The following is a 54,655-nucleotide window of genomic DNA, read 5'->3' as shown; positions in this document are numbered from 1 at the left end:
GTGCTGGACCGGGTGCCGCGCGAGTTGAGCCCGGCCCAGCGGGACGCCCTGCAGGCGTTGGCCCGCCAGGTGGTGGCGCAGCTGGAATTGCGCCGCGCCATGGCCACGCTGGAGCGCCAGCGCCAGGAGCAGGACCGGCGCCAGCGCGAGCTGGAGGCCTACCAGGGCCGGCTGGAAGACATCAACCAGGTGTTGGCCCGCCAGAGCGCCACCGACAGCCTGACCGGGTTGGAAAACCGCCGCGCCTTTGACCGTGTGCTGAACGAGGAGTCTTCCCGCACCGAGCGCTCGCATTCGCCGCTGTCGCTGGCCATCATCGATGTCGACCACTTCAAGCTGTACAACGACGAGTTCGGCCACCTGGCCGGCGACGAGGCCTTGCAGCAGGTGGCGCTGGTGCTGCAGGCCCAGGCCCGCACCTACGACCATGTGGCGCGCTACGGCGGCGAGGAATTCGCCGTGGTGCTGCCCGACACCTCGCGCGAATCGGCGTTGCTGGTGGCTGACCGCATACGCGCGGCCGTGCAGGCCTCCAGGTGGGTGCTGAAGCCCATCACCGTCAGCATAGGCGTGGCCACCACCACAAAGGTGTCCGACAGCATGACCATCCTGGAGCGCGCCGACAGGGGCCTGTACCAGGCCAAGGAGCAGGGCCGCAACCGGGTGGTTCAGGTGGCGGATGACTGAGCTGCCCCAGGTGCGGGCGACGGCTGGGCGCTTGGCCCGCGCCTGATCCCGGCCGGGCAAGCCCCTGCGCGCCATGCCAGGCGCAGATTTCGGCGAAAATTGGGGCATCCCTGACCCCATGAACACTGAAAAATCAAGCACTTACAGCCCTTGGCGCCTGAGCGTGGCGCCGATGATGGACTGGACTGATCGCGGCTGTCGTTATTTCCACCGCCTGCTGTCACGCCACGCACTGCTGTACACCGAGATGGTGACCACCGGCGCACTGCTGCATGGCGACGTGCCGCGCCACCTGGATTTCAATGAGCAAGAGCACCCGGTGGCGCTGCAGCTGGGCGGCAGCGAGCCGGGTGAACTGGCCCAGTGCGCCAAGCTGGCCCAGCAGTGGGGCTATGACGAGGTCAACCTGAACTGCGGCTGCCCCAGCGAGCGGGTGCAGCGCGGCGCCTTTGGCGCCTGCCTGATGGCCGAGCCGCAACTGGTTGCCGATGGCGTGAAGGCCATGCGCGACGCCACCACGCTGCCGGTGACGGTGAAGCACCGCATTGGCATCGACAAGACCGAGAGTTATGAGTTTGTGCGCGATTTCATCGGCACCGTGGCCGAGGCGGGTTGCGAGGTGTTCATCGTCCACGCCCGCAATGCCTGGCTGAAGGGCTTGTCCCCCAAGGCCAACCGCGAGGTTCCGCCGCTGCGCTACGAGGTGGTGCACCAGCTGAAGAAAGACTTTCCCCACCTGACCATTGCCATCAACGGCGGCCTCACCACCACCGAGCAGGTCGCCGAGCAACTGCAGCACCTGGACGGCGTGATGCTGGGCCGCGAGGCGTACCACAACCCCTGGTGGCTGGCCGAGTGGGACAGCGCCTTTTTCGGCGAACCCGAGTCCGGCCTGACGCGCGAGCAGGTCGAGGCGCAGATGTGCGACTACATGGCCCAACGACAGGCGCAATACGGCACGCCCTGGGCCAGCATTGCCCGCCACATGCTGGGCCTGCGGCTGGGCCTGCCCGGTGCGCGCCGCTGGCGCCAGGTGTGGAGCGACCACAAGCTGAAAGACCTGCACCCGCACGATGTGATGGCGCTGGCGCACGGCGCGGTGCGCGAAGCCGCCTGATTCTCTGGCCGCCCACGGGCGGCCATCCCTGCCTGTTGACGTTTCCGGCCCCGCTGCTGGTGGCGCAGCCATGGGCGGACGATTTTTCAGCGCTATAACTGGACGTTATCTCGTTTTGATACTTTTGTATTGACATGAGATATTTGTCTTATTAATATTCACTCCATCCCAACCAGACTGGAGCATTGACATGGGCATGACACCGGCGGAAATGGACCGCAAGCTCGATGAGCACTTCGGATTTGAAGCCCGCGACGACGTGGCGGGTGTGCTGGCCACGTTGTCGCACGACGTCGAGCACGATGTGGTGGGCTGGCCCACCGGCCCGGTGCATGGCCGCGAGGCCGCGCGCCCGTTTTACGAAACCTTGTTTTCCGACCTGGCCGACGGCCAGGTCAAATCGCTGCGCCGCCTGTATGGCGAGGGCTTCATGGTGGACGACGCCATGTGGAGCGGCAAGGCGCCCGGCCGGCCGTTCGGCCTGGAGGGGCGTGACCGGCCGTTGGCGTTTCGCCTGCTGCACGTGATCGAATTTGGCAGCAGTGGTGACATCCGGCGCGAGAACGTGTGGGTGGACATCGGCGCCGTGATGCAGCAACTGCCGCAGGACTGAACGCATGGCTGACACCGACACCTCGGGGCGCGCCAACCAGAAGCGGCGCACCCGCAAGGAGCTGCTGCAGGCGGCGGCGCGTCTGCTCAAGCGCGGCATCACGCCCAACCTGGAGGAGATCGCCCAGGAAGCGATGGTGTCGCGGGCTACCGCCTACCGCTACTTTCCCAGCGTGGAGGCCTTGCACCACGAGGCGGCGCTGGACGTGAGCATGCCCGAGCCCGAGGCCATCTTTGCCGGCATGGCCAGCACCGACGCCGTGCAGCGCATGGAGCGGGTGGATGCCAGCATGCACGACCTGTTTGTCGCCAACGACGCGCCGTTTCGCATGATGCTGGCGCACGCGCTGCAGCGGGGTGTCAACCCCGGCGCGGACCCGGCGCTGCCGATACGCCAGAACCGGCGCTCGCCGTTGATCGATGCCGCATTGGCGCCTTCGCGTGATCAGTTCAGCCCCGCCATGCTGAAGACGCTGAGCCGCGCGCTGGCGCTGATCGTCGGCACCGAGGCCATGATTGTCTTCAAGGACGTGCTGCAAATGGACGAAGCAGAGGCCCGCAAGGTCAAGCGCTGGGCCATACGCGCGCTGGTGGAGGCGGCCCGCAAGCCGCAGAGCAATCCCAATCCCTGACACACAAGGAGTACACATGAGAAACCATCTGTTGGCGCGCGCCGCGCGCCTGGTGTGGCCATTGCTGGTGCTGGCTGCCGCCGGCGACAGCGTGGCGGCCGAGCCGCCCAAGGGCTACGACAAGGTGCTGGTCACCCGCGGGCGTTACCTGGCGCAGACCGCCGGCTGCAACGACTGCCACACGCCTGGCTACATCCAGAGCGCCGGCAAGGTGGATGAAAAGCTGTGGCTCACCGGTGACGGCCTGGGCTGGCGCGGCCCCTGGGGCACCACCTACCCGAGCAACCTGCGGCTGTACATGGCCAACATGACGCAAGCGCAGTGGCTGGCCACCGCGCGCAGCTTCAAGCCACGCCCGCCTATGCCCTGGTTCAATGTGCATGCCATGAGCGACACGGACCTGAAGGCGCTGTACCAGTACACGCGTTCGCTGGGCCCGGCCGGGCAGCCGGCGCCGGCCTGGGTGCCGCCGGACAAGGTGCCGGCGGGGCCCTACGTGCAGTTTCCGTGAGACCGCAGGGCCGCAGGCTCAGTCCTTGGGCTTGAAGCCTATGTCTATCGTGGCCGGCACGCGGCCATCGATGTCCTTGGGCAGCGTCTCGGTCTTGTCCAGCGCGCGCAATACCGCGTCGTCCCAGGCCTTGACACCGCTGGACGTGATCAGCTGCTTGCCCACGATGGTGCCGTCCGGGGCGGTGCGCACGCGCACCACGGCGGATGGGTTGCCGACCGCGTCGTCTGTGAAGACGATGTTGGGCCGCACCCGCGCGACGATCTTGCCGGCGTAGCTGGCCGACAGGCCAGAGGATTTTTGCGCCGTGCCGGTAGAGGTGGGCGCGCCGGTGCCGCCGGCCAGGCCCATCATGCGGTTCACATTTTCCCGGCGCTGGGCTTCCAGCTTCTTGGCGTCTTCCTGGGTCTTGGCCTTGTCCTTTTGCGTCTGCTTGAGCTTGTCCTGCTCGGCCTGGCGTTTTTCCTCGGCGAGCTTCTTGTCCTTCTTTTCTTTTTCCAGCCGCTCCTGCTCCAGTTTTTGCAGGCGCTTCTTGTCGGCTTCCTGCTTTTGCTGCAGCAGCAGTTGCTGCTGGCGTGCCTGGTCCTCGGCGGCCTTGCGCTTCTTTTCCTTCTCCAGCACGATGGCCGGGTCGGGCACCGGCGGGGTGGGGGCGGGCTCGGGCTCAGCGACTTTTTGCGGCTGGGGTTGGGGTTCGGGTTCCGGCTCGGGCGGCGGCGCTTCCAGCTTGGGAGCGGCCTGCTGCGGCACGGCGGACCACAGCTCGGCCTCCACCGCCACCGTGGGCGCTTCGCTCTTCCATTGCACGCTCAGCGACAGGCCGGCCACCAACAGCGCATGCGCCAGGATGGCCAGGCCCAGCGCGCGCAACAGCCCGCGCTGCTGTGGCGGTGCGAACTCCAGGCGTTCGTGGACCCGGCTGTGGAGGTGTATGGCGGCGTTCATGGCCCGGCCAATATGTGCTAATTGGCCAGTTGCACCGACAGGCCCACGCGCTGGGCGCCGGCGCGCTGCAGCGTGTCCATCACCTTCACCACCAGCTCGTACTTGACGCTGCGGTCGGCGCTGATGACCACAGCCGCGTTGCCCTGGCCGGTCTGCAGCTTTTTCACGGCGGCGGCCAGGTCGGCCAGCGCCACCGGGCGGGTCTGCTCGGGCGTCTTCAAGCGCAGGGTTTCGTCCTTGTCCACAATCACCTGCACCACCTGGTCGGGCTGCTTGGCGGCCTTGCCCATGCTGGGCAGGTCGATCATGCTGGGGGTGATCAGCGGCGCGGTGACCATGAAGATGATCAGCAGCACCAGCATCACGTCGATGAAGGGCACCATGTTGATCTCGTTGATGGTGCGCCTTCCGCGGCCACGGCTGACAAGGGCGGGCATGTGGTGGTCCCTCTGCGGTTCAGCGCGTGGTCGACGCTGTGGGCGCCGGTTGCGCAGCCAGGTTGCGCTGCAGGATGTTGGAGAACTCCTCGATGAAGGTCTCCAGCTTGATGGCCACGCGGTCGATGTCGCGAGCGAAGCGGTTGTAGGCCACCACCGCCGGAATGGCGGCAAACAGGCCCACGGCGGTGGTCACCAGCGCCTCGGCGATGCCCGGGGCCACGGTGGCCAGCGTCACCTGCTGCAGGCTGGCCAGGCCGCTGAAGGCGTGCATGATGCCCCACACCGTGCCAAACAGGCCCACATAGGGCGATACCGAGCCGACCGAGGCCAGGAAGGACAGGTTGGACTCGATGACGTCCATCTCGCGCTGGAAGCTGGCGCGCATGGCGCGGCGGGCGCCGTCCATCAGCGTGGCGGCGTCGCTGATGCGGCGCTCGCGCAGCTTCTGGAATTCGCGCATGCCGCTGGCGAAGATGCGTTCCATGGACGCGGTGTCCGCGCCGGAGCGGGTGGCGGCATTGAACAGGTCGTTGATGCTGGTGCCGGACCAGAAGTTCTTCTCGAACTCCTCGTTCTGGCCCTTGAGCTTGCCCAGCGTGAACAGCTTGCGGAAGATGGCGGCCCAGCTGGTGACCGAGACGAATATCAGCAGCAGCATGACCAATTGCACCACCGGGCTGGCATGCAGCACCAGGTTGAAGATGGACAAGTCTTGCGTCATGTGAGAAGGGTATCCAGGATGGTTTGCGGGATTCTGGCGGGTTTCAACGTGGCGGCCTCCACCCAGCCTATGCGTATCGTGCCTTCGCACAACGGGCCAGCCTGCGGATTGGCCGACAGGAAGGCGCTTTGCGCTATTGTCATGGATGCGCGGCCCAGATTCTGTAAATGGGCGGTAACTGTCAGGGCATCGTCCAGCCGGGCCGGAAAGTGGTATTTGACCGTGGTTTCACTGACCACGAACATGCCGCCGCTGGCCTCGCGCAGCTTTTGCTGCTCCACGCCCAAGGCGCGCAGCCATTCGGTGCGGGCACGCTCGAAAAACTTCAGGTAGTTGGCGTAGAAGACGATGCCACCGGCGTCGGTGTCTTCCCAGTACACCCGCACTGGCCACTGGAATGGGGGCTTGGTCGTGCTTTCCGCGTTCATGCCAATGCTGTTTTCAGCCGTGCCGCAGCCTCTGCCAGCGTGGCCATCGAACTGGCGGTGGAAAAGCGCACGAACCGCCCGGTGCTGTCGCTGCCAAAGTCGCGCCCCGGCGTCACCGCCACGTGGGCGCGGCGCATGATGTCGAAGGCGAATTCCCAGCTGTCCTTCAGCCCCAGCTTGGCGCAGGCGGCCGAGCAGTCGGCCCAGGCGTAGAAGGCGCCGTCGGGCATCACGGGCACGGTCAACCCGATGTCGTTCAGCGCCGGGATGAAGAAGTCGCGCCGCGCCTTGAACTCGGCGCGGCGGCGCTCGTACTCGGCCAGGCTGTCGGCCTCGAAGCAGGCCAGCGCCGCATGCTGCGCCACGGTGCTGGGGCAAATGAACAGGTTTTGCGCCAGCCGCTCCACCACCGGCACCAGCACCTCGGGCACCACCAGCCAGCCCAGGCGCCAGCCGGTCATATTGAAGTACTTGCTGAAGCTGTTGATGCTGATGAGCTGGTCGTCCAGCGCTAGCGCGCTGTGGCCAAACTGCTCATCAAAGCTCAGCCCCAGGTAGATTTCGTCCACCAGCGTGATGCCGCCCTTGGCCGAGACGAACTCGTGGATGCGCCGCAGCTCGTCAGGATGGATGGAGGTGCCAGTGGGGTTGGACGGCGAAGCCAGCAGCACGCCACGGCTGCGCCAGCCGTCGGCATCCGCCTGGTCTTGCCAGTTGGCGGCCACCTTGTCGGCGCTGAGCTGGAAGCGCTCTGCCGGCGTGGTGGCGATCAGCTGGGCCCGTGCTTCGGCAGCGGCGACGAACTGGCGGTTGCAAGGGTAACTGGGGTCGGGCATCAGCACGCTGTCGCCGCGCTCCAGCAAGGCCAGGCAGGCCAGGTGCAGTGCGGCCGAGGCACCGGCGGTGACGACGATGCGGCTGGCCGGCACCGCCAGGCCGAAACGCTGGCGGTACCAGTCGCTGATGCGCTCGCGCAATGGGGGCAGGCCTGTGGCCTGGGTGTATTGCGTGACGCCGTCGCGCAGCGCCTTCTGGGCGGCTTCCACCACCAAGGGGGCAGCGGTGAAGTCGGGCTCGCCGATGTTCAGGAACAGCATCGGCGAGTCGCTGCGCGCGACGTCGCGCGCCAGGGCGGTGGCGGCCTTGGCCACCTCCATGACGTAGAACGGCTCCATGCGCTGGGCGCGGGCGGAGATCCTCATCGGGGGCGGTTTCGCACGGTGGTGGTCGGTCAGGCCGGCTTCGCGGCCTGGTCGGCCTTGACCTCAGCGGCGCGCAACTCGGGCGCCAGGCTGTTGAGCACCGCGTTGACGTACTTGTGGCCGTCGGTGCCGCCGAATTCCTTGGCCAGCTCCACGCTTTCGTTGAGCACCACGCGCCAGGGCACGTCCAGGCAGTGTTTCAGCTCGTAGGCGCCTATCCACATAGCGGCGCGCTCTATGGGCGAGATTTCAGCCAGCGGGCGGTCCAGGCGCGGGGTGATCAGCGCGTCCAGCGCGTCGGCTTCGGTGATGCAGCCGTGCAGCAGCGTGTCGTAGTGGGCCGAGTCGGCCTTGCTGAAGCCGGCCAGGTCGCGCGTGAAAGCGTCCACATCCGCAGCGGGGTTGCCCCCCACCAGCGACTGGTACAGGCCTTGCAGCGCGAATTCGCGCGCGCGGCTGCGGTTGTTCTTGCTGGCGGCCTTGCGCGCGCCGGTGGCGGTCAGCCCGGTGCGCGTTTGGCGCGGCGGGCGTTTGGAAGAGGGGTGGGACGACTCGCTCATAGGACTTCTTCCAGCAGGTTGGCCATTTCCACCGCCACGCGGGCGGCGTCACGGCCCTTGTCGGTCTGGCGGGCCACGGCCTGCTCCAGGTTTTCGGTGGTCAGGATGGCGTTGGCGATGGGCACCTGGTAGTCCAGCGCCACGCGCGACACGCCGGCGCCGGATTCGTTGGCCACCAGCTCGAAATGGTAGGTCTCGCCGCGGATGATGCAACCCAGCGCGATCAGCGCGTCGTATTTGGTCTTCTCGGCCAGGGCCTGCAGCATCACCGGCACCTCCAACGCGCCGGGCACCAGCACGTGGTCGATGTTTTTCTCCTGCACGCCCAACTCGGCCAGCTCGGCCTTGCAGGCGGCGGCCAGTGCGTTGGTGATGCCTTCGTTGAAGCGCGCCTGCACGATGCCGATGGTGAGCCGCTTGCCGTTGAGCAACTGGCTGGCGGCGTCAATATCGCCTTTGTCTGCGCCAAACATGATGGGGGGTTCCTGTTGTTCTGGTGTAAGAGGGGACGGGGGTTTTACTGCTGCAGGTAACCGGCGATTTCCAACCCATAGCCAGTCATGCTGGGCAGGCGACGCGGGCTGCCCATCAGCAGCATTTTCTGCACGCCGCATTCGCGCAGGATCTGCGCGCCTATGCCGTAGGTGCGCAGGTCCATGCGCTCCTGGCTGGGGCCGTGGCTGGCGCAATCGGCACCTTCGAACTGGGCCAGCAGCTGCTCGGGGCTTTCGCCGCAGTTCAGCAACACCACCACGCCCTTGCCCTCGGCGTTGACGCGCGCCAGGCAGGCGTCCAGGCTCCAGCTGTGCATGGCGCGGCCGACTTCCAGCAGGTCCAGCACCGACAGCGGCTCGTGCACGCGCGCTGGCACCGCGTCGTTGGGGCCCCATTCGCCCTTGACCAGCGCCAGGTGCACGGCCTGGCCGGGCTGGTCGCGAAAGGCGTGCAGCGTGAAGGTGCCATAGGCGGTCTTCAGCAGCCGGGTGCCGAGCTTCTTCACCAGCGATTCATTGCGGCTGCGGTATTCGATCAGGTCGGCAATGGTGCCGATCTTCAGGCCGTGCTCGGCGGCGAACACCTGCAGGTCGGGCAGGCGGGCCATGGTGCCGTCGTCCTTCATGATCTCGCAGATCACCGCCGCGGGTGAGCAGCCAGCCATGGCGGCCAGGTCGCAGCCGGCCTCGGTGTGGCCGGCGCGCATCAGCACGCCGCCGTCCACGGCCTGCAGCGGAAAGATGTGGCCGGGCTGCACCAGGTCGTCGGCCCGGGCGTCCTTGGCCACGGCGGCCTGCACGGTGCGGGCGCGGTCGGCCGCCGAGATGCCGGTGGTGACGCCCTCGCGCGCCTCGATGGAGACGGTGAAGGCGGTGCTGTGCTTGGTGCCGTTGCGCGCCGCCATGGGCGGCAGGCGCAGATGCTCGCAGCGCTCGCGCGTCAGGGTCAGGCAGATCAGGCCGCGGCCGAAGCGGGCCATGAAATTGATGGCGTCCGCCGTCACGTGGTCGGCGGCCAGCACCAGGTCGCCCTCGTTTTCGCGGTCTTCCTCGTCCACCAGCACCACCATGCGGCCGGCGCGCATGTCGGCCACGATGTCTTCCACCGGGGAAATGCCTACAGGGAGCCTTGCGTTCATGGGGGTCTTTCAATCGGGCTCTAACAGGCCGGGACACGCCATTTTACCGGCGGCAGCCATGTTGGCAGGCGTGGGGTTGCTAGGGCCTGGGCCCTAGGCGGACCGGTTGCGGGCGATCACCAGCAGGTTCTTGCCGAACAGATGGCGAAAACCCACGGCGTCCAGCAGTTTGCTGACGGGGAAAATGTAGCGGTCGTAGACCCGCAAGGCCCCGCTTTGGTCGCCCACGGACTGGCGCTTGCGCCACTTCACCGACAGCCAGGCCAAGAACCCTATGCTGTCGGCATAGGTGCATTCGACAATGTCGTAGCCGGCGCGCTGGAGTTTTTCGCGCAATTCAGCCTTCTCGTAGCGCCGGTAGTGGCCGATGGCAGCGTCGAATTCCGAGTACAGCGCCATGAAGGCCGGCACATAGATGGCCAGCATGCCGCCCGGTTTGAGATGGGACTTCAGCGCTGTCAGCGCCGCCACATCGTCCTCGATGTGCTCCAGCACATTGGAGGTGTAGATGACGTCGAAATCGCCGCCCACGGACGCCAGTGAGGCATGGCAGACCAGGCCACGCTCGGCCAGCACCTGGCGCATGCGGGTGTCGATTTCCAGGCATTCGGGCTGCACGCCGGTCTTTTGCGCCCACCCGCGCGCCAAGGTGCCGATGCCGGCGCCGAATTCCAGCACCCGCCGTGCCCCCGGTGCATGCCGCGACAGTTTGACCACGATGTCGGCGTTGTACCCGGCCAGCGCGGCTTCGTTGGCCCACAGCTCCGCGATGCCGGCATAGTCGGAATTCAGGTCGTTCTGCGCGCTGGACTTGAGCAGCGTGTTGCCGGCTGGCATAGGTCATCCTTCATGCGGTCCACGCCCGCGGCCCAACTGGCCGGCGCTTGTCGCGGTGGTGGGTATCTTATCGTTTGCGCTGAGCGATGAGGCTGGATGCCGTTTGTCCTACTTGCACCTGTGAATGCGTCCTATGCCGGCGCGACCAGGGCCTGCCTACCATGGGGGACCACATGAAGGAACAAAGCCATGTCCGCAATCGACAATTCGCTGGTGGGCCAGCCCACCACCAAGCGGCCCGGCGGCAAGCCGGAGCAAGCCAGCGACACCCAACCGATGCCGCAATCTGCGCAGGATCAGCCTTTTGCCCCTGAAGCCGGGGCTGGCGATGGCAAGCACAGGCCCAAAGCAGGCAAGAATGCGCGCAACGAGGCCAGCCCCGAAGGCGACAATTCCTTGTTTGGAAACGGCGCTGGCAGCAACGCGAGCTGAGCGCCCTTAGGGCCTGGCCAACTGCCCCGAACGCTTAGCGCCCAGGGCAGCGGCCACCCTGTTGCAGGGTCAGGGCTTGGTCGACTTGGCGATGTCCTTAGCGGCTTCGCGGGCGTCACCCAGGTTCTTCTGAGCCTGGCCTTCAATTTCGCGTGCCTGGCCCTTGATCTCCTGCGACACGCTGCCGGTCAACTTGCCGGTTTCCTTTTGTACTTTGCCGGCCGCCTTCTTGACGGTGCCTTTGACTTGGTCCTTGTTCATGCTGACTCTCCTTGATGCAAACAGTGGGTGTGTGGCACGTCGCGGTAGACGACGTTCACAGCACCCATGCTCGAGAGGTGTGTTCAAAGCTTCTGTGCCGTTGCCCACACAACGGTGTAGGCGGGGGCCGTGCAATCTAGGGCTTGGCGCCCATACTGAGCATGCGTTCCACGTAGCGCGCGATCAGGTCGATTTCCAGGTTCACGCGGCTGCCAGCCACCAGGCTGCCCAAGGCGGTGTTGTCCACCGTGTGCGGGATCAGGTTGATGCTGATCTCGCAGCCGGCGGGCAGGTCCGCCACCCGGTTGACCGTCAGGCTGACGCCGTTGACGGTGACGGAGCCCTTGTAAGCCAGGTACATGGCCAATGCGGCAGGGGCCAGGATGCGCAGCTCCCAACTCTCGCCCACCTGGGCGAAATGCGTCACCTGGCCCAGGCCGTCGACATGGCCGGAGACGATATGGCCGCCCAGCCGGTCGTGCGCGCGCAGTGCTTTTTCCAGGTTGACCGGGCCGGTACGGTCCAGCCCGCTGGTCTTGTCCAGTGATTCGGCGGAAATGTCCAGCGTGAACCAGCCTGCCTTGGCGTCCAGCGTGGTGACGGTCATGCAGGCGCCGTTGATGGCGATGCTGTCGCCCAGGCCGACGTCGTCCAGGTAGCCGCTGGGGCAGCTGACTTGCAGGGTCTTGCCGAATGCAGCCGATGCGCCCAGGTCGCGCACGGCGCTGATGCCGCCTACAGCGGTGATGATGCCAGTGAACATGCCGGGATTGTCGCAGGGAACCTCTGGCGAAGCCGGCGCCCGCGCGGGAAACCCCTCAGAAGCAGTCGCGCCCAGTCACCCGGGCGACGATGCGCAGGTCTGGCCCCACTGCGTCGGTGGCGGTGAAGGTCAGCGGCAGTGCCTGGGCCAGCTCGCTCAGCGGGCCGAACTGCGCCATGCCGCGGCCGGCGCCCAGCAGCTTGGGCGCCAGGTAGACCAGTAATTCATCCACCAGGCCCTCGCGCACCAGCGAGCCGTTGAGCTTGTGGCCGGCCTCCACATGCAACTCGTTGACCTCGCGTTGCGCCAGGTCGCGCAGCATGGCTGCCAGGTCCACCTTGCCATGCGGGCCGGGCAGGGCGATGACGGTGGCGCCGCGCGCCTGCAAGGCGGCCTGACGGGCTGCGTCTGGCGCCGCGCAGTAGATGAACAACTGGCGCTGGGGTGCGAGCAGCGCAGCGTCCAGCGGCGTTTCCAGCCGACTGTCCACCACCACCAGGTGCGGTTGGCGTGGCGTGTCGGCCAGCCGCACGTCCAGGCGCGGGTTGTCTTCCAGCACCGTGCCTATGCCGGTCAGCACCGCGCAGGCGCGGGCGCGCCAGGTGTGGCCGTCGGCGCGCGCGGCTTCGCCGGTGATCCACTGGCTGGCGCCGTTGTCCAGCGCGGTCTGGCCGTCCAGCGAGGCCGCCACCTTCAGGCGCACCCAGGGCGTGCCGCGCAGCATGCGGCTGAAAAAACCGATGTTGAGTTCGCGCGATTCGGCCGCGCCGGGGCCGACTTCCACCGCCACGCCGGCCGCGCGCAGGCGCTCAAAGCCACGGCCGGCCACCTGGGGGTTCGGGTCGGGCAGGGCGGCCACCACCCGGGCAATGCCAGCGGCCACCAGCGCGTCGCAGCAGGGACCGGTGCGACCCTGGTGGGAGCAGGGCTCCAGCGTGACGTAGGCGGTGGCGCCGGCGACGGACTGGCCGCGTTCGGCGGCGTCACGCAACGCCATCACCTCGGCATGGGCCTGACCGGCGCGCTGGGTGTGGCCCTGGCCCAGCACCGTGGCGCCGTCGCTGGATACGATGACACAGCCTACGCGGGGGTTGGGGTTGGACAGGCGCAGCGCCTGACGTGCCAGCGCCAGCGCCAACTCCATGGGCGTGGGGTTCATGGCCAAGAGATCAGCAAGCGGCTGCCGCCGCGCTCACTGCGGCAACCCGGAGTTGCAGTTGGCGTCCGTGGCGGAAGTCGGGGTGCACACGCGGGCACGTCCCGAGCGGGAGATGATGATCAACCGGGTTTCTTTGCTCGTCAGCGCGCTGGGGACATCATTGCGCGCGATGGACACCACCGAGGCGACGAAGTTGCCGCCCTTGTCCTTGTTGAAGCCCGAGGAATCGAACATCAGGAAGGGCGTGCTGTTGCCCGCCGTGGCGCTGCCAATGCCCGTCACCGTGATGTAGCTGGGCATGGCCTCTTGCTGCTGCACGGTGACGTCGTTGGCGGCGTCATAAGCCCAGGTGCTGGCGGCACCGCTGAGCTTGTGCACGAACACCACCCAGCCGGTGTTCCAGTCGGTGCCGTTGTTGGTCGGCACCACCATTGCATTTTGGCCGCGCTTCATGGCCTCGCCGCGGGCGGCGTTGATGGAAGCCAGCAGCGCATTGGCCGCCGCCGTGAGGTCGGAGTTGCGCTTGAACGTCACCAGATTGGGCGCCGCCACCATCATCAGGATGGCCGCGATCGCGACGGTCACCATCAGCTCGATCAGAGAGAAACCGCGCACCGGGCGCCGCCGGATGTTCATGGCCAGCACAGTTTGAAGGTGCTGGAACTCGAGGCGATTGCAGCTCCGGCCGGGTTGTTGCATAACTTCTGGCCTGTGCTGGTCATGCTGATGGTGCCTACATCCGAGTCGGAGTTCCCCGTCACCGGCGTGGCCGTCACCTGCACGCATTCGTTGGCGGCCGGGGTGGGTGTCCCCGGGCATGAGCCGGCAGACAGCCAATAGGCGGCATTGCTGGTGCTGTCGCCCGAGAAGGTCTTGAATGGCACCGGCGACGGCGACAGGCCGCACGAGGCGACCGCCGTCGCGGTGCCCGACGAGTTGCTGAACTGCTGGTAACAGTTGTACTGCGTCATGTAACGCTCCTGTTGCTGCATCAACTCGACCAGCGCGGTGCGCCCCTGGGCACGCTTGCCCTTGAGCACCGACTTGGTGTAGGCCGGGTAGGCGATGGCCCCCAGGATGCCGATGATGGCCACCACGATCATCAGCTCGATCAGGGTGAAGCCCGACTGCTTGCGAGTGTGTAGGGATTTCATTCGTTCTTCAAATCCTGGTAGTTGTTGATCTGGCGCCAGCTCATGCGGCCGACGACAACGGTGTTGGACTGCTTGACGCCGGTACTGAGCCCACCCGAGCCTGGCGAGAAGTAAACGGAGGTCGTCGTCCTGAGCCGCCTGCCCGTATTGTCATTGGTGCCCGTGGGTGTGGTGGTACTGGTGGTGGTGGCAGTGGAAATGTTCAACACCAGTGGCTCACCGGTAATGCCAACGGTGGAGGTCGTGAAGCTGCCGTTGCCACTGTCAATGTTAACCACGTACTGGTTGCCGCTGCCGCCGCCGGCCACGCAGGCCGCGCCGACGCTGGAGGAACCTGGGATCAGGCTGCCGAAAATCGCATAGTTGCCCACCACCTGGGCGGTGCCGCTCTGGCGCTCACCACTGGTGGCGAAATCGAAATACCATCCGGAACGCTGGCTGGTGTCCGCGTCCGACATGGCGCGGCCCCACTTGAAGGCCGGCACCGTGATGGTGAACGCCGAGGTGCTGACGGTGCCCGCCTGCAAACGGGCGCGTCCGCTGATGATGGCCGAGCCGGCGGGGGAGGAGTCCGCCACCGAACTGCCGCTGTCATACAGCGCGTAGACAGACTGGGTGCTGGTAGTGCTCTTGTCAGCGACCTCCATGTACTTGCCGGTGCCAAACAGGACATAGCGCGAGGCGGGTGTGGGGCCGGCGATGATAGTGGGAGCTGCCACGATGGGCTGGCGGTTGCCGGCGCCATCCTTGGCGATGTAGAAGGGCAAGGCGGCACCGCTGTTCTTGAACGACGACAGGTTGTCAGCCGTCCAGTCGCCTGAGGCCCAGGGTGCGAAGTCCAGCTTCCAGACGTTGCCGTGCAGGTCGCCCACATACAACTGCGTCATGCTGCCATCCGTGCGGCTGAACACCGGCCCCGCATTGATGATGCCCGGCGCCATGGTCACTGCGAGCGTGGCGTCAAAGGGCATGTTCACCTTGAAGTAGTTGGTGCCAAGGGCCCAGGCCGTGGCGGCAGGCTTGTCCAGCGCCAGCAGGAAGATGGTGGGGCTGCCATCGCCGTACAGGTTGGCACTGTTCTTGGCCACATAGCTGTTGACACCGCTGGCCACTACGGCGAACCATCGGTACACGGGCGCTCCGGCGGGGCCGGCGGTATTGATCTTGGCGATGATGGGTCGGCCCATCACGTACCCCATGTCGGCGTCGTCGTTCTGTGTGAACTCCCACATCACCTTGCTGGTGCCGAAACTGGCGGGGTTGGTGACGTCCAGCGCGAACACGCCGCGCCCCCCACCGCCGGTGCCGGACACCAGCACAGTCTTCCAGTCGGTGCCGGCGCCTGAGTTGGCCACTTGGGCCTCGCCCACCTGTGGCGGCCCGTCGACGTAAACCTGGTGGTTGTTGTTGTAGCCCGCGTCGGTCAGGGCGGCCAGCTTGGGCCCCATCCAGCTCGGGATGTAGGCGAACAGTTCGTCACCGGTGACGGCGTTGAAGGCGTGCATCATGCCGTCGTTCGCGCCCACGAACACGGCCGGAGTGCGCCCGGAATTGGTGCCGTAGAAGGAGGCATAGCTGGTGCTCGTAGTGACGAGCGTGGGCGTGCCGGAATAGACCACGCCAGAGTTGATGATGTCACCCAGCAGCTTGTTGCGTGGCCTGAAGGGGTTGCCTTCCTTGGTCTTGTCGCCGCGCAGGTAGTTCAACCGGTCCTGCGCATAGCCATCGGCGGTGGAGGCCGGTGTCAGCTTGGCCAGGTCGGTGCCCAGGGCGGTGCCGTTGACGTTGACCCAGGTGAAGGGGATGGCGTTGAATCCGGTCGAGCCGGCGGGCGCGATGCCGGCCACGATGTTGCGGGTGGTCGATGGCGAGCTGGCCGCCGACATGCGCGCCGCCGCTGTCCAGCTGAAAACGGAATTGCTGAAACTGACGGTACTGGTGCCGCTGACGCTGATGGGAATGGCCAGCAGGTCGCCGCTCCAGTCGGAGGTGTCGAAGGTGCCCTGGTACACCGTGTCGCCGGCCGTGGTCAGGTTCTTGTTCTGGACCGCAGCGCTGGCGATGCTTCGGGCCGCGGCGCCAGCGCGCTTGAAGATCTCGGTGAAGGCGCCCAGCACGTCCTTGGCATTGCCGCTGTTCAGGTAATAAGTGTTGGCCTCGCCCAGGCTGCCGTCCGAGCCGCGCCGCGCAGAGGTGCTGGGCGCCACCGGGAAATCCTGCCAGACGTTGTTGTTGGCGGTGGTGTTGTCGTCCTCGTAGAACGGGTTGCCCTTGGTGTTGTACGGGTTCTTGTCCACGTTGGCGGCGGACTCGAAGCCGCCGTACTTGGAGGCCAGGAACATCTGGTTGGACGTGCGCCGGGTGGCGTCCACGGACTGGGTCGCGAACTCGTTGACGTCAAAGGTGAAGGTTTTCACCCGCAGGCCTGGGCGTGCGAGTGCTGCAGCAGAGGCGGACAATGTCACGGTGGAGCCACCGGTGGTCCAAGTGGTGCCGGGCCGGATGTCGTGCGTGTGCGCCCAATAGGCCATGCCGATGATGGGGCGGTTGGGCACGGAGCCGTTGGCGCTGTTGGGGTTGGTGGCGCTGCGGCTGACATTCTGCCCGTCGCGGTAGGTGGCTAGCGCGGTCTTGTTCTCGAAGTCATAGACCGTCTTGGTCCAACCGGCGCTGTAGGAGAAATCCGGGACGTTGTTGGTCAGGTCCACAGCGGCCATGCGCGTGGGCTCGGCGGTGTTGTTGTCACCGATCACCACGATGTTGCTGCGCTGGCAGGAGTAGTCCCCCGTGGTGCTGCGGCCGCCGCCATACGGATCGGTCCAGGTCTTGGTGATGGGGAAGCCGTCCTCGTGGGATGCGGTGATGGCGCTGCTGCTGTGGGGGACCATGGCCTGCATGCCCTGCAGGTAGCGCAGCGTGTCGTTGTACAGCTCGCCCAAGGGGTCGTAGTACTTGTAGTGGCCTTCGGTGATCAACGCGCCCGCAGCCGTGGAGGTGCGCCCGAACTGGTTCAGGTAGTTGATCACGCCGCTCTTGTTATAGGTGGTGTCACCGTCGGGGTTGGGGTTGAGCACGCCGGTGTTGGCGTTCCATTCGGCGGCCGAATTGGTGCCGGTGGACAGGCCGTTGATGTCGTAGGCGATGGGGCCCACGTACTTCATGGGCGCGCGCAGCACGCCACCCTGGCGACCGGAGCCCGGGCTGGTGACGTGCGGCGTCTCGATCACGTAGCTCATGGCCGCGATGCGCAGCTGGTCGCTGTACTTCTGGATGGCGCCCACCGGCTTGTAGTTGCCGTTGGGATACTGCTGGCACAGGCCGGTGGCGTTGTTGATGAAAATGCCGGGGTCGCGGATGTCTTGCAGGCCGCTGATGGAATTCCTCAGTGCCCAATTGCTGGTGTCGCTGGAAGGGTCGGTGGTGCCGGCGCCGGCGGCGGTGCGCACGTAGGTCTGGCCGTTCAATGCGCTGGCGCGGATGTCACCCACCGCGTAGGTGGTGCCACTGACCCACACCGCTGCCGTGGTGGACGTGACGCTCCAGTTGGCGGTGTCGCTGGACGGGATGGTGGTGCCGGCGCCGGCCACCGTGCGGATGTAGTTGGCCCCGCTATAGGAGCGAACGTCGCCTACCGCGTAGGTGGTGCCGCTGACCCAGGACGTTGCTGGGGTGAAGGTGGCGTCCCAGTTGGTGCCATCGCTGGAGGGAATGGTGGTGCCGGCGCCGGCCACCTTGCGAACGTAGTTCACGCCGCTATAGGAGCGCACATCGCCCACGGCGTAAGTGGTTCCCGATACCCAGGGATAGGCCGCAGCGTTGCAGACCTGGGCCCGGGCGAAGAAGTAGTTATCGGTGCTCAACAGGGGGCGCACGTAGCATCTGCGGGTGCCGCTGGCCGGAGTGCCGAAGGTGGCTGTGTTGCAGGTGTAGGTGCCGGCGTTGACGATCGTCACCTTCCACGTATTGGCCGTGCTGGCCGTGCCGGTGCCGAACCAGACCTCATTGACGCCGGTCGTCGTCCAGGACCCGTTTTCGTTGGCGGCGGCGGTGGCGGTGGCGTCAGCGGGCAGAACCTGGCTGGCGAGGGAGGCGGTGGACCCCACCGTCACGCCGGGGAAGGCTGCGCCCAGTGTGAATTTGTTGGTGGCGGCGGAAGAGCAATCGTTCTGCTGTGTGGCGGTCACATTGGTGGTGCCGAACAGAATGCGGTTCAGTGTGTTGGCAACCCACAGGTCGTTGCTGCCGGCGGCGGTCTGGAGCGCCAGCGGGATGGCGCCAAAGAAGGCCGGCAGGCCGCCCCCAGGCGAGCGCAGCAACTGCTTTTCCGGGAAGTTGGTGCTGTTCATCAGGCAGCGCGAACTGGCATCGCCATTGGGCACCACGGCGCGCTGCAAAATGGTCATCGACGCGGTGTCGACGAAGCGGTCGCCGCCGGACAGCGACAGGCGCAGGATGTCCACCGACGAACTGGACACCCAGTTCAGGAAGTTGCCGCTGAAGGCATCGGCGCACTTGCGATTGTTGGCCGGCCCTATGCGGTCAAACCGCTTGTAGTCCGACGTTGTTTGCGGGCTGACCGGGGTCTCGGCGGGACTGTTGTTGTAGACGTAGCAGCTCTCGGTGTCGTAGTAGCCGATGTAGCCATAGCCGTTGGGGCCGGCGATGCTGTAAGAGTTGTCGGTGGCGGTGTTGGGCGTTTGCACGTACAGCGCGCCCACGGTCGGGAATTCCACTGACAGGGCCAGCGCGATGGTGGGCTTGTCTGCGGTGGCGGCGGCGTACAACGGGTCGGCCGACAGGTTGACGGCCTTGATATTGGGCGCGGTAGCCACGCCGGCGCCGATCACGATGGCGGAGACCACAATCAGGCCGGCAAGCACCGGCCAGCTCAACAACCGTCGATCACGCAGCCATTGCAATTTGGGGTCAAGGGTGTTCATGGAGGGCTCCGTTTCAGGGGCGGTAAATCATTTGCACGACGGCCTGTATGTCTTGGCGCGGGCCAAAACCCATGGCGGTGACGCGGTAAACATAGAGCGAGCTGGGGACGCTCATATTGCGCTCCAGCCAGGTGTCGGCGATAGGCTCAACGACATAGTTCGGCGCGCGGAAGGGCTGCACCCCCTTGCTTGCGGCGCTACCGGCATTGGGCAACGTGCGGCTGGTGAACTGGCCCAGGTAAGCGGTGTTGGTGTTGCTGGTGAAGTCCACCGTCAACCAGGCAGGCTTGCCGGAAGTGACCATAGAGCACAGTCCCACGGCATCCCCGGTGCCACAACCGGCAATGAACACGCTGATGTTCTTGGAGTCGAACTTGTCGCGGCGGGTGGAGGTGGCGGGGCCGGTGATGTCGTTCTCGGCGTCAATCAGGCCTTCTTCGGCCGCCTGCCAGGCGACCTGCATGTCGCGGTCATTGCGCGCGCTGCGCTCACTCATCATGGCGATCTGGATGCCGCCGACGCCGACAATGGAAACCACGATCAGAATCAGCATGATCATGATCAGCGAGGCGCCGCGCTGCCGGTACGCGGTCGGGCGGTGAAGGGTGCTGTGGCGCGGCATCTCAGCTTCCTTGTTCGTTGCGCAGGTGGACCGTGAACGTCACCGTCTGGCGCAAGCGGCCGTCCGAAGCAGGTGTCAGGCGGGTGCCGGTGTCGGTGGTGGAAGAAAGCGCGGTTCCGACGCCCGCACCGGAAGCTGAGGGCGCCGCGCCCAGCGCGTAGAAGGTGGAGGAGCCGCTGGTGTTCTGCGCCGAGCCGGGCGCCCCACGCAACACCATGCCGATGCGCAGCGCGCGCACGCGGCGCCAGTTGTTGTAGGACTGGTCACTGACGGGGTCGCCGCCGACCACCATCTGATCCGCCCGGATGAAGGTCTTGGGCATGAAGCCGTAGGTGTTGCCGGAAGCCGGGGTCGACGGGTTCAGCATCGTTGACGCGGTCAGCGGCGTGACGCCGTCCGCGCCGTACAACAACTGGAAGGTGTCCACGCCCCGGATCAGCGCGGTGGTGGTGTAGGTGTTGGTGCTAGAAGGGAGCAGCGTGGTGCACATCAGAGACGGCTCGGTGTCGCCGATGGGTACCTGCACATGCAGGATGCTGATCAGCCGGTCGTCCCTGCTGGACGGTGCTGTGGCAGAACCGTTTCCGGAGCAGTCGATCATTGACTTGTCGGCCACGCCGGAGCCGGGGAAGGTTTCGACCGTCTGGTAGCGCAACACCAGGATGTCGCTGCCGTTGATGGAGGAGCCGCTGCCGTTGGCCAAGCCGGACAGCGGGTCCGTGCCGGCTGCGGTCACGGCGGCAGAGATGGCGGCGTTGTTGAAGCCGAAGATATTGGGCGCCGGGTTGGAAGATGCGCCAGCCAGGTTGGTGATCCGGCCGGCCGTGGCGAAGTTCACGTCCTTGAAGCCGCTTTGCACGCCCAGGCGCTGGATCAGCTCGGTGGCGAAGCGCCCGTTGTCGCGCAATTGCGAGGCCGCATCCACGGTGCTGAAGCCCTGGCGGCTGACCACCAGGGCGGAGATAGCGGCCAGTGCCAGTACGCCGCTGATGGCCATGGCCACCATCAGCTCGACCATGGTTAGGCCGCGCTGCGCGGCCCACGGCGAATGCGAAGTGGCGCGGCCGGGGAGGGACAATCTGCTGTACATCATGGTCAGATTCCTGCGGTGACGGGGTAGACCACGCCGGGCCGGCTCCCGCTGTCGGTCACCCGTTCGATGGCGGAAGCGGCGGTGGCGGCCCGGTTGATGGAGCCGCGCGTCCAGCCGATCTTGATGACGAAGATGTCACCGCCATTGGTGCAGTCCCAGATCGGCAGGCCGCCGCTGTCATAGGGCGCCGAATCGCGGCAGACCACCACCCGGGCCCCAGGCAGATCGGCATTCACACGGGCCAGCCACTCGGTCGTTTGAGCCTGGGCCACATCGAGGTTGGTGGAGCAGCCGCTGCCCATGTTGAGGCAATAGTTGGCCGTGTTGGTGGTGGTGCCGCCGCAGGTGACGCCGGACGGGCACACCAGGTAGCCGTTGTCCGCGGCCGTGAGGCCGGTGCCCTGGCCCTTGTTGCTGCGCATCATTTCGCCCATTTCACGCGAGAACTCGGCGGCGACGGACTGCAACCGGGCTTCGCGGTTGCCTTTCAGCGCCGCCGCCTGCAGGCCCACCATGCCCAGCAACCCGAAGGACAGCACGATGATGGACACCAGCACCTCCACCATGGAGAAGCCCACCTGCGAGCGGCGGGAGAGGGGGGTAGAGCGGCTGACAGAATCCATGAATGCCCTCGTGACTCGGGCACCGCGCCCGATGCCCAAATGGTACGCACAAAGGGCAGTCGAGGCGATAGCCCGGACGACCGCTCATCAAGCGGATTTGACCGCTGGGCGGCTATCGGGCCAAAAGGGGCTGTCTGAAGGCGACGCTAACGCCGTACCTCGTCCACCAGCGTCTTGAACTCGTCGATGTCCTCAAAGCTGCGGTAGACGCTGGCAAAGCGCACATAGGCCACCTTGTCCAGCTTCTTGAGCTCGCGCATCACCAGTTCACCGATGCGGTTGGACGGCACTTCGCGCACGCCCAGGTTCAGCAGCTTTTCCTCGATGCGCTCAATGGCGCTGTCAACCTGCTCGGTGCTGACCGGGCGCTTGCGCAACGCCAGGTTCAGCGAGGCCAGCAGCTTGGCGCGTTCGAACTCGATGCGCCGGCCGTCCTTTTTGACGATGGAGGGGAAATTGACGTCCGGGCGCTCATAGGTGGTGAAGCGCTTTTCACAGGCGCCGCATTGGCGGCGCCTGCGGATGAAGTCGCCATCCTCGGAAATGCGCGTCTCCACCACCTGGGTTTCGGTGTGGCTGCAGAACGGGCATTTCACGTACGGTGCTCCTGAGTTGAGGTTACTTGTAGACCGGGAAGCGGGCCGTCAGTTCCGCCACCTTGACGCGGACCGCAGCAATATTGGCCTCGTCGCGCGGGTTGTCCAGCACATCGGCGATCAGGTTGGCCGTCAAACGCGTTTCCTCGTCCTTGAAGCCGCGCGTGGTCAGCGCCGGCGTGCCGATGCGCACGCCGCTGGTCACCATGGGCTTTTCCGGGTCGTTCGGGATGGCATTCTTGTTGATGGTCATGTGGGCGCTGCCCAGCACGGCTTCGGCTTCCTTGCCGGTGATGCCCTTGGCCCGCAGGTCCACCAGCATCACGTGGCTTTCGGTGCGGCCGCTGACGATGCGCAGGCCGCGCTCGGTCAGCGTCTGCGCCATCACCTTGGCGTTCGTCATCACCTGCTGCTGGTAGGTCTTGAACTCGGGCGCCAGCGCCTCCTTGAAGGCCACCGCCTTGGCGGCGATCACGTGCATCAGCGGGCCGCCCTGCAGGCCGGGGAAGATGGCGCTGTTGATGGCCTTCTCGTGCTGGGCCTTCATCAGGATGATGCCGCCGCGCGGGCCGCGCAGGCTTTTGTGGGTGGTGGACGTCACCACATCGGCATGCGGCACCGGGTTGGGGTACAGGCCGGCGGCAATCAGGCCGGCGTAGTGGGCCATGTCCACCATGAAGATGGCGCCCACGTCTTTCGCCACCTTGGCGAAGCGCGCGAAGTCAATGGCCAGCGAATAGGCCGAGGCACCGGCAATGATCAGCTTGGGGCGGGTTTCGTGCGCCTTGCGTTCCATGGCGTCGTAGTCCAGGGCCTCATTGGCGTCCAACCCATAGGAGACAACATTGAACCACTTGCCGCTCATGTTCAGCGCCATGCCGTGCGTCAGGTGGCCGCCTTCGGCCAGGCTCATGCCCATGATGGTGTCGCCCGGCTTCAGGAAGGCCAGGAACACCGCCTCGTTGGCAGAGGCACCGCAGTGCGCCTGCACGTTGGCGGCTTCGGCGCCGAAGATCTGCTTCACGCGGTCGATGGCCAGTTGCTCCACCACGTCCACATATTCACAGCCGCCGTAGTAGCGCTTGCCGGGGTAGCCTTCGGCATACTTGTTGGTCAGCTGCGAACCCTGCGCGGCCAGCACGGCGGGCGAAGCGTAGTTTTCGCTGGCGATCAGCTCGATGTGGTCTTCCTGGCGCTGGTGCTCGGCCTGGATGGCGGCCCACACTTCAGGGTCGGTCTGTGCTACGAGGATGTTGCGGTTGTACATGTTGGCAGTCCTTTGAGACGGTGTGCCTTGTGTGAAAACAAGGGCTGCCCAGGCGCACGGCTGAACACACAGGCTCCGCCGCTTGCGGCCAGGGCCTGGCGGCACGCTCCCCAGTGGTGGTCCACGTCAGCGCCCGGCCGCCAGGGGCGGGGGGCGCCTATCGCCAGTCGCGTGCAATGCGGAGTTTAACCGAGGTGGCGCGCACTGTGGGGCCATCGCACCAGGCGCGAAGGCTCAGGAACTGGAGAGTTCAGGAAAGGCCAGTTCAGGAACTGGCCAGGGCCGCCACTTTTTCGGCTTGCGCCTCGTCGTGCTGTGGGGCCGGAGCTGCCACCGGCACGGTCTGCACCGCCGGTGCGGCCGGCATGGGCAGCGGCACCACACGGCCAGTGGCCACCATCTGCAGCCGGGCGTGCTCGGCCATCACCTTGGCGGTGTAGCCGCCGTCGTCTTCGCTGTTGCCGGCGCCGACGTACAGCCGCAGCCCGCCAGCCAGCGAGCCGGCACGCGCCACGCAATCCTGCAGCACCTTGGCACCGACCCGCAGGTTGCTCACCGGGTCGAAAGCGGCCAGTTTGCCGCCGAAGTACTGGTATTTGTCGCTGTGGATATTGGTCATCACCTGCATCAGGCCCTGGGCGCCCACCGCGCTCTGGGCAAACGGGTTGAAGCCGGATTCCACCGCCATCACGGCCAGAATCAGCGTCGGGTCCATCTTGTTGCGGCTGCCGATGTCATAGGCTTCCACCACCAGGGCGCTGACCGGCTCTGGCGCCACATGGTACTTTTTGCTCAGCCAATAGGCCACTGCGGCCTGCTGCTTGGGCAGGTCCTTGGGGTTGCTGGCGGTGGCGCGGTCGATGGCGTCGGTTTCCACCTCCATGCCCAGCAGGGCGACCTGGCGGGTTTGCAACCAGCCAAACAGCTGGGTTTCGCCAGCTTCGCGCAATTCAGGCCGCACCGTCAGGGTCAGCACGGCAAACACCACGACCAGGCCCAGCAGGGCAAAGCCGTTGTGCGTGATCTCAAAAAACCCTTGGGCCACATCGGTCGCGAAGACGCTCAGGGCTCGGGTGAACTTGTTGGACGCTGTCATAGCACTTCCTTCTTTCGCGAAGATTCCACGTCCAGGCATTGCTTTGCGCAGTGGCCGGGCTGTGAATGCCTCGTTTGGGTTGGTACGCCATCAGGGCTGCGCCGTGTGTTGTTGACGGCGGCTAGCCCGATATGCCGGGGTCGGCAGCGAGATTCGGGTAATCCCTCATCAGGAGGGGATGCGGGATTCTAGGGGGTGTTTATATATCAAGTCAACAATATGAAACTGATTTTATATTCCGAAACAATTTAGTTTGGCGCCGATTTTCGCTGAAAAGGGCGCAGAAATCCAAGTCATTTGCCCGATGGCGGTGGCGCTTGTCATTGAAATTTCGATTTGAAAAAATGGTGGCGGCTCACTAGACTGGCGTGGCCTGTCACCTGATGGGCAACCAGTCGGCAGTAGCCAGTCCCCGCCGCGAGGCGGCTGTGATGAAGCGATCCCGGCGAAACATTGGAGGCAATCTCTTGCTTCCACGCAGTGTGGGACTCGACTCTCCCCATTGCGAAACCCGAGACGGCATGGGCCTAGTGCCAGCCGTCGAGCCCGGCGGCCTGGCGTTTCGTCAACCGACCGGGCTTTCTTTTGCCTGCGCGCCCGGCCGGACGATTTGGCGGGTTTCGTGCCGCTTTTCCTGCGTTCGCCGGCCTTGGTGCAGTGGCCTGGTTGCGGTCTCTCTATATATGTTGGCCCGTGCAGAAGGCTGTAGTCCGCAGGGGCCTGCGTTCCCAATTTGCAAATCAAGGCGAAAATAGCGGTTTGGCATTTTTGCCAACCACTTTTTTGAAATTGCTTTCACGTGTCCCAAGCCGCCAATAAATTGCACGAACCCCATCCGCTGGACGCCCTGACCGACGGTGCCTTTTCCGCCTCTACCTCCGGCGAGCGCGCTGCCCGCGTGCGCGAGTGGTTGGCCAAGGAGCCCTCGGCCCAGCAGATGCAGGAGGTGTTCAAGGAACTCAGTGTCAAGGACAAGGGCGCGGCCAAGCTGCTGCGCGAGAAGCTGGACGAGCTCAAGCGTGCCAAGGGGCAGGAGGTGATTGCCCAGGAGTGGGCCGGCAAGGCCCAGGCCCTGCTGGACGCACCACGGCTGAACATCGCCGACGCCATGGCCTGGCAGCGCGACGCCGCCAAGGCTGGCGCGCCGCTGAGCCGCGAGCCGCTGGCCCAGTTGAAGGCCCAGTTGGCCGAGCGGGTCAAGATCATCGAGGACCTGCAGCACCGGGTGCAGGTGCAACGCGAGGCCGCCGTGCTGCTGGCCCAGCGCATCGAGGTGCTGTCCACCAAGTCCTGGCGCGACGCCCAGGCCGCGTGGGAGGCCCTGCAGGCCGACGTCAACAACTGGCAAACCCAGGCCGCCACGCTGCCGGTGGACGCCAATTGGGCCAGCGTGGAGGCCAAGTTCCCGCCGCTGCTGGAGGCTTCGCGCGCCCAGTTGCTGGCGGTGTGGGAGGCCTTCAAGACCGCGCTGGAGCAGACGGTGGCGGCCTCCACCGACGCCACGGCACCGTTGCCGCCGGTGCCGGTGTGGGCGGACGAGTTGCGCCAGTTGCGCGGCCTGCCAGCGGAACCCGTGGCCAAGGCCCCGAAGCCGCCCAAGCCATCCATCCCCCCCGAGCAACGCGCGCAGGCCACGGCTGCCGTGCAAGAGGTGCTGGCCAAGCTGGAGCAGGAAATCGCCGAGGGCCACGGCAAGGCCAGCGCTGGCGCCGCCGCTGCGCTGCGCAATGCATTGAAAGAGCATGGCCGGCTGATCGACGACAAGCTCGAAGCCCAGGTCCATGCCGCACTGGGAGCTGCCGGCGAGCTGGAAGGCTGGCAGCGCTGGCGCGCCGACCAACTGCGCGAGGAGCTGGTGGCCAAGGCCGAGGCGCTGCTCAAGCGCCCCGACGGCCAGGCGCTGGGCGGGCGCAAGATGCAGGAAAGCCTGCGCGCCCTGCGCGAGCAATGGAAGCAGACCGACCAGGGCGGCGTGCCCAACCATGCTGCCTGGAAGCGGTTTGACGAGGCCTGCAACGAAGCCTACAAGGTGGTGCAGGCCTGGCTGGACAAGGTCAAGGCCGAGGCTGCCGAACACCGTGGCCAGCGGCTGGCGCTGATTGAAGAGTTGAAAGCCTGGGCCGCCGACAACACGGTGGCCAAGGACGATGACTGGAAGGGCTTCAACCGCGTTCTGCACCAGTTCAGCGACCGCTGGCGCGATGCCGGCCACCTGAGCGAAAAGGCCTTTGCCGAAATGCAACCGCAGTGGAAGGCCGCCATGGCCGCCGCCAGCGCCCCGCTGGAGGCGCTGCAGCAGCAGAGCATGGCCGTGCGCCAGGCCATGGTTGAGGAGGCGGCCCAGCTGGGGGCCGCGCCCATGCTGCGCATAGACGCCGTCAAATCCCTGCAACAGCGCTGGCAGGCCGAGGCGCACCGGGTGCCGCTGGAGCGGCGCCAGGAGCAAAAACTGTGGGATGCTTTCCGCAAGCCCATCGATGACGCCTTCAACCGCAAGACCGCCGAGCGTGAAAAGGCCAACACCGCCCTGAGCGAGCGCGACCGCGCGGTGCTGGACGCCGCCAAGGCGCTGGAGGCTGCCAACCAGTCAGGCAACGCCCAGGCCATCAGCGCTGCCATGGCGGGGCTGGACGCCGCGCTGCGCGGCCAGGCCCAGGCCAAGGCGCAAGCCCAGGTGGCGGCTGCTGCCGTGCCTGCCGCTGAAGCCATGGGCAACCCTGCCACGGGTGACGACGCTGCGACCCCCGCCAGCCCCGCAGAGGGCGAAGCCGCTGGTGAAGCAGCGTCCGAAGCCACGCCAGGCGATGCAGCGCAGGGGACTTCCGGCGCAGCGCCGGCCGCCCCGGCGCCTGCACCCAAGGCCGTACCCAAGCCGGTGGTGGCTGTGCGGGGTGACGACCGCCCCGGCATGCGAAAGGCCGAGCCTGCGCCTGCCGGGCGCGGTGGCCGCTTTGGCGACCGCAAGGACGCCGCCCGTGGCGGCCGTGATGCGCGCCCCGGCCGCCCGGATGACCGTGGCCCGCGTGGCGACGGGGGGCGTGATGCCGGCCGTGGCCGCTTTGGCGGTGAGGAGCGCAGTTTTGACGCCGCGCCGCGCCTGGGCGACGCCGCCTTCCGTGCCCAGCGCGAAGCGCTGGAGCATGCCCAACTGGCACTGAAAAAGCTGGCCGCCCAAGCCCATGGCGAGGCGCTGACCCAGCTGCTGAGCGCCTGGGAGCATCGCGATGCGGCCAAGTTGCCGGGCGCGCAGGAACTGGGCGGCAAGGTCAGCTCGGGCACCCGCGGCGCCTGGGCCCAGGCGTTGGGCCAGCCGGCGCAATCGGTCAAAGGCCAGGCCGACACCGCCCTGCTGCGGCTGGAAATGGCCGCCGAGGCGCCTACGCCGGCCGAACACCTGGACGCGCGGCGCGCGCTGCAGTTGCAGCTGCTGACGCGGCGCAACGACCCGGCACCGGGCCAGACCTGGGGCCTGGACACGGCGACCGTGCTGGCCAGCGACTTTGACGGCGCGGCGGCACGCCGGTTGCAGAACACGCTGCGCCTGCTGCTGAAAAAGTAGGGCGCAGGCGCCCATGGTGGCATGATGTGGCCAGGCGCGTTGTGCGAGGTGTTTGGGAGCGCCGTAGAAGTACCGTCAGCGTACATAAGGAGTTGGCATGGAATCAGCGGGAGACCTGTTTTTAAGGCTGGAGCGGCTCAACAACATCGGCGTCTCCCTGTCCAAGGAGCGGGACATCAACCGCTTGCTGGAGTCCATCCTGGTGGCCGCCAAGAGCATCACGCATGCCGACGGCGGCACCTTGTACCGCGTGACCGAGGACGGCAGCGCGCTGCGCTTCGAGATCCTGCGCACTGACTCGCTGGACATCAAGATGGGCGGCACCTCAGGCGTGCCCATCAACTTCCCCAACCTGCCGCTGACCAACGAGACCGGCGGCCCCAACGATTCGGCAGTGGCTGCCTATGCCGCCATCCACAGCCAGACCGTCAACATTGCCGACGCCTACACCGAGCCCAATTTCGACTTCACCGGCACGCGGCGTTTTGATGCCCGCACCGGCTACCGCTCGCAGTCCTTCCTCACGGTGCCGATGAAGAACCACGAGGGCGAGGTGATCGGCGTGCTGCAACTGCTCAATGCGCTGGACCCGGAGACGAAAAAGGTGGTGCCGTTTTCGGTCGCTGACCAGGGCCTGGCCGAATCGCTGGCCTCGCAGGCCGCCATTGCCTTGAGCAACCGCATGCTGATGTCGCAGCTGGAAGCGCTGTTCGAATCCTTCATCAACCTGATCAACCTGGCGATCGACGAAAAGTCACCTTACACCGGCGGCCACTGCCAGCGCGTGCCGGCGCTCACGCTGATGCTGGCCGACGCCGCCGCCGCGGTTTCCGAGGGGCCGCTGGCCGCCTTTGCCATGAGCGACAGCGACCGCTATGAGCTGAAGATTGCCGGCCTGCTGCACGACTGCGGCAAGGTGACCACGCCGGTGCACGTGGTGGACAAGGCCACCAAGCTGCAGACCATCTTCGACCGCATCGCGCTGGTGGACACCCGCGTCGAGGTGCTCAAGCGCGATGCCGAGATCGCTGCGCTGCGCCAGCAGTTGGCTCTGCGCGCCTGCGCCAACCCCGAGGCCGAGGCCGCCATCACCCAGACCTGCCGCCAGACCCTGGACACGCTGGACGCCGAGCGCGAATTCCTGCGCACCGTCAACAAGGGCGGCGAGGCGATGAAGGATGATGATCTGAACCGCATACGCGCCATAGGCACAGGCCGTACCTGGCGCGATCCGGAGGGGCTGGCGGCCGATTTCCTCAGCGCTGAGGAGATGGAGAACCTGACCATACGCGCCGGCACGCTGACCGGTGCCGAGCGCAACATCATCAACCACCACATTGTGGCCACCATCAAGATGCTGGAGCAGTTGCCCTGGCCCAAGCACCTGCGCAACGTGCCTGAATACGCCGGCGGCCACCACGAGCGCATGGACGGCAAGGGCTACCCCAAGGGCCTGACGCGCGAGCAGATGTCGGTGCAGGCGCGGGTGATGGGCATTGCCGACATTTTCGAGGCGCTGACCGCCAGCGACCGGCCCTACAAGCCGGGCATGAAGCTGTCGCAGGCCATGGGCATCATGAACAAGTTCAAGGTCAACGGCCACATCGACCCCGACCTGTTCGACGTCTTCCTCAACCAGGGCATCTACCGCCAGTATGCCGAGAAATTCCTGGCGCCGGCGCAGATCGACGACGTCGATCCGTCCTCTTGGCGCTGAGACGCCGTCGGCCCTTGCGCCTGCCTGTCAGGCCAGCACGGGGTCCATGCGCCGGCAGTCCACCGTGCCATCTGTCTGCAGCACCAGGCGCAGCACTTGCGCGCGCGGCGGGGTGGCTTCCAGGTGCCAGTCGCTCAGCACGATACGCCGCAGGCCATCGCCCATGTCGTGGTCGGCCGGCTGGTGCGTGTGGCCGTGGACCATGGTGGCGGCAGCGGCGGCTTGCAGCCAGGCCCGCACGCCATCGGCGTCCAGGTCACCATAGCTGACGCCGGAGCGCTTGCGCGCCTCGCTTTGCGCCCGCAAGCCGGCGGCGATGACCGCACGCTTGTCCAGGGGCTGCTCCAGGAATTGCCGCTGCCACTGCGGCGCGCGCACCTGGGCGCGAAAGGCCATGTAATCGGCGTCGTCCAGGCACAGCGCGTCGCCATGCGTCAGCAGCCAGCGCCGGCCGCCAAAGGCCAGCGCGGTCGGGTCGCGCAGCAGCGTGACGCCCGTGGCTTGCGCGAAGGCCCGCCCCAGCAGGAAGTCGCGGTTGCCGTGCATGAAGAACAGCGGACGCTGTTGCGCGGTGTCGCGCAACACGGCAGCGCAGGCTTGCTCGAAGGTGTGGCCGGCGGCAGCCTGTGGGGCCAGCACGTCGTCGCCCACCCAGACCTCGAACAAATCGCCCAGCATGAACACCGCGTCGGCCCGCGTGGCCTGCAGGTAGCGCCGCCAGGCCTCGAAGGTGGCGGGCTCCTCGCGGTGCAGGTGCAGATCGGAAATGAAGTCCAGCACGCGCCATGCCGGCGGGGCCGGCAGCTCCGCGATGGGCGGCACGGTGGCGGCGGTCATCGCGGACGCGCTGGCGTGACCGGGCTTTACTTGGCCACGGCCTTTTCCATCACCACGTCTTCCTTGGGCACGTCGTCATGGAAGCCGCGCCGGCCGGTGTCCACGGCGGTGATCTTGTCCACCACGTCGATGCCGCCCACCACCTTGCCGAACACCGCATAGCCCCAGCCCTGGCTGCTGGGCGCTGTGTGGTTCAGGAAGGTGTTGTCTGCGACGTTGATGAAGAACTGCGCGGTGGCCGAGTGCGGGTCGCTGGTGCGCGCCATGGCCACCGAGTACTTGACGTTCTTCAGGCCGTTGTTGGCTTCGTTGTTGACCGGCGCGTCGGTGGCCTTCTGGCTCATGCCCGGCGTGAAACCGCCGCCTTGCACCATGAAGCCGGGAATCACGCGGTGGAACAGCGTGTTGTCGTAATGGCCTTTGTTGACATAGGCCAGGAAGTTTGCCACCGACAGCGGCGCCTTCTCGGCGTCCAGCTCCAGGGTGATGATGCCGTGGCCGGCGATGTGCAATTCGACTTGGGGGTTGCTCATGGGGGTGCCTTATTTGGTGACGAGGGTGACGGAAGTCAGCGTGACGGGCTTGATGGGCACGTCCTTCTGGTTGTCCTTGGTGCCGGTCTTGACGACACTGATTTTATCCACCACGTTCATGCCCGACACCACCTTGCCGAACACCGCGTAGCCGGCCTTGTCGCCTGCCTTGCCGACGTTCAGGCCGTCGTTGTTGTCGACGTTGATGAAGAATTGGTCGGTGGCTGAATTGGGCTCGCCACGCGCCATGGCCAGCGTGCCACGGTCGTTCTTCAGCCCGTTCTTGCTTTCCAGCGGGATCGGTGGGCGGGTGGGGCGCGGCCACAGGTTGGCGTCATAGCCACCGGTCTGCACCACGAAACCCTTGATCACGCGGTTGAACACCGTGCCGTCGAAGTGCTTGTCCTTCATGTACTGCAGGAAATTCTCCACGGTCTTGGGCGCCTTCTCCGGGTACAGCTCGACCACGATGTCGCCCATGGTGGTGGCCAGCGTCACGCGCGGGTTGTTGTTGGCCGGCGCGGCGGGCTTGGCGGCCAGCACGGTGCCTGCTCCGAACAGGCTGATGCCGGCGACCAGTGCGGCGCGGCGCGCCAGGGACAGCTGGCTGAATAACGTCTTCATCCTATGATTCCTTCAAAAAAAATCTTCCATTGGTTACCTTCTCGTATCCAGTACTGCCGTTTGGTGGGGCCGGCGCGGGTGCCGTCGGCCACCTCGCCAAAGGTGACCACCATGGTGTCGGCGCTGTCGGTCCAGCGCAGGTACGAAACGTCTTTGAGCTGGATCGCGCGGCCATGGGCCTTTTCCACCTCGCCGCGCAGCATCGGCGTCCACTCCGTCAGCGTCTTGCCATAGCTGTTGAAGTCGGCGGTGTAGAAGCTCAGCAGCTTGTTCATGTTGCCGGCCGATTTGGCGTTGCGCCAGGCCTGCAGCGCCTCCTCGAAGGGCCGGCTTTGCGTCTGCTGGCCGTTGGCCGCCACCCATTGCAGCTTGGTGGCGATCACCACCGGCGTGGTGCGCACTTCTACCGTGCGGATGATGCGGTCCAGGTCCGGGTTGGCCATCACCACGCAGCCGTCGGTGGCCAGCGGCGCGCGTGCGTACTGGTTGGGCGGCGTGCCATGCAGCCAGATGCCGCGCCCGGTCTTGCCGCGCTTGGCGTCCAGCACATTGGGGTAGTTGATGGGCAGGGCGCCGGCGCCATAGAAGTTGGCCAGCGACTTCGGGTCCAGGTTGCTGGTGATGAAGTACACGCCCAGCGGCGTGCGCAGGTCGCCCTCGGCGCTTTTTTCGGTGCCGGACTTGCCCACCGACACGTAGTAGTCGGCAATCAGCGTCAGGCCGTTGGCGGTGTTCTCGAACAGGTACAGCCGCGAGCGTGACGCGTCCACCGCGATGGCGTGTTTGTTGCGCGGCGCCAGTTGCAGGAACTGTGACGGGATGCTGCCGGCCGCCGGGCGCTCGCGCAGGGCTTTCAGGCGCATCTGCGATTCGTCGCGCAATTCAGCCAGCGCGGCCGCGCCCAGCTTGGCCATGGGGTCGGGCACGTCACCCAGCGTCTTGATGGGACGTATGCGCGCGGCCAGCAGGTCGCCGTAGACCAATTGCGCCAGTTGAAAATTGGGGTAGTCCTGCACCAGGCTTTCGGCTTTGGCCAGGGCCCCGCGGTCCTGGCCTGCGGCCACCAGGCGGTAGACGGCGATCAGCCGCGCCTCTGCCAACCCATCGACGAAGGCATTCTTGGCCGGTTGCGGTGCGGAGGCTGCCGCGTCGGCCTTGGGCGCGCGGCGTGCCGACGCGGCCCAGTCCGGCGTGGCGACCGCCAGCAGCACAGGCAGCGCAAGCAAAGCAAACCGGGGACGGTTCATGCGGTGGCGGGACGAAGAGGGACGAAAAAAGTATGCAACAGTGAGAAGCAAGTGGCGACGGCGCTATCCTAGCCGCAAGCGGGCCGGATGGGTCAACCGCCGGTGGATTCCCGTTGAATCAACCACTTGTCGCCGGACTTGACCAGATCCAGCGTCTTGCGGCTGGACACGGCCAGGCTGTCGGCGCGGTAGTCCTGGCGAAACCGGGCCACCGCCTTGGTGCCATCCACGGCCACCGTCAGGTTTTCCAATTTGACGGTGATGCTGTTCTTGCCCTTGATCTTGCGTTTGCGCTCGTCTTCCCAGGCCGCGCGCGACTGCTTGCCGGGCGGGTTGAAGTCCTTGGCATAGGCGGACAGGTAGGCCGGAATGTCCTTGCCGGCCCAGGCCGCAGCCCAGGCACGCACGGCCTGCTCGGCGGCCTTGCCGCTGTCATCGGACGCCGCCGCTGGCTTGGCGGCCACGACGGGCGTGCTGGCCTTGGGGGCGGCCACAGCGGGTGCTGCCGCCGGTGGCGCAACCGCAGCGGAGGGCGCTGGTGCGGGTGTTGGCGCGGCGGCCGGAGCCGGAACCGGCTTGGCGGGCGCCGGGGCGGGAGCCGGTGCAGGGGGCGCAGGCACGGGGGCGGGTGCCACGCCGTGTGGCGCCTTCAGGTTGGGCGTGAACACCTCGCGTATCAGCGCCAGTTTGGGCTGCACGGCGGCGGTGCTGGTGTTGTCCAGTTGCAGGGCCTTGTTGTAGGCCTGGCTGGCCAGTTTGGCGTACACGTCACCCAGGTTTTCGTGGGCGGTGGAGTAGCTGGGGTTGGTGCGGATGGCCATCTCCAGCGCGGCGCGCGCCTTGTCGTACTGGCCCTGGCCTGCGTACAGCACGGCCAGGTTGTTGTACGGTTCGGGCAGCTCGGGGTAGTCCTCGGTCAGCTTGGTGAAGGTGGAGATGGCGTCGGCCGTCTTGCCGGTGTCGCGCTGTATCACGCCCTTCAGGAAACGCATCTGCGGATCGCGCGGCTTCGCCGCAAGGTAGAGGTCGGCCTTGATGGCGGCCTCGGTCAGCTTGCCGTTGCGCAGCAACTGGTTGACGTCGGCATAGTCGTCGGCGTGGGCCAGGGACAGAGAGGCAACGCTTGCAGCAACACAGAGGAGGCGGATGGCTTTGAACAAGGTGGAACGAGCGTGCTGCATAAAGCCTCTAGGATTCGGGCGCATGGCTGAGTCCCTTACGGAGCACCAAGCGCTATATACTGCGATGAATTGTAGCCCAGGGGTTGCACCGCAACGCCCGGGCCAGACAGCCTGATCATGCACCTGCCGTTTCATCCGCAGCACCAGCAGACCGCCTGCGGATAGAGCGCACCCCCGTTGATGAGTTCCCCCCGCCACCGCACGCTGACGCGTTGCCTGCCGCCGCTATGGGTTGCAGCCGATCCGCGGGGGCGCGCCAGCCTGGATTTGGGCGGCGCAGCGTTCCATCAAATGGGGGATGTGGGGTTTGCCCCCGGGGATGCGTGCTGGCAGGCGTGGCAATAATAATGGTTTGGGAAAAAAATATGCAACAGTCCGGGTTGGGTGATGGCCGCCGATAAGAAGACAGACACACCGGTGTTCACGCCCGACTACTGGGATGCCGCCTGCAAACACCTGCTGAAGAAGGACCGGGTGATGAAGCGCCTGATTCCCGAGTTCGGCGACGCCTGTCTGCAAAGCCGGGGCGACGCCTTCACCACGCTGGCGCGTTCCATCGTGGGGCAGCAGATCTCGGTGAAGGCCGCGCAGACCATGTGGGACCGCTTTGCCAAGCTGCCGCGCAAGATGACACCGGCCAATGTGCTGAAGCTGAAGGTGGACGACATGCGGGCCTGCGGCCTGAGCGCGCGCAAGATCGAGTACCTGGTGGATCTGGCCCTGCATTTTGACAGCGGCGCAATCCACGTAAAATCCTGGGAGGCGATGGAGGACGAAGCCATCATCGCCGAATTGGTCGGCATCCGCGGCATTGGCCGCTGGACGGCTGAGATGTTCCTGATATTCCACTTGATGCGGCCCAATGTGCTGCCGCTGGACGATATCGGCTTGATCAACGGCATCAGCAAGAACTATTTTTCCGGTGAAGATGTGAGCCGCAGCGATGTGCGCGAGGTGGCCGCCGCATGGAATCCTTATTGCAGTGTGGCGACTTGGTATATTTGGCGCTCTCTCGATCCGCTACCCGTGGAATACTGAGAGCTCGTTGGAGCGGGGCAGCGCCCATAGGCGGCCCCAGCAAACCTATAGGCTAGAGAACAGGAGCCAGTTTTGGGCAAGAAAACCTTCCTAGACTTCGAGCAACCGATTGCCGATCTGGAAACCAAGATCGAAGAGTTGCGCTATGTGCAGACCGAGTCTGCGGTGGACATTTCCGAGGAAATCGGCCAGCTGAGCAAGAAGAGCCAGCAGCTCACCAAGGACATCTACAGCGACCTGACGCCGTGGCAGATCACCAAGATCGCGCGCCACCCCGAGCGGCCCTACACGCTGGACTACGTCAACGAAATCTTCACCCACTTTGTCGAACTGCATGGCGACCGCCATTTCTCCGACGACCTGAGCATCGTCGGCGGCCTGGCGCGCTTCAACGGCAGCGCCTGCATGGTGATCGGCCAGCAAAAGGGGCGCGACACCAAGGAGCGCGGCATGCGCAACTTCGGCATGAGCAAGCCCGAGGGCTACCGTAAGGCGCTGCGGCTGATGAAGACCGCCGAGAAGTTCGGCTTGCCGGTGTTCACCTTCGTGGACACGCCCGGCGCCTACCCCGGCATCGACGCCGAGGAGCGCGGCCAGTCCGAGGCGATCGGCCGCAACATCTTCGAGATGGCGCAACTGGAGGTGCCCATCATCACCACCATCATCGGTGAAGGCGGCTCCGGCGGCGCGCTGGCCATTTCGGTGGCCGACCAGACCATCATGCTGCAGTATTCCATCTACTCGGTGATCAGCCCCGAGGGCTGTGCCTCCATCCTGTGGAAGACCTCGGACAAGGCGCAGGAGGCGGCCGACGCCCTGGGCATCACCGCGCACCGTCTGAAGGCGCTGGGCCTGGTGGACAAGATCGTCAACGAGCCGGTCGGCGGTGCGCACCGCGACGCCAAGCAGATGGCCTCGTTCCTGAAACGCGCGCTGCATGACGCGCTGCGCCAGGTCAGCGACCTGAAGCCCAAGGAACTGCTGGAGCGCCGCTACCAGCGCCTGCAAAGCTACGGGCGCTACACGGACACCAAGGCCAACAACAAATAACTTGCGGGACAGACCGCAGCCCGCACAGCGGGCAAGCTCTGTCCTCAGCTGATCAAGACTTGCGGGACAGGCTGCCGCCTATGCGGTCAGCTCAACGCACATCGTTGTTGAATGACATCTCGATTTCGGCCGAGCGCGTGACATCAATCGGCTGGAAGCGCCATTTGCTGACCGCCGCGACGGCCAGCGCGTTGAGCTTGCGGTGGCTGCTGCTGGCCACCTGCACCCCACTGGTGCTGCCGTCCGGGTTGACGTCAAAGCGCACCTTCACCCGGCCTTGGGAAATCTCATTGAGCAAGGCGTTGCTCAGCGTCGGTGGGTCTTGCTGGATGGCGACCAGTTCCGTGCGGGCCACCACCACCGGTGCGGGCAATGGCGCCGCCAAGGCCCGGGCAAGCGGGGTCGCTGCCGTGTTTGCTGCTGCGGCTACCTGGATCGCTGCTGGCTGTGCGGCGGTTGTCGTTGGCGGTAACGTGCTTGCCACGGCTGCGGCTGCGGCAACAGGTGCCGGCGGGGCCGTGGGGCCAACGGCGGTGCTGGGCGCAGCGGCTTTGGCCACCTCAGGCGTGGTGGCTGGCCCGGGGGCGGCTGTCTTGGCCACGGTCGGTGCGGGGCTGGGCGCGGCTTGCTTGGCTGTGACTGCTGGTGCGGGGGGCGGCGTTGGGGCCGGTGCGGTGGCCGCTGCTGGTTTGCTGAGCTTGACGGGTGCAACGTTCATGATGAAGCGGTAAGGGCTGAGCGCCTGACGCTGCAAAGCCTCGCTGGGCGTGTTGCCCACCATCTGATCGCCACCCGCCGCGCTGGCCGGCTTGGCCGGCGCCGTGGCCTGGGCCTGGGCCTGGGCGCCACTGCTGGCCAGCAGCATGACTGTGGTCGCCGTCATGATTGCGCTTGCGCGCGCCAAGTTGGTAACACCATCCATCCCGATTTGCTCCAAAGCCCCGTCTCGCGGTTGTGTCGGCAGTCTATGTGCAATCCAGTCGTCGTCTTGGCATTGGCGGGGGCTGTTTGATAATCGCCACATGTTTTGCCGGCGTTTTTGTTGCATAGTTCACAATGTCTGAGCCCTCCGTGTCCCCGCCCATGCCCGCGCGTATAAGTACGGCCATGCAGCAGTTCACGCCCGGCCTGCCGCTGCTGGTGGCCTACAGCGGCGGCGCAGACTCCACCGCCTTGCTGCTGGCCTGCGCCGAGAAATGGCCGGGCCAGGTGCGGGCCGCGCACGTGCACCACGGTTTGCAAGCCGCGGCGGACAGCTTTGCCCAGCATTGCCAGCGCAGCTGCGATGCATGGGGTGTGCCGCTGCAGATCTGCCACGTCAATGCCCGCCACACCAGCGGCCAAAGCCCGGAAGACGCGGCACGCGATGCACGCTATGGCGCGCTGGAAAGCGCCGCACGGGATTTCGGCCCCGCGCATGAAGCATTGCATGACATCGCCTTGGCCCAGCACGCCGACGACCAGGTGGAAACCTTGCTGCTGGCGCTGAGCCGTGGCGCTGGCCTGCCGGGCCTGAGTGCCATGGGCGCACAGGGGCAGCGCAACGGCCTGCGCTTCTGGCGTCCGCTGCTGGAGGTGCCCGGCGCCGAGTTGCGCGCCTGGCTGGCCGCGCGCCAGGTGGGTTTCGTGGAAGATCCCACCAATGCGGATGAACAATTCACCCGCAACCGCATACGCGCCCGGCTGCTGCCGGCGCTGGACGCCGCCTTTCCCCAATTCCGCGACACCTTTGCCCGCAGTGCCCGCCATGCGGCCCAAGCCCAGCAGTTGCTGGACCAAGTGGCCGCGCAGGATCTGGCGGAAGTGGGCACGCCACCGGTGCTGGCCCGGTTGCAGGCGCTGACACCGGCACGCCAGGCCAATGTGCTGCGCCACTGGCTGAAGACCGTGCACCGCGCCACGCCCAACGCCGCGCAATTGGATGAGCTGCTGAACCAGGTGCGTGCGGCCACCACGCGCGGCCACAGTATTCACATCAAAGTGGGTCACGGTTTTGTGCAGCGCAAGGGCATGCACCTGGATTGGTACAATCCCTAGGTTTTGCCTCCCGTTTTCATACATCTTTAACTTTTAGCAATGGCATTGATCGTTCACAAGTACGGCGGCACCTCCATGGGGTCCACCGAGCGCATCCGCAACGTGGCCAAGCGCGTTGCCAAATGGGCGCGCGCCGGCCACCAGATGGTGGTGGTGCCCTCGGCCATGAGCGGCGAGACCAACCGCCTGTTGGGCCTGGCCAAGGAGCTGGCCCCGGACAGGAAGTCCGACGCCTACCACCGTGAGCTGGACATGCTGGCCTCCACCGGCGAACAGGTGTCAGTGGGTTTGCTGGCCATCGCGCTGCAGGCCGAGGGCATGGAGTCCGTCAGCTACGCCGGTTGGCAGGTGCCGATCAGGACCGACAGTTCGTACACCAAGGCACGCATCGAGTCCATCGATGACAAGAAGGTGCGCGCCGACCTGGCCCAGGGCAAGGTGGTCATCGTCACCGGATTCCAGGGCGTGGATGAGCTCGGCCACATCACCACGCTGGGCCGCGGCGGCAGCGACACCTCGGCCGTCGCGGTGGCCGCCGCCATGAAGGCCGACGAATGCCTGATCTACACCGACGTCGACGGCGTCTACACCACAGACCCGCGCGTGGTGCCCGAGGCGCGCCGCCTGCACACCGTCAGCTTCGAGGAGATGCTGGAGATGGCCTCCATGGGCTCCAAGGTGCTGCAGATACGTTCGGTGGAATTCGCCGGCAAGTACAAGGTGCCGCTGCGTGTGCTGAGCAGCTTCACCCCCTGGGACATTGACATCACCGAAGAGGCCAACTCCGGCACGCTGATCACTTTTGAGGAAGACGAACACATGGAACAAGCCATTGTTTCCGGCATCGCATTCAACCGCGACGAGGCCAAGATTTCCGTGCTGGGCGTGCCCGACAAGCCCGGCATCGCGTTCCAGATCCTGGGCCCGGTGGCCGACGCCAACATCGACGTCGACGTCATCATCCAGAACCTGAGCAAGGACGGCAAGACCGACTTCAGCTTCACCGTCAACCGCAGCGAATACGCCAAGGCGATGGAGTTGCTGAAGACCAGCGTGCTGCCCAAGCTGGGCGCGCAGGAGGTGGTGGGCGACATCAAGATCTGCAAGGTCTCCATCGTCGGCATCGGCATGCGCAGCCACGTGGGCGTGGCCAGCAGGATGTTTCGCACGCTGAGCGAAGAGGGCATCAACATCCAGATGATCTCCACCAGCGAGATCAAGACGTCCGTCGTCATCGACGAGAAGTACATGGAGCTGGCCGTGCGCGCGCTGCACAAGGCCTTCGATCTGGATCAACAACCGGCCTGAGGGCCACCCCGGGCGGCACCACCCATGTCTGCACGCCCGCTTCAACAACACGCCGGGGATGTCGCCGCGGCCGAGTCGCTGAAGACCGCGCGCTTCACCACGCTGGTCTCGGTGTGCCTGGCGCTGACCGGCGCGCTGATGGGCCTGACCCTGGGGCGCGCCGGCGGCATGGTGGTGGGCTGGGAGGTGGGGCTGGTGGCCAGCTGCGCTGTGTTTTGCCTGCTGGTGCTGGTCACCATGCTGGTCAAGCCGTTCGACCAGATTCCGTGGATCACGCCGGTGTGCAGCGTTTTCTTCCTGCTCTACCTGGCCTTGGGGGCGGTGGCCGCGTTTGCCCGGACATCCATCCTGCAAGGCCTGTTGGTCTACCTGATGTGGTTTTTCCCGTTGCTGGCGTTCAACCGTTTTGTCAACGTGTTGCCCTATCACCGGCATCTGTCGGTGTTGATCTACGCCACCGCGATCGCACTGGCCGCTGCCCGCCTTGCGCTGGTGCCCACGCCAGAGCCGGAGCGCGGCATCCTGATCGTGTTTTGCCTGAGCAATACCGCGCTGGTCCTGGTCATGACCCTGTTTGCCCGTTACCGCGAGGCCTATATACAGGCCAGCGAACGCGGCCAGGCACTGGACGCCACCCACCAGGCGGTGCGCTCCAGTGAGGAGCGCCTGCGCCGGCTGTTTGCCAACGCCCCCAGCGGCATAGGCTGGGTGGCCATGGACGGCCGCTGCCAGCATGTCAACGCCACCTTTGGGCGCATGGTGGGCTATTCGCCCGACGCCCTGCACGGCATGGCCTTTGCCGATCTGGTCGCGCTGGAGTCGCGCGCTGCCTGGTACGCGCTGCTGGTGGAAGCCCAGCACACCGGCAAGCCGGACTTCTTTGCCGAGTTGCGGCTGGTGGCTGCCGACGGCAAGCCCCGGCAGACGCGGCTGAGCTTCGCGCTGGTGGAGGATGACGCCGGTGGCTCCAAGGCCATGGTGTTCGTCTGCCAGGACAGCCATGGTGCTTGAGAGTTGCCGCAACCCGGAAAACCAGCCCAAAGTCATGCGATAATTGCGGCTGTCTGAATTGACAGGAAACGTGACCGAGTGGCCGAAGGTGCTCCCCTGCTAAGGGAGTATGGGGTGTAGAGCCTCATCGAGGGTTCGAATCCCTCCGTTTCCGCCAGATAGCCCTGAAAGCCCCTTCCAAGGGGCTTTTTTGTTGCCGTTGCTTTCACCCATCAAACCACGTAAGCAGATGTTGCGAAGCGGCTTTCCCTGCGACATGCGTGTGGCCGCGCACAGATGGCGCGCCATGGAACGCCTATTCTGAAAACATGGATCGACGCGGCGCCTGCGCGCTGTGTTCGGGACACCCACTCTAGGAAAGGCAAGTCTCATGAAGACCACTCATTCTTTGAAACTGGGCGCACTCGCCTTGGTGACTGTGTTGAGCACCACCGGTTGCAGCAACATGTCTTACCGCGACAAAGCCATGGCTGTTGGCGCGACCGCCGGTGCGGTGGCCGGTTCTGCATTGACCACCGGTTCTCCCGGCGGCATTGTGGCCGGCGCGCTGATCGGCGGCGTGGTCGGCGATCAGGTCGGCAAGGACCGGCGGCATTGAGTTGATCACAGCCGAGCAAGAGCCACCTTCGGGTGGCTTTTTTGTTTTCGTTTCTGCGGGTCTAATACGCGCTGTTTCACCTGCGCGCCATGACCCCAGTTTCTCCACCACCTTCCCAACCCAAGAATCCGCTGCACGGCGTGACATTGGAAGCGATTGTCACGGCCTTGGCTGAGCACTACGGCTGGCAGGGCCTGGGCCAGCGCATCCCGGTGCGCTGTTTCACCAGTGACCCCAGTGTGGCCTCCAGCCTGAAGTTTCTGCGCAAGACGCCATGGGCGCGGGAGAAGGTCGAGGGCTTGTACCTGTTCATGTTGCGGGAGCAGCGCCGCAAGGGGGCGGTGTGATGGGCTGGCAATACCTTGGCGCTGGTCTGGTGCTTGCCGGAGCTTGCGTTCAGGCGCCGGCCGCTGAGCCGGTGGGCATGGTGGACGACGCTTGCCCCACCCTGTTGCCGGCGCCAGCCAGCGTGGCGCAATGGGACATCGCGCTGCTGGAGCCCGGCCAGCTGGACCGCGCCGCGCTGTCAGCCCGCATCCAGCAAGACCCCGAAGCCCAGGCCTACATGAAGGCACAGCAAGCCTGGGCCGCGCAGGACTGGGCCAAACTGTGCCGCTACCGTGCCGACAACCGTCGCCTGCTGGCCAGTGGCGTGCCGGTGCAGACCGTGTTCCTGGGTGATTCCATCACGGACAACTGGCCCAAGGCCGATCCGGCCATGTTTTCAAACGGGTGGGTGGGCCGCGGCATTAGTGGCCAGACCAGCGCACAGATGCTGGTGCGTTTCCAGGCCGACGTGGTGGCGCTGCATCCCCAATGGGTGCACATCCTGGCTGGCACCAACGACGTGGCGGGCAACGGCGGCCCCACCACCGCGCAGGATTTCAAGAACAACATCATGGCCATGGTGCAGTTGGCGCGTGCCAATGGCATCACCGCGGTACTGGGCGCCATTCCGCCGGCCAAGCGTTTCTCCTGGCGGCCCGAGGTGGACGCGGCGCCGCGCATTGCCGAACTGAACGCCTGGCTGAAAACCTTCGCGCAGCAACAGGGCCTGGGCTTTGTGGACTACCACTCTGCGCTGGCGCGCGATGGCGACTTGCCCGCCGAGTACGGCAATGACGGCGTGCACCCCAACCGCAACGGCTACGCCGTCATGCGGCGGCTGGTTCAGGCGGCCACAGTGGCCGCACCGACAGCCGGCAGCGGCGCCTCGTCGTCCAGCAGCGCACCTTCGCGCGGCGCGTTGTAGCGCGCCATATCCAGCAGCCCCAGGCGCTTGGCCACAATCGTGGGCACCAGCGCCTGGCCGGCCACGTTGACGGCGGTGCGGCCCATGTCGATGATGGGTTCCACCGCCAGCAGCAGGCCTACGCCTTCCAGCGGCAGACCGACGGTGGACAGCGTCAGCGTCAGCATCACGGTGGCGCCGGTGGTGCCGGCGGTGGCCGTCGACCCCAGCACGCACACCAGCGCGATCAGCAGGTACTGTGTCAACCCCAACTCGATGTTGTAGAAGTGGGCGATGAAGATGGCCGCGATGGCCGGGTAGATGGAGGCGCAGCCGTCCATCTTGGTGGTGGCGCCCAGCGGCACGGCAAAGGCGGCGTATTCGCGCGGCACGCCCAGGTAGCGCTCAGTCACCCGCTCGGTCAGCGGCATGGTGCCCATGGACGAGCGCGACACGAAACCCAGCTGCACGGCCGGCCACACGCCAGAGAAGTATTGCCCCACCGACAGCCCGTGCGCGCGCACCAGCAGCGGGTAGACGATGAACAGCACCAGCGCCAGGCCCACGTACACCGAGCCGCTGAAGGCCGCCAGCTTGCCCAGGGCGTCCCAGCCATAGCTGGCCACCGCGTTGCCCAGCAGCGCCATGGTGCCTATGGGCGCCAGGCGGATGATCCACCACAGCACCTTCTGCACCACCGCGCCGGCCGACTGCACCAGCTGCAGGAAGGGCGCGGCCTTGTCGCCCACCTTCAGCGCCGCGATACCGATGGCAATGGAGATCACCAGCAGTTGCAGCACATTGAAGCTCATGCCGGTTGTCACCGTGGTCTTGGCGCCCACTGTCTTGACCGAGCTGCTGGCCGCCAGGCCCAGGATGTTGCTGGGGATCAGGCTGTTCAAAAAGGCCCACCATGAGCCGGTGCTGGATGGCGCCACCGCGCTGGCGGCGTCCACCGCCGCACCAGCGGCCGGGTTGGCGACGATGCCAATGCCCAGGCCTATCAACACTGCAATCAGTGCGGTGATGGCAAACCACACCAGCGTCTGCGTGGCCAACTGTGCCGCGTTGTGCAACTGACGCAGGTTGGCGATGCTGGACACCACGGCGGTGAGTATCAGCGGCGCGATCATCACCTTCAGCAACGACACGTAGGACGAGCCAATGGCGTCCAAGGCCACCACCAGGGCGTTCTTGCTGCCGTCAGCCGCCGGCCCCAGGTTGCGCGCCAGCAGGCCCAACAGCACGCCCAGCAACAGGCCCACCACGATCTGCGGGCCGAAGGCGGTCCACCAGCTCTTGCGCGGGCGGGCAGTGGCGGGGCCGGACGGGGGAACAACGGGGTTGGATTGGCCTTGCGATGGGGCGGTGACGGACATGGGGCAAACTCCTGACCATGGCTACGCGGCCATGGGGTTGCGAAGCCGCCATTGTGCGGCAGAAGCGGTGCACGCATGGCGCGTGCGGTTGTTCCTTGCGGGTAGGCCTGGGTGTCAGACGGCTCCCGCAGCGAATGGGCGCCTTGGCTGGCAGCGTCGGGCACGTTGCAGGGTCACCATGGGGCATTGAAAGGAAGCTGCCATGACACGCAACAAGCAAGCCTCAACCCCGCCGCTGCCCAAGCCAGTGTCCAGTTCAGGTCCCAACCCCGACAAGGGCATTCATGACAGCAGTGAGCACACCGGGTTCACATCGCCACCGCATCGTCTGGGCACGTCGCAGGATTTCGGCGATCGGGAGGTGTCACACACCGCCGAGGCGCTGGAGCAGCAGGCCGCCGCAAACCACGCGGACACCGCGTCCATCCGCCCGGCTGGCACCAGCGCGCCCGGCCACGGCTCGCCGCGGCCGTCACCCGAGCAAAAGCGCTCAGTGAATCCTGACTGAGGGACCCATGCCCGCATTTGTGATGAAATCGGTTCTCGACCGGGTCAAAGCACCGGCGATCATTGCGAGGGCGAGGTCCTATGGATATGACGGCGGTTTTGAACACGGTCTTGCTGTGCGGCTGCTTGGCGCTGTTGACCTATTGCGCCCACAAGATGCGCAGAATCCACCTGAAGACCTTCGAACTGCTGGCCGCCGCGCAGCGAGAAGGGCAGATCGTATTTTCTCAATTGCAGGCGTTAAGTGCCCTGGAGCGCAAACTCAACCTGCCCCAGCCGCTGCCAGCCACGCGCGGCTGGGCAGGTTCGCCGGACTTCCTGTTGTCCATCACCGAGCACATGTTGCGCCATCGCCCGCAGGTGGTGATGGAATGCAGCTCGGGCGTGTCCACTGTGGCCATTGCCCGCTGCTTGCAAATCAACGGCGGCGGACATGTGTACAGCCTGGAGAACACGCCGGAGTTTGCCGCCAGGACGCGCGACATGCTGGCGACCCAAGGGCTACAGGCGTTTGCCACGGTCATTGATGCGCCGCTGGTCTCAGGGCTCACGGACACCCCTTGGTACGACCTCAGCCGGCTGCCAGCCGAAGTGTCCGGCGCGGCGCTGCTGGTGGTGGACGGTCCGCCTGGCCATGTGGCTGCGCAGAGCCGTTACCCCGCGCTGCCCCAATTGATGCCGCATCTGGCGCAACATTGCACGGTGATGCTGGACGATGCCGATCGGCCCGACGAGCGCGTCATCGTCCAACGCTGGTTGCGACAATACCCTGCGTTCCGGCACACCTACATCGCGCACGAGAAGGGTCTGTCCGTGCTGACGAACCCTTGAGCCGGCACACCCTGTGTCGACCAGACGGCGTTGTGGAGTGGCAGGCCGTCAGGCCACGCCGGCGCTGAGCAATTGCTCCCGCAGCAGCCGCTTCATCAATTTGCCATTGGCATTGCGTGGCAATGGCGCATCTGACCAGGTGAAGCTCTCGGGCACCTTGTAGTCTGACAGCCGCTGCGCGCAATGCAGGCGCAGCGCCTCGCTATCCTGTGGCATGTCGGGCGCATGCACAAAGGCATGCACACGTTCGCCCAGCACCGGGCAGGGCTTGGCGACGATGGCGGCCTCCACCACGCCGGGCCAGGCCATCAGCACGTTCTCCACCTCCACCGAATAGATCTTGAAGCCGCCCCGGTTCAGCATGTCTTTCTTGCGGTCAAACACCCGCACGTAGCCCTGGGCGTCGATGGACCCCAGATCGCCCGAATGCCAGTAGCCGGCGGTGAAGGACGCGGCGGTAGCCTGCGGGTTGGCCCAGTAGCCGGGCACCACCATGGGGCCGGCTATCCACAGCTCGCCGGTTTCGCCGGGTGGCAACTCGTGGCCGTGGTCGTCCATCACCTTCACATCAGCCGCCGGCAGCGGCACGCCCACGGTGTCAGCGTGGCTGGCGGTGTCACCGGCCGGCATCATGGTGGTGGGGGAGGTGGTCTCGGTGGCACCATAGGCGTTCACCAGCGTCAGCCCAGGCAGGCGCTGGGCCAGCGCTTCTATGGTGGCCTGCGGCATGGGGGCACCGCCGTAGCCGCCGACGCGCCAGGCGCTCAAGTCGGCGCGGGCGAAGCTGTCATGCATCAGGCACAGGTTGTAAATGGCCGGCACCATCAGCGTGTGGGTGACGCGCTGGGCCTGCATGGCGGCGATGAAGGTCTCGGCCTTGAACGGCGGCATGATGACGGTGCAGCCGCCCACATGCAGCATGCTGGCGATGGTGGCGATCAGCCCCGTCACATGGCTGGCTGGCACCACCAGCGCCGAGCGGTCGGTTGGGCCCAGCCGCATGCAGGCCTGATAGTGCAGCACCGAGTGGACGATGTTCAGGTGCGTCAGCATCGCCCCCTTGGGGTTGCCAGTGGTGCCTGAGGTGTAGAGGATGACGGCGGTGTCGGTCTCTGCAACGCTGGCCACCGGCACGTCGGCTGCCGGCGCTGCCATCAGCGCTGCCAGCGGTTCGCAACCTGCAGCCTCGCCGGCCACCGTCACGCGCAGCTTCAGCGCCGGGGCATCGGCCGCATCGGGCAGGCGCTCGGCCAGCGCCGCCTCGGCCACGATGGCCATGGCGCTGCACTGGTTGGCGATGTAGGTCAGGCCGGGTTGTTGCTCGCGCACGCCCACCGGCACGGCGATGGCACCCAGACGCATCAGCGCCAGCAGCGTGAAGACGAACTCGGGCCGGTTGTCCACCAGCAGCAGCACGCGGTCGCCCGGGCCTACGCCGCGCGCTGCCAGGCCGGCGGCCAGGCGGCGGGCGGCGGTGTCGCATTGCGCATAGGTCCAGATCTGGTGATCCTGGCTCAGCGCCGGCGCCTGGGGGCTGCGCGCCAGCGTGGCGGCGAACATCGCATGCACGCTGGCTGGCCGCTCAGTAAAACAGCGCACCACACGGTCGTTGAACAGCGCCTCATGGCGCATGGCGGGCACCGGGTAGGCTTGCCAGTGGCTCATGTTTCAGGCTGCATCAATGGGCGGCGGCCAGTGCCAGGTTGGTGCCGCGCTCGATGGCGAACTCCTGGTCCACCAGCTTGCGCGAGTGGTTCAGGTCGCTCTGGGCGATCAGCACCGCCGTGCTGCTGCCCTTGAGCCCGGCGATCACCTCGCCCAGCCGCTTAGACAGCGCCGGTGCCACGCCCTCGAAGGGTTCGTCCAGCAGCAACAGCCGCTTGCCCACGGCCAGTGCGCGCGCCAGCGCCACCAGCTTTTGCTGACCGCCCGAGAGCAGCAGCGCGCGCCGCTGGCGCATTTCCAACAGTTCAGGCAGCACCTGGTAGACCAGGGCCAGCCGCTCGTCGACCTGCAGTGTCTTGTTCACCCACACCGGTACCAGGATGTTCTCTTCCACGGTCAGCTCAGGCACCAGGCCGCGGTCTTCTGGCATATAGCCTATGCCCAGGCCGGCGCGGGCATGGCGCGGCAGCGCTGCCAGGTCCTGGCCGTCAAAACGTATGCGGCCTTCGCGCGGCGTCAGGTGCCCCATGATGGCGCGCAACAGCGTGGTCTTGCCGGCACCGTTGCGGCCTATCAGGCCCACCATGCTGCCCTCGGGCACCGTCAGCGACAGCCCGCGCAGCGCCACCACCGACTGGATGGCCACGTGCACGCCTTCGACTTCAAGCATGGGCGGTCTCCTGTGTGGCGTCCTGCGGCGTGTCCTCTTGCAGCAACTCGCCGGTGACGTAACGGCGCACGTCGGCGGTGGCCAGCGCGACTGCCGGCTTGTCGTCGGCAATGATGCGTCCGGCGTAGAAGGCGATCACGCGGTCGGAGTAGCGCGCCACGATGTCCATGTCATGCTCGACGAACAGCACCGTGGTGGCCTGCTCCTGGCCCAGCGCAGCCATGATGGTGTCCATCATCGGAAACTTCTCCTCGGCCGAGACGCCGCTGGTGGGCTCGTCCAGCAGCAGCAGCTTGGGCGCGCCGGTCAGCGCCATGGCGATGTCCAGCAGCTTGCGCACGCCGCCGGGCAACTCGGCCACGCGGCGCTCGCTGTGCTCGGCCAGGCCAAAGCGCTGCAGCAGCGTGTGTGCACGCGCCAGCGCGGCGGCACGGCGAGCCGGCTGCCAGAAGCTCAAGTGCCCGTCGTGGCAGGCATTGGCCGCCAGCATGTTGTCCAGCACGGTCAACTCGCCAAACAACTGCGGAATCTGGAACGAGCGCGCCACCCCCAGCCGGGTGATGGCGCGCGGGTGCAGCGCGGTGATGTCGCGGCCGTCCAGCGCGATGCTGCCGGCGTCGGGCTTCAGGTAGCCGGTGATCATGTTGACGAAGGTGGTCTTGCCGGCGCCGTTGCTGCCGATCAGGCTGACGCGCTCGCCGCTTTGCACGCTGATGTTGACGTCGCCCGCCGCCACCACGGCGCCGAACTGCTTGACCAGTCCACGGGCCTCCAGCATGGCGCTCATGAGCCCCTCCGTTTCACCCACAGCGAACCAATGCCGCCGGGCAGGAAGCGGATCACGAACAGCAGGAACAGGCCCAGCGCCAGTTGCCAGGTGTTGGGGAAATAGGCGCTGGAAAACGAGCGCACCACCTCCAGCACCATGCTGGCCACGAACACCGCCGCCACGCTTTGCCAGCCCGCCAGCACGGCGACGAAGACGAACTCGCCCGAGGTGGTCCAGAAGCTGAAATTGGGCTCGATGTGGCCCAGCGCCAGCACCGCCAGTGCGCCGCCCACGCCGCCGCAGAAGGCTGCCAGGGCGAAGTTGATGGCCATGGTCTGGCGCACCGCGCCGCCCAGGTACTCGACCCGCAGTTCGTTGTCGCGCGCTGCCAGCATGACCAGGCCGCGCGTGCTGTCAAAGTACACCCGCGCCAGCAGCGCCACCACCGTGGCCACCACCACCGTCAACAGATACAGGGTGTAGCCCACCCACGCATCGGGCAGCGTCTGCCCCAGCAGTGTGGGTCGGCCGACGTTGAAGCCGTCCGAGCCGCCCAGCGTGTTCAGCTTCATCAACAGGCCATAGCTGACCATGGACAGCGCCAGCGTCAGCATGCCGAAGAAGATGCCCCGGTAGCGCGACAGCAGGGGCGCGAAAGGCGCGGCCAGCAGCATCGCCACCACGCCACCGGCCAGCGCCAGACCCAGCGCGTCGGTGATGCCCAGCTTGTTGAACGCCAGCGCAGCGGTGTAGCCGCCGGCGGCAAACACCATGCCCTGGCCAAATGGCACCACGCCACCGCGCATCATCAGCGCAATGCCCAGCGACACCAGGCCGTTGGCCGCCGCCATGGTGAGCAGGAAGGTCAGCCACTTGGGCATCACCAGGCCGGCCAATGCCAACGCCAGGCAACACAGCGTGCCCTGGGCCACGGTGCGGCGGTGCGCAGCGGCTGGGTGGGCCGTGGCGTGCGCGCCGGCCAGGAGAGAGGAGGGAGATGCAGCCGCCATGGCGCCTCAGATCTTTCTGGCCTGTATGCGCTGGAACAGGCCTTCGGGCCGGAATATCAGCACCACCGCCATCACCACATAGATGGAAAACAGCTCGGCCACCGGCGCCATGTGCACCGCCAGCGAGCGCGCCAGGCCGACAATGAGTGCGCCGATCGCCGCGCCTTCGATGCTGCCCAGCCCGCCGATGATGACCACCGCGAAGGACACGATGATCACCCCCACCGACACCCCCGGCTGCACCGAGATCATCGGCGCGGTGAAGGCGCCGCCCAGGCTGGCCAGCAGGATGCCCACCGTGAACGCCAGCATGTACACGCGCGACACGTTGACCCCCATGCTGGAGGCCACCTCGGGGCTGTGGATCACCGCCAGCACGATCTTGCCGCTGCGCGTGCGGTTCAGCCCCCACCAGACGGCGCCACCGATGAGCAGGGCCACGGCCATCAGGAAGAAGTCATAACCCACATAGGTCTGCTTGCCGATGTCGATGCTGCCAAACAGCCCGTAGGGTTCGGAGACGTAGTACGGGTTGGCGCCCCAGATCAGCTTGGTCACGTCCTCCATGATGAGGAACATGGCGTAGGTCACCAGCACCAGCAGCACCTCGTCGCGGCCGTAGAAGAAGCGCAGCAGGCCGCGCTCGGTCAGCGGCGCTACCAGCGCCGCCACCGCCACCGCTGCCAGCAGCATGGCCACGATGGACCAGCCCGGCGCCCATTTCAGGGTGGCAGCCCAGCCCACGAAGCTGGCGGCCGCATAGGCCCCCAGCGCGTAGAAACTGCCATGGGCGATGTTGAGGATCTTCAGCACGCCGAAGACCAGCGTCAGCCCCAGGGCGACGATGAACAGCCACGAGGCGTAGCTCAGGCCGTCAATCAGGATGGTCAGCATGGACAGGTCAAGCCGTTGCCAAGCCCGGCACCCTTACGGGCAGCCCTTGGCACCGGGGAAGCCGGCCTTGATCCAGTCTTCCGACTTCATGTTGGCCGGCGGGTTCACGCACTCGGCCGGGAAGCGCATGATGTCATCCAGCACCACCATCTTCTTGGCGGCGTCATAGCGGGTCTTGCCGATGGCGGTCTCCTGCATGGCCTGGTGGCCGTTGCCCAGCGCCATGCGGATCTTGCCGGCCGGTGAATCCCATTCGGCATTGGTCAGCGCGGCCGCCAGTTGCTCGGCATTGGGCTTCTTGCCGCCGTTGGCGGCCATGGCCTTTTCAACCGCCAGCTTCAAGCCCAGCAGCGACTGCACCATGCGGTAAGGGGCCTGCACCGGGTAGGTGTTGTAGGCCTTGCTGTACATGTCCCACCACCAGTCGTTCAACGGCGACTTTGGCGACATCAGGCCATACGCGCCGCGCGCGCCCAGGATGGCGCCGTCGGGCATCTTGTCGCCCAGGCCGGGCAGTACGTGGTCGGCGGCCGACAGCACCACCTGCGAGCGCTTGAACAGCCCGCGCGGGCCCGACTGCAGGATGAAGGCCTGCAAGTCACCACCCCACAGGCTGCTGTGCGTGACGTCGGCCGGCTTGGCCATCAGTGCCGAGATCTCGGTGCCGTATTGGCCGGCGCCGAACTTGGGCAGCTGGTCTTCACCCGGCTTGGCGCCAGGGTAGAGTTTTTCCATCGACAGCACGAAGTCCTTCTTCGAGTCCTGGCCCCAGGCGTAGTCCTGGTTGATCATGTTGAAGCTGTCGACCTTGATGTTCTTGGCCTTCAAATAGCGCGCCAGCGCCACGTTGTCCATGGCGGCGTGCGAGGCGGTGCGAAACACGTAGTTCAGCTTGTTGTCCTCGAAGATGCGCGGCGTGCCGCAGTCGTACAGGATCAGGAACTTCTTCATCTCCTCGGCCACCGGCGCCACAGCCAGGCAGTCGCCCGAGCCCACATAGCCCACCACGGCATCCACCTTCTCGCGGTCATACAGGTTGCGCAGCTCCTGCACCTGCTTGGTGGCGCCGCCGTTCTCGTCCACATAGACGGCCTCGATCTTCATGCCGCCGAAGCCGGTCTTGTTGTAGGGGGCTGGCGCGGTGCCCTTGTTGAAGGCGTCCAGCACCACCTTGGCGCCGTTGACCGCCGGAATGCCAAAGCTTTCCGCCGCCTGGCCCGACAGGAAGCTGACGATGCCGATTTTGAAGGTCTCCTGCGTCTGCGCCTGCGCGCCAGCAGTCATGCCCAGGCCCCAGCACAGCGCTGCCGCCGCGCCCGCCACCACGCGCACCTGGGTGCGCCACGTCTTCGCCACCAATCGCTTCTGTGTCTTCATGCTCGTCTCCTGTTGTTGGCCTGTGTCGGCCGTTTAATGGGGCAACGCGATGGGCGTGCTCATGTCGAGCCCGGCCAGTGCGAAGCCGCGTTGAAAATCCACCATGTGCTTGCGGGTTGCCTCGGCGGCAGCCTCGGCGTCGCGCGCCCTCAGCGCCGCCACGATGGTGCGGTGCGCCGCGATGTTGCGCTGCATGGCCTGCGGCAGGCAGTTGAAGATTTGCAGCAGCGTGGGGTTGTACAGCAGGCTGACCGGCTCGCGCGCCAGCGTCAGCGCCGGGTTGTGGCTGGCGCGGCCCACCAGCGCGTGGAACTCCACGTCCAGCGCCACCAGCGCGGCCTTGTCGGTCTGCTGGGCGGTGGCAGCCACATTGCATTCAAGCAGGTCGAAGTCTTCCGCCGTGCCACGCGTGGCGGCCAGCCGCGCGGCCAGCGGCTCCAGCACCACGGCGATCTCCCACAGGGCTTGAAAGGTGGTTTGCTGCAGCAGCAGCAGCCGGGTGGCGCGTGGTGCCAGGTCGTGCACGCCGGGCATGCTGACGAACAGGCGCCGGCCCTCCATGCGCTTGAGCAGGCCTTCCTGCTCCACCTGGCGTATGGCCTCGCGCACGGTGGAGCGGTGCACGCCAAAGCGTCCGGCCAGTTCCTGCTCGGTGGGCAGGGCCATGCCGGGGGTCAGGTCGCCGTCCAGGATGGAGCGCTGCAAGGCGGCGGACACGGCCTTGTAAGCCGGCTCCACCACCACGCGCTGAAAGACTTCCGTAGGCACCTGGTCCCGCATCCGACCCTCCAAATGTGCCGTGATCTTTGTCCGACAAACCGACTGGAAGTGCGCGGACAAACCCTAGGCCGTTGTCGCGCCGGTGACAAGATGGCCCGGCCAACGCGTTTCAAGTAACGTGCACAATGCTGGCCGAAGACCTGACATCCCAACGACAAGGAGACCTTCTCATGCAACGCAGAACCCTCTTGAGCGCCGCTGCCGCAGCCCTGGCCGGCTCAGCCGGCGTCACCTGGGCGCAGAGCGCCGACGGCGTGCTGCGCTGGATCGTGCCCTACCCGGCGGGCGGCGGCACAGACGTGCTGGCGCGCACGGTCAGCGAAGCCATGCACCAGTCCACCGGCCAGCAGGTGGTGGTGGACAACCGGCCCGGTGCTTCCACCAACATTGGCGCCGAGGTGGTGGCGCGCGCCAAGCCCGATGGGCTGACCGTGATGTCGGCCGACAACGCGCTGCTGGCCTTCAACGAGCACCTGTTCCGCAAGCTGCCGTTCAACCCGGAAAAAGACTTCACCTACATCGGTGGCATGGCGCGCATGACGCTGGCGCTGGTGGTGCATCCGGGCTTCGAGGCCAAGACGGCGCAGGATTTCATCAAGTTGGTCAAGGCGCGCCCCGGCCAGGTCAACTACGCGTCGCCCGGCAATGGCTCACCACACCACCTGGCGATGGAGATGTTCAAGTCGCGCACCGGCAGCTTCATCACCCACATCCCCTACCGCGGCGCGGCACCGGCCATGCAGGACCTGATGGGCGGGCAGGTGCAGTGCATGTTCCTGGACCTGGCCGCTGGTCTGCCGGTGATCAAGAGCGGCCGCGTGCGCGCGCTGGCCATCGCTGCGCCGCAGCGTTTTGCCGGTCTGCCCGACGTGCCCACGCTGCGGGAGGTGGGCGTGACAGACGCCGAGGTCTATGCCATCCAGGGCCTGCTGGCGCCGGCCGGGCTGCCGGCCGCACAGGTGGCGCGCATGAACGGCGAATTGAACAAGGCGTTGGCCAGCGCACCGGTGCGCGCCCGCATGGCCGACTTCGGCATGGAGTCACTGGCCGGCACGCCCGACAGCTTCCTCAAACTGGCGCGCGCCGAGTCCGTGCGCTGGGGCAAGCTGATCAAAGAGGTGGGCATCCACCTGGATTGATCCGGCGGGGTCGCAGCCAACGCGGCGCTTACTCGTTCGTGGGAAGTGCTTGGGCGCTTGCCGCAGCCAGGGGTTGGCAGGTGAGTTGTTGGCTGGATGACTTTTCCAGGTCCTGGTGCAGCCCACGGCCGGTCCGGTCAACGGTCAACAATTGCCCTTTGTTGGTCAGGAAGCTCAGCGCCTCGGGCCTGAGCTTCAGGTAGCCCCGGGTGTTGTTGACATAGCCGATATGGCTGGCCATATGGGCCCGCAAAACCAGAGGTTCGCCGTCGGTGCCGGCTACAGGCTTGCAGGAGATGGCCACGTCCACCTTGCCGGGCCGTACGATGGGAAAGTCCGGGCGCGTGATCTCGCTACGGCTGGCGGCGCGATCATGGATGACGACCACCAGCCAGCGGTCCTTTTTTGCCAGTGGTGTGGCGATGGGTTTGCGCAACGCGTCGGTGCACAGCTGCTTTGCCAACTCCTGATCGTAGAAGAAAAAACAGGTCCCGACATCCATGCGTCCCCCTCTGGGGGCATGGGGCTCTATGCTGAGGGCGAGCGCCATCGCCGTGAAAGGCTCGCCTTCGTTCAGCATCTTCAGGGCCTCGTCACGCGCGCTCTGGGTGGGCACCATCAGCACCGAGATGTCCACATAGTGGTTGGGGTAGGGTTCGTCAGCGATGGCCAGCAGGGGCAGGCACAGACAGGCCAGCGCGGCCTGGCGGAGAAGCTTTTTCATTGTTCGTTTGTGACAGCGAGATGAACGATGCGAAATGTAGCATCGTTCATCTCGCTGTCAACAGACAGTCTGGCGCTGGCAGCGCCGGTGCTCGTACGGCCGTTGCCGCCGCCTGCTCAGGCGACCGTGTGCTTGGCCAGCGTGCTGACATCGTCGGCGCCGTGGCCGGCGGCGATCAGCTGGTCCATGCGCGCTGCAATGCCAGGCAGCGCGGCCAGCGGGCGGCCATTGGCGGTCTCCACCATCAGGCGCACGTCCTTGCGCGCCATGGCCATCTCGAAGCTGGGCGTGAACACGCCCTTGGCCATGTTGGCGCCGCGGGTCTTGATCATGGCGTTGAAATCCAGCAGCTCCAGCAGCTTGATGGCGTCGGCGCCGCTGGCCTCGCTGGCCTGGGCCAGCGTCAACACGTCGGCCATCATGGAGGCCATGCCGATGATCATGGCGTTCCCATACAGCTTGTTGACGGCCGCCAGGTCGGGCCGCTCACCCAGGTATTCGACCCGCGTGGCCATCTTGCCCAGTGCGTCCTTGACGCTGTCGAACACCGTTTGCGGCCCGGCGGCCAGGATGGAGCCTTGCCCCAGGCGCGCGGCGGGTGGGCCGAT

56 protein-coding genes and 1 tRNA gene (2 of these 57 running past the window's edge) are annotated in these 54,655 nt (G+C 66.1%); 20 read left to right on the top strand and 37 right to left on the bottom strand.

The features are described from left to right. The 5 genes from AC1DX2_RS04065 to AC1DX2_RS04045 form a co-directional block, all read left to right on the top strand. Nucleotides 1-687: the 3' portion of a sensor domain-containing diguanylate cyclase gene (locus tag AC1DX2_RS04065; protein WP_477195004.1), read on the top strand. The gene continues 390 nt to the left of window position 1, outside the view; 687 of the gene's 1,077 nt are visible here — the last part of the coding sequence; its start codon lies off the left edge, out of view; it ends in the stop codon at nt 685-687. Between the two features lie 118 nt (nt 688-805). After that, entirely contained in the window at nt 806-1,804 is a 999-nt protein-coding gene (gene dusA, locus AC1DX2_RS04060; protein WP_477195003.1) for a tRNA dihydrouridine(20/20a) synthase DusA, read from the top strand. A gap of 190 nt (nt 1,805-1,994) precedes the next feature. Beyond that, nucleotides 1,995-2,417, top strand: coding sequence for an ester cyclase (locus tag AC1DX2_RS04055; RefSeq protein ID WP_477195002.1), 423 nt, complete (start codon nt 1,995-1,997; stop codon nt 2,415-2,417). Nucleotides 2,418-2,421: 4 nt separating this feature from the next. Continuing rightward, nucleotides 2,422-3,048, top strand: coding sequence for a TetR/AcrR family transcriptional regulator (locus AC1DX2_RS04050; RefSeq protein ID WP_477195001.1), 627 nt, complete (start codon nt 2,422-2,424; stop codon nt 3,046-3,048). A 16-nt stretch (nt 3,049-3,064) separates the two neighbouring features. Next, nucleotides 3,065-3,559, top strand: coding sequence for a c-type cytochrome (locus AC1DX2_RS04045; protein ID WP_477195000.1), 495 nt, complete (start codon nt 3,065-3,067; stop codon nt 3,557-3,559). A gap of 18 nt (nt 3,560-3,577) precedes the next feature. On the opposite strand, the gene tolA is transcribed toward AC1DX2_RS04045, so the two are convergent. From tolA to AC1DX2_RS04000, 9 genes are all read right to left on the bottom strand, one after another. Continuing rightward, nucleotides 3,578-4,504, bottom strand: a complete 927-nt coding sequence (tolA, locus tag AC1DX2_RS04040; RefSeq protein ID WP_477194999.1) for a cell envelope integrity protein TolA — start codon at nt 4,502-4,504, stop codon at nt 3,578-3,580. 17 nt (nt 4,505-4,521) lie between these two features. Next, nucleotides 4,522-4,941 (bottom strand): biopolymer transporter ExbD, encoded by a 420-nt coding sequence (locus AC1DX2_RS04035; protein WP_477194998.1) that lies wholly within the window; start codon nt 4,939-4,941, stop codon nt 4,522-4,524. Between the two features lie 19 nt (nt 4,942-4,960). After that, entirely contained in the window at nt 4,961-5,665 is a 705-nt protein-coding gene (gene tolQ, locus AC1DX2_RS04030) for a protein TolQ (RefSeq protein WP_477194997.1), read from the bottom strand. Beyond that, the gene (gene ybgC / locus AC1DX2_RS04025; RefSeq protein WP_477194996.1) at nt 5,662-6,093 is read right to left on the bottom strand and encodes a tol-pal system-associated acyl-CoA thioesterase; all 432 of its coding nucleotides are present in this window, start codon (nt 6,091-6,093) and stop codon (nt 5,662-5,664) included. The genes tolQ and ybgC overlap by 4 nt, the downstream gene beginning before the upstream one ends. Next, nucleotides 6,090-7,295 (bottom strand): pyridoxal phosphate-dependent aminotransferase, encoded by a 1,206-nt coding sequence (locus tag AC1DX2_RS04020; protein WP_477194995.1) that lies wholly within the window; start codon nt 7,293-7,295, stop codon nt 6,090-6,092. Before AC1DX2_RS04020 ends, ybgC begins: the two co-directional genes overlap by 4 nt. A gap of 29 nt (nt 7,296-7,324) precedes the next feature. Continuing rightward, nucleotides 7,325-7,855, bottom strand: a complete 531-nt coding sequence (nusB, locus tag AC1DX2_RS04015) for a transcription antitermination factor NusB (RefSeq protein WP_477194994.1) — start codon at nt 7,853-7,855, stop codon at nt 7,325-7,327. Next, nucleotides 7,852-8,328 (bottom strand): 6,7-dimethyl-8-ribityllumazine synthase, encoded by a 477-nt coding sequence (gene ribH / locus AC1DX2_RS04010; protein WP_477194993.1) that lies wholly within the window; start codon nt 8,326-8,328, stop codon nt 7,852-7,854. The genes nusB and ribH overlap by 4 nt, the downstream gene beginning before the upstream one ends. 44 nt (nt 8,329-8,372) lie before the next feature. Beyond that, on the bottom strand, nt 8,373-9,488 hold the full coding sequence (gene ribBA / locus AC1DX2_RS04005; RefSeq protein ID WP_477194992.1) for a bifunctional 3,4-dihydroxy-2-butanone-4-phosphate synthase/GTP cyclohydrolase II: 1,116 nt from the start codon (nt 9,486-9,488) through the stop codon (nt 8,373-8,375). Between the two features lie 93 nt (nt 9,489-9,581). Continuing rightward, nucleotides 9,582-10,325 (bottom strand): class I SAM-dependent methyltransferase, encoded by a 744-nt coding sequence (locus AC1DX2_RS04000; RefSeq protein WP_477194991.1) that lies wholly within the window; start codon nt 10,323-10,325, stop codon nt 9,582-9,584. A gap of 189 nt (nt 10,326-10,514) precedes the next feature. On the opposite strand from AC1DX2_RS04000, the gene AC1DX2_RS03995 reads away from it, so the two are divergent. Continuing rightward, nucleotides 10,515-10,757 (top strand): hypothetical protein, encoded by a 243-nt coding sequence (locus tag AC1DX2_RS03995; RefSeq protein WP_477194990.1) that lies wholly within the window; start codon nt 10,515-10,517, stop codon nt 10,755-10,757. 69 nt (nt 10,758-10,826) lie between these two features. On the opposite strand, the gene AC1DX2_RS03990 is transcribed toward AC1DX2_RS03995, so the two are convergent. The 12 genes from AC1DX2_RS03990 to AC1DX2_RS03935 form a co-directional block, all read right to left on the bottom strand. Continuing rightward, nucleotides 10,827-11,018, bottom strand: a complete 192-nt coding sequence (locus AC1DX2_RS03990; protein WP_477194989.1) for a CsbD family protein — start codon at nt 11,016-11,018, stop codon at nt 10,827-10,829. 136 nt (nt 11,019-11,154) lie between these two features. After that, nucleotides 11,155-11,781 (bottom strand): riboflavin synthase, encoded by a 627-nt coding sequence (locus tag AC1DX2_RS03985; protein ID WP_477194988.1) that lies wholly within the window; start codon nt 11,779-11,781, stop codon nt 11,155-11,157. Between the two features lie 55 nt (nt 11,782-11,836). Then, the gene (ribD, locus tag AC1DX2_RS03980) at nt 11,837-12,940 is read right to left on the bottom strand and encodes a bifunctional diaminohydroxyphosphoribosylaminopyrimidine deaminase/5-amino-6-(5-phosphoribosylamino)uracil reductase RibD (RefSeq protein ID WP_477194987.1); all 1,104 of its coding nucleotides are present in this window, start codon (nt 12,938-12,940) and stop codon (nt 11,837-11,839) included. A gap of 33 nt (nt 12,941-12,973) precedes the next feature. Continuing rightward, nucleotides 12,974-13,576: a GspH/FimT family pseudopilin gene (locus tag AC1DX2_RS03975; RefSeq protein WP_477194986.1), complete on the bottom strand. Its 603-nt coding sequence runs from the start codon at nt 13,574-13,576 to the stop codon at nt 12,974-12,976. Next, entirely contained in the window at nt 13,573-14,094 is a 522-nt protein-coding gene (locus AC1DX2_RS03970) for a type IV pilin protein (protein WP_477194985.1), read from the bottom strand. Before AC1DX2_RS03970 ends, AC1DX2_RS03975 begins: the two co-directional genes overlap by 4 nt. Then, nucleotides 14,091-19,034, bottom strand: coding sequence for a pilus assembly protein (locus AC1DX2_RS03965; protein ID WP_477194984.1), 4,944 nt, complete (start codon nt 19,032-19,034; stop codon nt 14,091-14,093). Before AC1DX2_RS03965 ends, AC1DX2_RS03970 begins: the two co-directional genes overlap by 4 nt. Before the next feature lie 13 nt (nt 19,035-19,047). Beyond that, nucleotides 19,048-19,656, bottom strand: coding sequence for a pilus assembly PilX family protein (locus AC1DX2_RS03960; RefSeq protein ID WP_477194983.1), 609 nt, complete (start codon nt 19,654-19,656; stop codon nt 19,048-19,050). 1 nt (nt 19,657) lies between these two features. Beyond that, entirely contained in the window at nt 19,658-20,749 is a 1,092-nt protein-coding gene (locus AC1DX2_RS03955; protein ID WP_477194982.1) for a PilW family protein, read from the bottom strand. Nucleotides 20,750-20,751: 2 nt separating this feature from the next. Continuing rightward, nucleotides 20,752-21,372, bottom strand: a complete 621-nt coding sequence (gene pilV / locus AC1DX2_RS03950) for a type IV pilus modification protein PilV (protein WP_477194981.1) — start codon at nt 21,370-21,372, stop codon at nt 20,752-20,754. A 146-nt stretch (nt 21,373-21,518) separates the two neighbouring features. Continuing rightward, a complete protein-coding gene (gene nrdR / locus AC1DX2_RS03945) occupies nt 21,519-21,968 on the bottom strand; it encodes a transcriptional regulator NrdR (RefSeq protein WP_477194980.1) in 450 nt (149 codons plus the stop codon). A gap of 22 nt (nt 21,969-21,990) precedes the next feature. Further along, the gene (glyA, locus tag AC1DX2_RS03940) at nt 21,991-23,235 is read right to left on the bottom strand and encodes a serine hydroxymethyltransferase (RefSeq protein ID WP_477194979.1); all 1,245 of its coding nucleotides are present in this window, start codon (nt 23,233-23,235) and stop codon (nt 21,991-21,993) included. 265 nt (nt 23,236-23,500) lie between these two features. Continuing rightward, nucleotides 23,501-24,331 carry a lytic transglycosylase domain-containing protein gene (locus AC1DX2_RS03935; protein ID WP_477194978.1) on the bottom strand — a complete coding sequence of 277 codons (831 nt, stop codon included), beginning with the start codon at nt 24,329-24,331 and terminating at the stop codon, nt 23,501-23,503. A gap of 820 nt (nt 24,332-25,151) precedes the next feature. Here AC1DX2_RS03935 and AC1DX2_RS03930 point away from each other — a divergent pair. Together AC1DX2_RS03930 and AC1DX2_RS03925 are read left to right on the top strand one after the other, a co-directional pair. Next, nucleotides 25,152-27,890, top strand: coding sequence for a DUF349 domain-containing protein (locus AC1DX2_RS03930; protein ID WP_477194977.1), 2,739 nt, complete (start codon nt 25,152-25,154; stop codon nt 27,888-27,890). A gap of 97 nt (nt 27,891-27,987) precedes the next feature. Continuing rightward, complete coding sequence (locus tag AC1DX2_RS03925; protein ID WP_477194976.1) at nt 27,988-29,607, top strand: GAF and HD-GYP domain-containing protein; 1,620 nt, start codon at nt 27,988-27,990, stop codon at nt 29,605-29,607. Nucleotides 29,608-29,634: 27 nt separating this feature from the next. On the opposite strand, the gene AC1DX2_RS03920 is transcribed toward AC1DX2_RS03925, so the two are convergent. The 5 genes from AC1DX2_RS03920 to AC1DX2_RS03900 form a co-directional block, all read right to left on the bottom strand. Next, the gene (locus tag AC1DX2_RS03920) at nt 29,635-30,444 is read right to left on the bottom strand and encodes a UDP-2,3-diacylglucosamine diphosphatase (protein WP_477194975.1); all 810 of its coding nucleotides are present in this window, start codon (nt 30,442-30,444) and stop codon (nt 29,635-29,637) included. 26 nt (nt 30,445-30,470) lie between these two features. Continuing rightward, on the bottom strand, nt 30,471-30,977 hold the full coding sequence (locus tag AC1DX2_RS03915) for a peptidylprolyl isomerase (protein WP_477194974.1): 507 nt from the start codon (nt 30,975-30,977) through the stop codon (nt 30,471-30,473). A 9-nt stretch (nt 30,978-30,986) separates the two neighbouring features. Further along, complete coding sequence (locus AC1DX2_RS03910) at nt 30,987-31,601, bottom strand: peptidylprolyl isomerase (RefSeq protein WP_477194973.1); 615 nt, start codon at nt 31,599-31,601, stop codon at nt 30,987-30,989. After that, nucleotides 31,598-32,848, bottom strand: coding sequence for a L,D-transpeptidase family protein (locus tag AC1DX2_RS03905; RefSeq protein WP_477194972.1), 1,251 nt, complete (start codon nt 32,846-32,848; stop codon nt 31,598-31,600). Before AC1DX2_RS03905 ends, AC1DX2_RS03910 begins: the two co-directional genes overlap by 4 nt. Nucleotides 32,849-32,940: 92 nt before the next feature. Continuing rightward, complete coding sequence (locus AC1DX2_RS03900; RefSeq protein ID WP_477194971.1) at nt 32,941-34,029, bottom strand: L,D-transpeptidase Cds6 family protein; 1,089 nt, start codon at nt 34,027-34,029, stop codon at nt 32,941-32,943. Between the two features lie 387 nt (nt 34,030-34,416). Between AC1DX2_RS03900 and AC1DX2_RS03895 the strand changes: the two genes are divergently transcribed. Further along, nucleotides 34,417-35,067: a DNA-3-methyladenine glycosylase family protein gene (locus tag AC1DX2_RS03895; RefSeq protein WP_477194970.1), complete on the top strand. Its 651-nt coding sequence runs from the start codon at nt 34,417-34,419 to the stop codon at nt 35,065-35,067. A 72-nt stretch (nt 35,068-35,139) separates the two neighbouring features. Continuing rightward, nucleotides 35,140-36,117 carry an acetyl-CoA carboxylase carboxyltransferase subunit alpha gene (locus AC1DX2_RS03890; protein WP_477194969.1) on the top strand — a complete coding sequence of 326 codons (978 nt, stop codon included), beginning with the start codon at nt 35,140-35,142 and terminating at the stop codon, nt 36,115-36,117. A 91-nt stretch (nt 36,118-36,208) separates the two neighbouring features. Here the strand turns inward: AC1DX2_RS03890 and AC1DX2_RS03885 are convergent, their stop codons facing one another. Beyond that, nucleotides 36,209-37,000 carry an energy transducer TonB gene (locus AC1DX2_RS03885; protein ID WP_477194968.1) on the bottom strand — a complete coding sequence of 264 codons (792 nt, stop codon included), beginning with the start codon at nt 36,998-37,000 and terminating at the stop codon, nt 36,209-36,211. Between the two features lie 200 nt (nt 37,001-37,200). On the opposite strand from AC1DX2_RS03885, the gene tilS reads away from it, so the two are divergent. From tilS to AC1DX2_RS03850, 7 genes are all read left to right on the top strand, one after another. Further along, nucleotides 37,201-38,154, top strand: coding sequence for a tRNA lysidine(34) synthetase TilS (gene tilS, locus AC1DX2_RS03880; RefSeq protein WP_477194967.1), 954 nt, complete (start codon nt 37,201-37,203; stop codon nt 38,152-38,154). A 39-nt stretch (nt 38,155-38,193) separates the two neighbouring features. Next, a complete protein-coding gene (locus AC1DX2_RS03875) occupies nt 38,194-39,462 on the top strand; it encodes an aspartate kinase (RefSeq protein WP_477194966.1) in 1,269 nt (422 codons plus the stop codon). A gap of 24 nt (nt 39,463-39,486) precedes the next feature. Next, nucleotides 39,487-40,473: a PAS domain-containing protein gene (locus tag AC1DX2_RS03870; protein WP_477194965.1), complete on the top strand. Its 987-nt coding sequence runs from the start codon at nt 39,487-39,489 to the stop codon at nt 40,471-40,473. Between the two features lie 64 nt (nt 40,474-40,537). Then, nucleotides 40,538-40,630: transfer RNA gene (locus tag AC1DX2_RS03865), tRNA-Ser, on the top strand. A gap of 213 nt (nt 40,631-40,843) precedes the next feature. Beyond that, complete coding sequence (locus tag AC1DX2_RS03860; protein WP_477194964.1) at nt 40,844-41,071, top strand: glycine zipper 2TM domain-containing protein; 228 nt, start codon at nt 40,844-40,846, stop codon at nt 41,069-41,071. Nucleotides 41,072-41,160: 89 nt separating this feature from the next. Beyond that, nucleotides 41,161-41,418 carry a VF530 family protein gene (locus AC1DX2_RS03855; RefSeq protein WP_477194963.1) on the top strand — a complete coding sequence of 86 codons (258 nt, stop codon included), beginning with the start codon at nt 41,161-41,163 and terminating at the stop codon, nt 41,416-41,418. Between the two features lie 77 nt (nt 41,419-41,495). Then, entirely contained in the window at nt 41,496-42,323 is an 828-nt protein-coding gene (locus tag AC1DX2_RS03850; RefSeq protein WP_477194962.1) for a GDSL-type esterase/lipase family protein, read from the top strand. On the opposite strand, the gene AC1DX2_RS03845 is transcribed toward AC1DX2_RS03850, so the two are convergent. Continuing rightward, nucleotides 42,242-43,681 (bottom strand): dicarboxylate/amino acid:cation symporter, encoded by a 1,440-nt coding sequence (locus AC1DX2_RS03845; RefSeq protein WP_477194961.1) that lies wholly within the window; start codon nt 43,679-43,681, stop codon nt 42,242-42,244. The genes AC1DX2_RS03850 and AC1DX2_RS03845 overlap by 82 nt on opposite strands. Nucleotides 43,682-43,883: 202 nt before the next feature. Here AC1DX2_RS03845 and AC1DX2_RS03840 point away from each other — a divergent pair, with 202 nt between their 5' ends. Further along, nucleotides 43,884-44,189 carry a hypothetical protein gene (locus AC1DX2_RS03840; RefSeq protein ID WP_477194960.1) on the top strand — a complete coding sequence of 102 codons (306 nt, stop codon included), beginning with the start codon at nt 43,884-43,886 and terminating at the stop codon, nt 44,187-44,189. A gap of 80 nt (nt 44,190-44,269) precedes the next feature. Then, on the top strand, nt 44,270-45,019 hold the full coding sequence (locus tag AC1DX2_RS03835) for a class I SAM-dependent methyltransferase (protein WP_477194959.1): 750 nt from the start codon (nt 44,270-44,272) through the stop codon (nt 45,017-45,019). Nucleotides 45,020-45,067: 48 nt separating this feature from the next. Here AC1DX2_RS03835 and AC1DX2_RS03830 read toward each other — a convergent pair whose 3' ends face one another. Genes AC1DX2_RS03830 through AC1DX2_RS03800 form a run of 7 tightly spaced genes read right to left on the bottom strand, consistent with a single transcriptional unit; the run spans nt 45,068 to nt 52,184 of the window. Beyond that, entirely contained in the window at nt 45,068-46,684 is a 1,617-nt protein-coding gene (locus AC1DX2_RS03830; RefSeq protein WP_477194958.1) for a class I adenylate-forming enzyme family protein, read from the bottom strand. 13 nt (nt 46,685-46,697) lie between these two features. Beyond that, the gene (locus tag AC1DX2_RS03825) at nt 46,698-47,354 is read right to left on the bottom strand and encodes an ABC transporter ATP-binding protein (RefSeq protein WP_477194957.1); all 657 of its coding nucleotides are present in this window, start codon (nt 47,352-47,354) and stop codon (nt 46,698-46,700) included. Then, complete coding sequence (locus AC1DX2_RS03820) at nt 47,347-48,141, bottom strand: ABC transporter ATP-binding protein (RefSeq protein ID WP_477194956.1); 795 nt, start codon at nt 48,139-48,141, stop codon at nt 47,347-47,349. The genes AC1DX2_RS03825 and AC1DX2_RS03820 overlap by 8 nt, the downstream gene beginning before the upstream one ends. Beyond that, nucleotides 48,138-49,133, bottom strand: a complete 996-nt coding sequence (locus AC1DX2_RS03815; RefSeq protein WP_477194955.1) for a branched-chain amino acid ABC transporter permease — start codon at nt 49,131-49,133, stop codon at nt 48,138-48,140. Before AC1DX2_RS03815 ends, AC1DX2_RS03820 begins: the two co-directional genes overlap by 4 nt. A gap of 6 nt (nt 49,134-49,139) precedes the next feature. Beyond that, on the bottom strand, nt 49,140-50,027 hold the full coding sequence (locus AC1DX2_RS03810) for a branched-chain amino acid ABC transporter permease (RefSeq protein ID WP_477194954.1): 888 nt from the start codon (nt 50,025-50,027) through the stop codon (nt 49,140-49,142). Nucleotides 50,028-50,060: 33 nt separating this feature from the next. Beyond that, on the bottom strand, nt 50,061-51,404 hold the full coding sequence (locus tag AC1DX2_RS03805; RefSeq protein WP_477194953.1) for an ABC transporter substrate-binding protein: 1,344 nt from the start codon (nt 51,402-51,404) through the stop codon (nt 50,061-50,063). A gap of 33 nt (nt 51,405-51,437) precedes the next feature. Further along, nucleotides 51,438-52,184, bottom strand: a complete 747-nt coding sequence (locus tag AC1DX2_RS03800) for a FadR/GntR family transcriptional regulator (RefSeq protein WP_477194952.1) — start codon at nt 52,182-52,184, stop codon at nt 51,438-51,440. A 170-nt stretch (nt 52,185-52,354) separates the two neighbouring features. Here AC1DX2_RS03800 and AC1DX2_RS03795 point away from each other — a divergent pair, with 170 nt between their 5' ends. Then, a complete protein-coding gene (locus AC1DX2_RS03795) occupies nt 52,355-53,323 on the top strand; it encodes a Bug family tripartite tricarboxylate transporter substrate binding protein (RefSeq protein ID WP_477194951.1) in 969 nt (322 codons plus the stop codon). A gap of 28 nt (nt 53,324-53,351) precedes the next feature. Here AC1DX2_RS03795 and AC1DX2_RS03790 read toward each other — a convergent pair whose 3' ends face one another. Both AC1DX2_RS03790 and AC1DX2_RS03785 read right to left on the bottom strand, forming a co-directional pair. Then, nucleotides 53,352-53,960 (bottom strand): hypothetical protein, encoded by a 609-nt coding sequence (locus AC1DX2_RS03790; protein WP_477194950.1) that lies wholly within the window; start codon nt 53,958-53,960, stop codon nt 53,352-53,354. Between the two features lie 203 nt (nt 53,961-54,163). After that, nucleotides 54,164-54,655: the 3' portion of an NAD(P)-dependent oxidoreductase gene (locus AC1DX2_RS03785; protein ID WP_477194949.1), read on the bottom strand. The gene runs 357 nt beyond the window's last position; the window shows 492 of its 849 coding nt (coding positions 358-849); its start codon lies off the right edge, out of view; it ends in the stop codon at nt 54,164-54,166.

This window comes from Hylemonella sp. P2_B10, from assembly GCF_056404875.1.
This window is presented reverse-complemented; position numbering and strand designations above follow the sequence as displayed.

What these genes read in the sequence shown, in the direction of transcription:
- dusA (WP_477195003.1), top strand. Translation starts at nt 806, where the DNA reads ATGAACACTGAAAAATCAAGCACTTACAGCCCTTGGCGCCTGAGCGTG.
- AC1DX2_RS04055 (WP_477195002.1), top strand. Translation starts at nt 1,995, where the DNA reads ATGGGCATGACACCGGCGGAAATGGACCGCAAGCTCGATGAGCACTTC.
- AC1DX2_RS04050 (WP_477195001.1), top strand. Translation starts at nt 2,422, where the DNA reads ATGGCTGACACCGACACCTCGGGGCGCGCCAACCAGAAGCGGCGCACC.
- AC1DX2_RS04045 (WP_477195000.1), top strand. Translation starts at nt 3,065, where the DNA reads ATGAGAAACCATCTGTTGGCGCGCGCCGCGCGCCTGGTGTGGCCATTG.
- tolA (WP_477194999.1), bottom strand. Translation starts at nt 4,504, where the DNA reads ATGAACGCCGCCATACACCTCCACAGCCGGGTCCACGAACGCCTGGAG.
- AC1DX2_RS04035 (WP_477194998.1), bottom strand. Translation starts at nt 4,941, where the DNA reads ATGCCCGCCCTTGTCAGCCGTGGCCGCGGAAGGCGCACCATCAACGAG.
- tolQ (WP_477194997.1), bottom strand. Translation starts at nt 5,665, where the DNA reads ATGACGCAAGACTTGTCCATCTTCAACCTGGTGCTGCATGCCAGCCCG.
- ybgC (WP_477194996.1), bottom strand. Translation starts at nt 6,093, where the DNA reads ATGAACGCGGAAAGCACGACCAAGCCCCCATTCCAGTGGCCAGTGCGG.
- AC1DX2_RS04020 (WP_477194995.1), bottom strand. Translation starts at nt 7,295, where the DNA reads ATGAGGATCTCCGCCCGCGCCCAGCGCATGGAGCCGTTCTACGTCATG.
- nusB (WP_477194994.1), bottom strand. Translation starts at nt 7,855, where the DNA reads ATGAGCGAGTCGTCCCACCCCTCTTCCAAACGCCCGCCGCGCCAAACG.
- ribH (WP_477194993.1), bottom strand. Translation starts at nt 8,328, where the DNA reads ATGTTTGGCGCAGACAAAGGCGATATTGACGCCGCCAGCCAGTTGCTC.
- ribBA (WP_477194992.1), bottom strand. Translation starts at nt 9,488, where the DNA reads ATGAACGCAAGGCTCCCTGTAGGCATTTCCCCGGTGGAAGACATCGTG.
- AC1DX2_RS04000 (WP_477194991.1), bottom strand. Translation starts at nt 10,325, where the DNA reads ATGCCAGCCGGCAACACGCTGCTCAAGTCCAGCGCGCAGAACGACCTG.
- AC1DX2_RS03995 (WP_477194990.1), top strand. Translation starts at nt 10,515, where the DNA reads ATGTCCGCAATCGACAATTCGCTGGTGGGCCAGCCCACCACCAAGCGG.
- AC1DX2_RS03990 (WP_477194989.1), bottom strand. Translation starts at nt 11,018, where the DNA reads ATGAACAAGGACCAAGTCAAAGGCACCGTCAAGAAGGCGGCCGGCAAA.
- AC1DX2_RS03985 (WP_477194988.1), bottom strand. Translation starts at nt 11,781, where the DNA reads ATGTTCACTGGCATCATCACCGCTGTAGGCGGCATCAGCGCCGTGCGC.
- ribD (WP_477194987.1), bottom strand. Translation starts at nt 12,940, where the DNA reads ATGAACCCCACGCCCATGGAGTTGGCGCTGGCGCTGGCACGTCAGGCG.
- AC1DX2_RS03975 (WP_477194986.1), bottom strand. Translation starts at nt 13,576, where the DNA reads ATGAACATCCGGCGGCGCCCGGTGCGCGGTTTCTCTCTGATCGAGCTG.
- AC1DX2_RS03970 (WP_477194985.1), bottom strand. Translation starts at nt 14,094, where the DNA reads ATGAAATCCCTACACACTCGCAAGCAGTCGGGCTTCACCCTGATCGAG.
- AC1DX2_RS03965 (WP_477194984.1), bottom strand. Translation starts at nt 19,034, where the DNA reads ATGAACACCCTTGACCCCAAATTGCAATGGCTGCGTGATCGACGGTTG.
- AC1DX2_RS03960 (WP_477194983.1), bottom strand. Translation starts at nt 19,656, where the DNA reads ATGCCGCGCCACAGCACCCTTCACCGCCCGACCGCGTACCGGCAGCGC.
- AC1DX2_RS03955 (WP_477194982.1), bottom strand. Translation starts at nt 20,749, where the DNA reads ATGATGTACAGCAGATTGTCCCTCCCCGGCCGCGCCACTTCGCATTCG.
- pilV (WP_477194981.1), bottom strand. Translation starts at nt 21,372, where the DNA reads ATGGATTCTGTCAGCCGCTCTACCCCCCTCTCCCGCCGCTCGCAGGTG.
- glyA (WP_477194979.1), bottom strand. Translation starts at nt 23,235, where the DNA reads ATGTACAACCGCAACATCCTCGTAGCACAGACCGACCCTGAAGTGTGG.
- AC1DX2_RS03935 (WP_477194978.1), bottom strand. Translation starts at nt 24,331, where the DNA reads ATGACAGCGTCCAACAAGTTCACCCGAGCCCTGAGCGTCTTCGCGACC.
- AC1DX2_RS03925 (WP_477194976.1), top strand. Translation starts at nt 27,988, where the DNA reads ATGGAATCAGCGGGAGACCTGTTTTTAAGGCTGGAGCGGCTCAACAAC.
- AC1DX2_RS03920 (WP_477194975.1), bottom strand. Translation starts at nt 30,444, where the DNA reads ATGACCGCCGCCACCGTGCCGCCCATCGCGGAGCTGCCGGCCCCGCCG.
- AC1DX2_RS03915 (WP_477194974.1), bottom strand. Translation starts at nt 30,977, where the DNA reads ATGAGCAACCCCCAAGTCGAATTGCACATCGCCGGCCACGGCATCATC.
- AC1DX2_RS03910 (WP_477194973.1), bottom strand. Translation starts at nt 31,601, where the DNA reads ATGAAGACGTTATTCAGCCAGCTGTCCCTGGCGCGCCGCGCCGCACTG.
- AC1DX2_RS03905 (WP_477194972.1), bottom strand. Translation starts at nt 32,848, where the DNA reads ATGAACCGTCCCCGGTTTGCTTTGCTTGCGCTGCCTGTGCTGCTGGCG.
- AC1DX2_RS03900 (WP_477194971.1), bottom strand. Translation starts at nt 34,029, where the DNA reads ATGCAGCACGCTCGTTCCACCTTGTTCAAAGCCATCCGCCTCCTCTGT.
- AC1DX2_RS03895 (WP_477194970.1), top strand. Translation starts at nt 34,417, where the DNA reads ATGGCCGCCGATAAGAAGACAGACACACCGGTGTTCACGCCCGACTAC.
- AC1DX2_RS03885 (WP_477194968.1), bottom strand. Translation starts at nt 37,000, where the DNA reads ATGACGGCGACCACAGTCATGCTGCTGGCCAGCAGTGGCGCCCAGGCC.
- tilS (WP_477194967.1), top strand. Translation starts at nt 37,201, where the DNA reads ATGCCCGCGCGTATAAGTACGGCCATGCAGCAGTTCACGCCCGGCCTG.
- AC1DX2_RS03875 (WP_477194966.1), top strand. Translation starts at nt 38,194, where the DNA reads ATGGCATTGATCGTTCACAAGTACGGCGGCACCTCCATGGGGTCCACC.
- AC1DX2_RS03870 (WP_477194965.1), top strand. Translation starts at nt 39,487, where the DNA reads ATGTCTGCACGCCCGCTTCAACAACACGCCGGGGATGTCGCCGCGGCC.
- AC1DX2_RS03860 (WP_477194964.1), top strand. Translation starts at nt 40,844, where the DNA reads ATGAAGACCACTCATTCTTTGAAACTGGGCGCACTCGCCTTGGTGACT.
- AC1DX2_RS03855 (WP_477194963.1), top strand. Translation starts at nt 41,161, where the DNA reads ATGACCCCAGTTTCTCCACCACCTTCCCAACCCAAGAATCCGCTGCAC.
- AC1DX2_RS03850 (WP_477194962.1), top strand. Translation starts at nt 41,496, where the DNA reads ATGGTGGACGACGCTTGCCCCACCCTGTTGCCGGCGCCAGCCAGCGTG.
- AC1DX2_RS03845 (WP_477194961.1), bottom strand. Translation starts at nt 43,681, where the DNA reads ATGTCCGTCACCGCCCCATCGCAAGGCCAATCCAACCCCGTTGTTCCC.
- AC1DX2_RS03840 (WP_477194960.1), top strand. Translation starts at nt 43,884, where the DNA reads ATGACACGCAACAAGCAAGCCTCAACCCCGCCGCTGCCCAAGCCAGTG.
- AC1DX2_RS03835 (WP_477194959.1), top strand. Translation starts at nt 44,270, where the DNA reads ATGGATATGACGGCGGTTTTGAACACGGTCTTGCTGTGCGGCTGCTTG.
- AC1DX2_RS03830 (WP_477194958.1), bottom strand. Translation starts at nt 46,684, where the DNA reads ATGAGCCACTGGCAAGCCTACCCGGTGCCCGCCATGCGCCATGAGGCG.
- AC1DX2_RS03825 (WP_477194957.1), bottom strand. Translation starts at nt 47,354, where the DNA reads ATGCTTGAAGTCGAAGGCGTGCACGTGGCCATCCAGTCGGTGGTGGCG.
- AC1DX2_RS03820 (WP_477194956.1), bottom strand. Translation starts at nt 48,141, where the DNA reads ATGAGCGCCATGCTGGAGGCCCGTGGACTGGTCAAGCAGTTCGGCGCC.
- AC1DX2_RS03815 (WP_477194955.1), bottom strand. Translation starts at nt 49,133, where the DNA reads ATGGCGGCTGCATCTCCCTCCTCTCTCCTGGCCGGCGCGCACGCCACG.
- AC1DX2_RS03810 (WP_477194954.1), bottom strand. Translation starts at nt 50,027, where the DNA reads ATGCTGACCATCCTGATTGACGGCCTGAGCTACGCCTCGTGGCTGTTC.
- AC1DX2_RS03805 (WP_477194953.1), bottom strand. Translation starts at nt 51,404, where the DNA reads ATGAAGACACAGAAGCGATTGGTGGCGAAGACGTGGCGCACCCAGGTG.
- AC1DX2_RS03800 (WP_477194952.1), bottom strand. Translation starts at nt 52,184, where the DNA reads ATGCGGGACCAGGTGCCTACGGAAGTCTTTCAGCGCGTGGTGGTGGAG.
- AC1DX2_RS03795 (WP_477194951.1), top strand. Translation starts at nt 52,355, where the DNA reads ATGCAACGCAGAACCCTCTTGAGCGCCGCTGCCGCAGCCCTGGCCGGC.